Here is a 53,694-nt window from a genome sequence, read left to right as displayed (position 1 = left end):
CCACCCACCCGGACGACCCCAAAAACCCGCCGTTCTAGTCGTAACGCTCAAACGGCAGGAAACCCCGCTCAACTGGCCGGAAAATTAGCGCTCAAACGGCCGACATCCAATTGACAAAACACAGTGCTGCACCTGGTCGGCAAGGGCAACAAACCCGCAACCATGCCGCTGACCGTCCCGGTGCTGCGTGTCCTGGAGAGCTGCCGGGGGCAGCGCACCACCGGGCCTCTGATCCTGCGGCCACTGTCCGGGAAACCGGTTGACCGGCGAGATGTGTACCGGATGGTTATCCGCATCGCTCGTGCCGCCGCGATCCCGCGGCACATCAGCCCGCACTCGCTGCGCCACGCGGCGATCACCAACGCCCTCGATGCCGGAGTCCCGCTACGTGACGCGCAGATCTTGGCTCGGCACGCCGACCCGCGTACCACCGAGCACTACGACCGCGCCCGCGGCAACCTCGACCGCCACGGCGTCCACTTCCTCACCGCCTATGTCGCCGGCGTCTGAACGACCACTCGACGATGCCGGACCCGCCCGAATGACTCACCTCCGACCACTCACGAGCGGATCACTCCACACGGTCTAGACAGCGGAGCTGGCCGCGAGCAAGATATCTGTCAGGGACTCTTCGACTGCCGGTCACAGGGCGGAATCGAGGCCAGACATGGCGGACTTCGACAGGGAGTGGTTAGGAAACGTCCCGCGCCCTGGCTATGGTTTCGATGACGGAGCCCAGATCGGCTTGAGACGCCTCGAGGAGCGTGGGAATGGTGATCTCGGCGACGTCTGGTTGTGGAGCAACCGCATAGCTGCTGCCCTCCCGCAACTTCGAGAACAATTATCAGGAATCCCATTTGTCAGTCGCATCGCTGCTGGCTTCATCGAGGAGTTAGACGGCGCCTTCGGTGTGATCGTGTATGCAGAGGTGCCGGACAATGAAGGATTCGTACAGGACCCTGACGATGTCGGCAGATCAAGGTTTTCGATGAGTGTCGACGACGTCTCCCTTCCAGTAGTGGTCCGGTACACGGTTCTCGAGGAGCATTGGCGCACAGCCCCGCACGTGACAGCGCCGACTCAAGCTCGGGCTTCTTGCTGGGTGAAGTCTCATTCGCGGCACAGAGAGGGTTGGCTGGTGCCGCGACACGCAGTCGATCCCATCAGTGCCAGGGTTGCATTTGATGACGGTGGTACTGGAAGGGTCATCGATGCCTACGGTGGGTGTATCGACGCTGTTGTCGTATCGAGCACGATGCCACCGCCAGCCCGCGCTCCTTCAAGAGCATCGTGGCCGGTGGTGGCGGGTCAGCCGTTAGTTCTTTCGGCCAGCCGAGGCCACCACATCAACGTGACGGTTGTCGACACTGACATGAACCTTGGCGTCTTAGGCAGCATCCTGTTTCCTGTCAGATTCAGTATTGACTGGACAGGCCTACCCGGTGACTCCGGAGCGTTCATCGTCGACGACACGCTGAGAGAGCCAGCGGGTATGTATCTCGGCGTCTTGCGGCCCATCCTGGAGGGCTACGTGCCACCTGGACTCCAGTCAGCCCCGCCCGCAACTGGTTATGCCCAAACGTGCCATCAGCTAGAAACAGCATCCGGATTGGAGTTTTATCCATGACCACACAGGCCAGTCAGCCTGACATCGAGGTTTGGGTGGCCGCGCCACCAATGCTCCAAGCCGAGGACAACCCAGGAGAGGGTTACGGTCAATCCGATTCCTTCGGCAATGCCGATGAGGTGGAACTTCAGTCGAAGGTGCTGGACCTATGGAAGCGCAGGGCCGCGAGGGTTGACCCAGCAGAGTTTCTCGATAGCTGGAAGAAGGCGTTTCAGGCTGTCGAGGCGATTTTCACTGCAGATTCAGAGCCGAACCAGAAGAGCAAGTACGTGCTGGACTCGGTCACGGCGAAACTGTCACTCACCGCGTCGGGCAAGGTCGCGTTCGTCGCAGAACTAAGTGGTGAGGTGGCGTTCGAAGCGACCTTCAAGCGGCGTCAGTGATCGCTGCCCCGAGCCGTCGCCTCGGCAAACTCGAATCGTCGCCCCGTTGCGGGGTCAATGCGTCCTTCCGCCGCAAGTGACGCTCGGCCCGACGAGGACATCGTCTGCGGCGCCCGACCGCGCTGTAGCGTCGCCACGCGCACTCCACCGAATACGACGCCCGCATAGCCCTTACGCACTACTGACAATGCAGAAGACCAGATCCTGCTGACCTGGTTCAACCGTGGCGGCCATTCCGAGCCGGGTTGGCGCATGCCAGGGGTGTTCGACAAGCCCATCACGGATGCCGTCATCCGAGAGGTATTCAAGGAGGCAGATTTCCGTGTGGCTGTCGGCCCGATCCTCGCGAACCACCACTTCACTGTTCCACGCAACGCCGATGAGCATCCGACGCGCTCTCAGCGATTCATCCTCGGCGCGACCATCATCGGCGGGGACCTTGGGACCAGCGAGGCAGGCGGCACGCCGGCTTCGCCCAGTGGGTACCCATCACCGACCTGTCGAGTCTGGGACCGCGTGCCGACATCCCCGGTGTCGCCATGAGGCTGCCGTCGGATCCGAACCGTTATAGCCAGCATGGGACGGGTCGGATCCTGCCGCATCCCGTGCCCCGGTAGGTCAGGCGGTCTCGGCGACCCGCTTGATTGCCGCGAGCGTTCGCGGAATCCCGTCGTGCGCCAGTCGGATGCGCTCGTCGATCTCCGCCGCCGCCTGGTCGCCATACTTCTCACCAAACATGGCGATCCCACCCGGCAGGAACTGCCAGCTCTCGGTCAGCCTGGTGGCCGCACCGTCCGGCGCAAATGAGAAGCCCCATCGCGCGAAGCTGCCGCCCACGACCCAGGCGAACTCCCGGCCACGATCGGCTGCAACAACCCGGGACTTGGTGTCCCAGGTGCGATCTGGCAGCTCATTGTGGCCAGTGAACCCGGCGCCGACCTGACCCGCCTGTGCCGCGTCGTCCCACCGGCACCACGTGCAGACCGGGCTCCACTCTCCCGTCCGGGCGATGTCGCTGACCAGGTCGTAGAGCGCCTCCGGCGTTGCCTCGACGACGATCGACTGCTCATGGGTGTGCACTGGAGTTTCGCTCATCGGTTCCTCACTTGTGCTGTCGGCGACTGCCCGCGTGCCAGTCTTCTTGCTTGCCAATGGTGCCGGTCTCCACACCGAACCCGACCAGCTGCGGCTGCTCCCGCATACTGCGCTTCAGCTCGGCGAACCCGGGGAACCGAGCCAGGCCGACCACGTGGTCCCACAGCTCGCCGGCGTGCTCCTGCTCGGGCAGCCGGCTGATCACCGGGCCGAAGAACGCGACCCCCTCCGGCGGCTCGAAGTGGATGATCGGGGTGCCGACGTCCTTGCCTGTCAGCGCCAGCGCCTCGTCGCCGTCCGCACGGATCTCGGCGTCCCAGGACTCGTCGCCCAGGGCGTCGGCCAGGTCGAGGGGCAGACCGGCCTCCCGCAGGATCGGCTCGACGAACGCCCGCGTGCCGCGCCGCTCGCGGTTCTCCTGCTCACCTGCGACATCGGTGGGCGGTGGAGTGTCAAAGATATGCTTCCCGAAGGCCGCCTGCAGCGGGTCCATTGCGGCGCGCCCGTGCTCGGCGCGCGCCCTGGCGGCTACCCGGAGCAGCCGTAAGCCGGCGGTGTGCCCGGCCTCGTACTCCGGCGGGAAGTGCGCGTCGTAGTCGATGTGCGAGTTGATCAGACGCAGCGAGATGAACCGCCAGTCCACGGTGAGGTCCCGCTCGACCTGCACCATCCGGATCCACTTGCTCGTCAGCCAGCAGAACGGGCACACCGGGTCGAAGTAGAAACGGATGTCAGTGGAGGTCATATCTCCACCGTATGCCGCCCGCGCGGGAGGATTGCAGCGCCTGCCCGAGTGTGCACACTTTGGAAGGAGTCATGGCGCCTACTCGACGGTGACCGACTTCGCCAGGTTGCGTGGGCGGTCGATGTCGCGGCCGAGCTGGGTTGCCACGTGGTAGGCGAGCAGCTGCAGCGCCACGGTGAGCAGCACCACCTGCAGCTCGACCTCACCGTCCGGCACGTTGATGCGCTGCACGTCGAGCCCGTCCAGGTTGACGCCCTCATGGGTGAGAGCCAAGACCCGCCCGCCTCGCGCCGAGATCTCCTGCAGCGCGCCGATATTGCGATCGACAAGCTCGTCGTTCGGCACGACCGCCACCGTCGGCATCGACGTGCTGATCAGCGCGAGCGGGCCGTGCTTGAGCTCGCTGGTCTGGTAGGCCTCGGCATGCTGGTAGGTGATCTCCTTCAGCTTCTGCGCACCCTCCCGTGCAACGGGGTAGCCGCGCACGCGGCCGACGAAGAAGAGGCTCTCGGCGCCGACCAACGAGGCTGCGGCGCCAGCGATCTCGTCATCGGTGTCCAGGACCTGCTGCACCTGCTCGGGCAGGCTCTTGAGCCCGGCGATGATGCGTGCCCCGTCGGCATACGACAGGTCACGGACCCGGCCGAGGGTGAGGGCCAGCATGGCGAACCCCACCGCCATGTGGGTCAGCACCTTGGTCGAGGCGACACTGATCTCGGGCCCGGCGTGCAGATAGATGCCGCCGTCGCACTGTCGGGCGATCGTCGACCCGACCACGTTGACCAGTCCGACGACGCGGCCACCCTTGCGCTGGATCTCGCGCACGGCAAACAGGGTGTCGGCGGTCTCCCCCGACTGGCTGACCGCCACATAGAGGGTGTCGGGCTCGATGATCGGGTTGCGATAACGGAACTCCGAGGCGGCCTCGGCGTCCGCGGGGATCCGGGCGAGATCCTCGATCATCGAGGCGCCCATCTGGCCGACGTAGTAGGCCGATCCGCAGCCGATTGCCTTGACCCGCTTGAATCCTCGCAGCTCGCGCGGGTCGATCCCCAGGCCGTCGAGACGGGCTGTGGCGAACCGCTCGTCGAGTCGGCCGGACAGCATACGGGCCAACGACTCCGGCTGCTCGAAGATCTCCTTGTGCAGATAAGTGTCGTGCCCGCCGATCTCCAGGTCGGCCGCATCGAGCGCCACCCGCTCGGGCACCTTGCCGGTCTCACGCCGGTCCATCGTGAAGGTGCGGAACCCGTCGGCGGTGATCGCCGCCATCTCGCCGTCGTCCAGGTGCACGATCGACGACGTATGCCGCACGAGCGCCGACGCGTCGGACCCCACGAACATCTCGTGCTCGCCTACGCCCAGGATCAACGGCGACCCCTGACGAGCCACCACAATCCGGTCGGGCGCATCCGCATCGACGACGGCGATTGCATAGGTGCCGGTCAGTCGGGTCAGCACGTCGATAACCCTGTCCTCCAACGAGCCCGCGGTCGACCGCGAGACGAGGTGAGCGATGACCTCGGTGTCGGTGTCGGAGGTGAGCCGCACCCCTGCCGAGGACAGCTGCGCACGCAGGTCTGCGGCATTGTCGATGATGCCGTTGTGCACCACCAGGATCCGGCCATCTTCACTGGCATGCGGGTGGGCGTTCTCCAGGGTCGCCGGGCCGTGCGTGGCCCACCGGGTGTGCCCGATGCCGGTCGTGCCGCGCAGCGTCTTGGGCATGGCCGCCTCGAGGTCACGCACGCGGCCTACCGCGCGCACCACCCTGGGACCCTTGCTCGTGATCACCGCGACACCCGCCGAGTCGTAGCCGCGATACTCCAGCTGGGTCAGGCCCTCGATCAAGATAGGAGCAGCCTGCGACTGCCCGATGTATCCCACGATTCCGCACATCTGGTGGCCTCCTCAGCCGTAGACGATCCTGCGCAGCTGGCGCGCGGACAGTGGCGGCGCTGCCACTGTGCGCTCCGCCAGCTCGGCGGCGATCTGCTCGAAGATCGCCGCGTTCCGCATGCCGTAGGTCTTCAGGTGCAGGTGCCGGCGACGCACGTAGTCGGCAACCGGCTCCCGGTGCCAGGTGAGAACGTCGTCAACCACCCGAGACGCCTCCGGCAGACTGAGCCCGGTGGAGTCCGCGATGCGCTGCACGAGATCGGGGTCTGGCACTCCCGCATCCTGCGCCCTTCCGCCGCCCCATGGCAACTTCTTGCCCGAAATCGGGCAGGAACGCCATCACGGCTTAGGCAGTAGGTTGAGCAGGTGGCGTCCACGAGCGGCTCGGCGCCGGCGGAGACCCTGACCGTCGGCGAGCGCACCGTGCGCATCTCGCACCCGGACCGGGTCTACTTCCCCGAGCGCGGCGAGACCAAGTTGGACCTCGCGCACTACTACCTGGCGGTCGGCGACGGGATCGTGCGCGCGCTGCGCGACCGGCCGTGCATGCTGCACCGCTACCCGACCGGGGTGACCGGGCAGAAGGTGCACCAGAAGCGCATCCCGGGCGGCGCACCGCCCTGGCTGGAGACCGTGCCGATCCACTTCCCGCGCTACAACCGCACCGCCGACGAGGTCTGCGTCACCGAGCTGGCAACGGTGATCTGGGCCGTGCAGATGTCGACCGTCGAGTTCCACCCCTGGAACTCCCGGCGCCAGGACACCGAGCGTCCGGATGAGTGGCGCATCGACCTCGACCCGATGCCGGACTGCCCGTTCGACCGGGTCCGACGCTGTGCGCAGCTCTGCCACGAGGTGCTCGACGAACTGGACATCACCGGATACCCCAAGACGTCAGGTGGGTCCGGCCTGCACATCTACGTCCGAATCGGACCGCGGTGGGGGTTCGAGGACGTGCGCCGTGCCGCGCTGGCCTTCGCGCACGAGGTGGAGCGACGCGCGCCCCAGGAGGTCACGACCGCCTGGTGGCGCAAGGACCGCGACCCCACAGCCTGCTTCGTCGACTACAACCAGAACAGCCGCGACCACACCATTGCAAGTGCCTACTCCGTGCGCGGCAACCCGCGCGGGACCGTCTCCACGCCGATCACCTGGGACGAGCTCCCCGACATCGATCCGGAGGACTTCACGATCGCCACGGTGCCCAAACGGTTCGCCCGCCTCGGCGACCTGCACTCCACGATCGACGAGCGAGCCCACGGCCTGGAGACTCTGCTGGACTGGGCCGACCGCACCCCGCCGAGTGGCGCAAATAACGGTCGAGTGGAGTAGATGTAGGCGCTCCACTCGAGGTGTTATGTCGCAGGACATCGGTGCTCCACTCGGCGGGATCGGTCAACTGGTGGGCGAAGTCAGGTCGTAGAACGTCATCGAACCGATCGTGACCTTCGTGAAGTGCGACTCCACCCATGAGGTGATCTGGCCCGCCGCATGTGACCCGCCCATCTGCGAGCCACCCATCCCGCTGCTCGCGGCGAAGTAGTGGATCTTGCCCGCCGCCACGTAGGCCTTGAACTGGGGGAGCGTCGGCGACGGGTCGCTCCCGTTGAAGCCACCGATCGGCATGACCGGCCGCTGGACTCCCAGCTGCAGACTCGCTGCCGTCTGGCTGCCTATCGCCGCCGCCACCCAGGTGTATTTCGACGCATCCTTGCGCAGCGCCGCGATCACCTTCGCGCTCGGTGTCGTGCCGCCGAGCAGGCCGCCACCGCCGAAACTTCGAGCGCCGCGACCCTGAGTGGTGCCGGGCCCGTTGCCCGTCGCCCCGGTCGGCCCACGACGCGCCGCCCGGGCTGCACCACCACCCGCGGCACTACCACCGGGACGGCCCGCGCCCGCGCGCCCCGGCATACCGCCGCCCATGCCGGCCCCGCCGCCGGCGCTCGGACCGGCCGAGACGATCGACCCCGAGTGCCCTTCGCTCACGGTGGTGACGGTGTAGGCCGCCGGCCCGGCGAGGCCGCTGGCAAGCGCCGCCCCGACGATCACGGCCACGGCCTTGCGGTGCACCCACCGAATCGCCAGCAGCAAGAGCGCAGCCGACAGCCCTATCGCCAGCACGCTGATCCGCAGCCAGTCACCGTAGGCCGTCGTGCGACTCAGCAGGACGAAGGACCAGGTCGCGGCCACCGCGGTCGCCACAGCAAGTGCGATGGCCCCGACCGAGCTGTGACGATGCTCCCACGCCTCGACCGAGCCCATGCCGACGAGCGCGGCGACGGCCGGCGCCAGCGCCACCGCGTAGTACGGGTGGATGATCCCCGACATGAAGGAGAAGGTGAGTGCGGTGACCAGGAGCCAGCCACCCCACATCAGGTATGCCGCTCGGCGCAGGTCGGTGCGCGGGCGACGCCCCCGCAGGACGAGGCCGACGGCCAGCAGGACCAGGGCCGTTGGGATCAGCCACGAGATCTGACCGCCGAACTCCGACCCGAACATCCTGGCGATGCCGGTCTGGCCCCACATGCCGCCGGAGTTGCCGCCACCACCTCCGCCGCCCACCGAGCCGGTCTCATTGCCGGTGATGCGCCCGAAACCGTTGTACCCGAAGGTCAGCTGAAGGAACGAGTTGCTCTGGCTGCCACCGATGTACGGCCGCTTGTCCGCGGGGATCAGCTGCACGAGCGCAACCCACCAGCCGGCCGAGAGCACCAGGGCCACGACACCGACCACGGCCCCGACGATGCGGCGGCGCAACGTGCCGCGGGCCGCGATGAGGAATCCGATCCCGAGGAACGGCACCACCAGCGCGACCTGCAGCGTCTTGGTGAGGAAGCCCAGACCAAGCGCCACGCCCGCGCCGATCATCCAGCTCAACCTGCCCGACTCGGTCGCCCGCAAGGTCGCGTACGCCGCAAGGGTCATCAGCAGCACGAGCAGCGCATCGGGGTTGTTGAAGCGGAACATCAGCGCAGCCACCGGTGTCAGCGCGAGCACCACCCCGGCAATCAGCCCGGCCTGGACCCCGAAGTAGCGACGCACCGCGGCATACAGCACCCCGACGGTCGCGATGCCCATCAGGACCTGCGGCATCAGGATGCTGAACGCGCTGAGCCCGAAGGCCCGCACCGACAGGGCCATGATCCAGAGGGCGGCCGGCGGCTTGTCGACCGTGATGGAGTTCGCGGCGTCGGACGAGCCGAAGAAAAACGCCTCCCAGTTGCTTGAACCCGCCTGCACCGCAGCGGAATAGAAGTCGTTGGCCCAACCACTGGCAGTCAGGTTGTAGAAGTAGGCGATGCCGGTCAGTGCCAGCAGGCCCAGTAGCGCCGGCCTGCCCCACGCCGGATCCTCGAGGTGGCCACGCCAGAAACTGCTCGCCCTCGACGTCTTCTCGCGCGGGGCGGGCGAGGAGCCACTGGCCGCCTGAGACAACGCTTGCACCGGCAACGTATTCATAACAGCGGACCCTGCCGGGCCGCCCTAAGGGCTCACTGTGTGGTGGCCCTCACCGCCCCATGACCCGTTCGCGAGCGCCGCCATCGCAGGAGAAGCGACCTTGCGCAACCACTAGGTCCGTAACCCGGGCCGTCCCGCACTCCCCCGTCTGGGGGATGTTCTATCCGCTTCGACCGCGGATCGTGGTGGTCAGTCGAACGCCCTGGCCGAGGGCGCGAGACCGACGACTCAGGAGATCGGGAAGATGCCCACGATATCGATGCAGGTCTTCATCCACAACGAGACATCGGCGACGCTGACGCGAATGTCCGACAACGTGCCCGGCGGCAAGTGGGGCGCTCGACGCCCACCTGAGTCGATCGCACCGTTCTCGACCGCGACGATGGGCTCCCAGTCCGCTGGGTTCATGACCGGAACGGAAGCTCGTACGACCTACCAGATCGGCGGTTACCCAGGGAACACGCTCTACGTGCACTGGGACAACCCCTTCAAGGGCTCGACCGGCTGCAACACCAACACGGACATCGGACACTACGCGTTCTTCACCGTGACGCAGGGCAACCACGGTGTGGCACATTTCTACCTGCGTGATGCCGGGCGCGTGGCGACCGACTTCCTGCCCAGCCGTGACGCGTTCAAGTTCACCAACTCGTGGCCCGACGTTCCCTACTCGCTGCCACCGCTGCGGGGCTCGATTCTGGACTTCAAGTACGGCACGGCAGCCAACGGCCTGTGTGGCGGGATGTGCCTTGCTGCCGCCGACTACTTCGCCGCCGGCATGCAGATCCCTGGCACCGTCAACCCGCCGGCCGGTGAGCAGGACCCGCTCTTCCTTCACCTCGTCGACCGACTCTTCGACACCTTCTCCGTCGAAAACGTCACGCTGCTTCTCAAGCTCATGAACCCGCTGTACCCGGACACCGACGAGAACGTGCTGTCGGTGCTCGGACTCGCGGCGGGTCGCGCGGCGGTGATGGCGCATCAGGAGTGGCCGTTGGTACGTGCAGACATCGACGCCGGACGGCCGGCCCTGCTGACGCTGCAGACAGTCAAGTCATTACTCCCCTGGGATGTCGGCAAGTGTCACCAGGTGCTCGTCTACGCCTACGAGGCCCATGCGCACCAGGTCACCCTGCAGGTCTACGACCCGAACACCCCTGGCAGCGAAACCGGTTGCGATGAGGTCAGTATGACGTTCGACGACGGCGATGTCGCCCATCGGAATGTCGTGCGGCACAACATCAATGTCTTCGAGGACGGCTCGGCAACGCCGAGACCGATCTACTCCTTCTTCCGTGTCGGCTACACCCCGAAGGTGCCCAGAGTCGCGACACCCCCGCGGGTCACCGCCGCACAGGTTCAGGCACGACACGTGTCACTCGCTGCCGCCGACGCGGAGGTCCTCGAGTCCGTGCCGCACCGGAGCGGAACCAAGATGTTCCCGCTCCCGCACTGCGAACCAAGACAGTTTCCGTTCACCATCTCGCTGGAGCGGCAGCGTCAGCGGGTCACGGCGACTGCGATCGGCTTCATCGCGCCCCGCTTCGAGTGGATGATCAGCGGGGTACTCGTGCCGGATGGTGTCAACAAGGAGATTGTCGTCGAGACCTACACCAACGCATGGCTGTACGAGGTAACCTCACTGGCGGACAGCTGGCTGCCGCTTGCCTCCAAGGAGACCGTGTCGGTCGTCACAAACGGTGCCCAGCTGACGCTTGAGAACTCCCTCGGATCCAGCAACTTTGCTGTGGAAGTGCAGGTGCGGTGTCGTGAGTCCGGTGAAATCGGAGGGCGGCAACCGGCGGACGCGACAGTCGAGGCCAGCCTCGAGGGGACACCCGAGCGGGTCGACGGGCTGGACGATGCCCGGCTCGGCTGCATCGTGGCCTTCTTGAAGGAGCAGCTCCGTGGAGCAACCCGGCAACTGCCGGCCGTGGCTGCGGTCGCCGATACCCTACTGTCCCAGCTCGGCCGACCCGCTGACCCGTTGTGGGACCCTGACCCGGTGCGCGCGCGCTTGCTCCCCCGGCTCGCAACGCTCGATCCGCTGCGGGTGCAGCTCACCAACGAGCACCTTGCTGCGGCAACTCAGTCCCCCGTCAGCCGGTTGCGGATCCGGCAGAGTGAGGACATCCGCACGATCGACGTTCACGACATCGGTTCGGTGGCCGAGCAGGCACAGCTCGCCGCCGACCTCAGTCGAATCGGTGACGTGCTCGCGCGCCGGAACCTGGGCTGAGCAGCGTCCTGCGCTCGGTGGCCGCTCCGGGCCGCGCTCGGCTCGGAGCGCTACTTCTTCCGGCTGCCGAGCTGCTGCAGCTTGTCCAGCACCGCAGGCGTGGCCGGCTTGCCCTTCGCGACGCGCTTGCCGCTCGCCATCATCGCCCGCTCATAGACCGGGTGCACATAACGCTTGGCGCGGTAGGCGATCCGCCCGTCCGGGTCCGTGAGGATGATGAACCGGCGGGTCCGCATGCCGGCGTATGCCGCACGCGCCACCTGCTCGGCAGAGCGCGGCGCCTTGTTGATCAGGTCGACGGCGGCCTGCTCCATCTCGACGTCCTTGCCCTGCAGCGACTGCGCAAGGTTGGTGCGGAAGAACGACGGGCAGATCACCGACACGTCGATCTGCCACGGCGCGAGTTCGTGCCGCAGCGTCTCCGACACCGCAACGACGCCCGCCTTGACCGCGTTGTAGGACGACATCGACGGGGCGTGCACCAACCCGGCGAGCGACGCCGTGTTCACGATGTGGCCCGACCCGGCCTCCTTCATCAGCGGCACGAAGGTGCGACAGCCGCGCACGACCCCGAGCAGGTTGATGTCGATGATCCACTTCCAGTCGTCCATCGACAGCACATCGATCCGGCCACCGGCCGCAACGCCCGCGTTATTGACCAACAGGTCCAGCCCACCCCAGTTGCTCTCGACCCAGTGCCGCGTCTCGTCCCACTGCTCGTCGGAGCGCACATCCACCTGGCGGTAGGCGACACCGGCCGGCAGCGTGCCCTCCGGCGCCTGCACATGCTGGTCGACGACCAGCACCTTCGCGCCGTCGGCGACCAGCAACCGGCTCAGCTCCAGCCCGAGCCCGGAGCAGCCTCCGGTGACCAGGGTGCGTGCGCCGGCGTACGACTTGGGTTCTGATTGAAACGGATTCTTCATGTCACCGACCCTACGGACCCGGGAGCCTCAGCGCCATACTGACGGGTAACCAATCCGGCCATCAGTCGAAGAGCGCCCGGATGTCGGCCGCGGTGATCGCGCCCGAGAGCGCGCCGCCCTCGTCGACGACGCGGGTGAACAGGTCCCGCTTGCGCTCCTGCAGGGCGACCACCTTCTCCTCGATCGTGTCGCGCGACACCAGCCGATAGACGGTGACCGGCTTGTCCTGGCCGATGCGGTGCGCGCGATCGATCGCCTGCGCCTCGGCGGCGGGGTTCCACCACGGGTCCAGCACGAAGACGTAGTCCGCCTCGGTCAGGGTCAGCCCGACCCCGCCGGCCTTGAGCGAGATCAGGAAGGCGGTCTGGTCACCGGACTTGAACCCGTCGATCACCTGCTGCCGCTTGCGGGTCGACCCGTCGAGGTAGGCCGTGGTCACCCCGGCCTGGGCAAGCGCCTGCTCGGCCAGCCGAAGGTAGGAGGTGAACTGGCTGAAGACCAGCGCGCGGTGCCCCTCCTGCGCCAGCTCGGTCAGCTGCTCGACCAGCACCGTCAGCTTCGCCGAACGCTCGGTCGCGGAGTAGTCGTCGTCGACCAACCGGGGGTCCAGCGCCAGCTGCCGCAGCCGGGTCAGTGACGCGAGGATCGCCACCCGGTTGCCGTCGACATCCTCCAGCAGGCCGAGCACCCGCTGCCGCTCACGCTGCAGCTGACGCCGGTAGGCCTGGTCGTGCCGTGGCGTCATCGACACGTCGAGACGCTGGATCTGCTTGTCCGGCAGGTCCGTTGCCACCTGGTCCTTGGTGCGTCGCAGCATCAGCGGCCGAATCCGCCGACGCAGCTGGTCCAACAGCTCGGGCGCGCTGCCGTTCTCGATCGGCCTGCGATAGGCCTGGCCGAAGACGTCGGGCTTCGGATAGAGACCGGGCGCGGACAGCGACAGCAGCGACCACAGGTCCATCAGCGAGTTCTCCAGCGGGGTGCCGGTGATCGCCAACGTGAACGGTGCACCGATCCGCTTGGCCGCCTGGAAGGTCTTCGACTGGTGGTTCTTGACGGACTGCGCCTCGTCCAGCAGCAGACCCCGCCAGTCGACCTGCCGGAACGCGTCGGCGTCCAGGCGCAGCACGGCGTACGAGGTGACGACGATCCGGGCATCGTCGGCCGCCTCGCTGACGGAGGTGCCACGCTTGCGGCTGGTCTGGGTCAGAGCCGTGACGGGTATGCCGGGTGCGAACTTGGCCGCCTCGTTCACCCAGGTGCCGACCACCGAGGAGGGCGCCACCACGAGCACCGGACGGTCCAGCTCACCGGCCTCGTGGGCGCGGACCAGCGCGGCGAGCGCCTGCACGGTCTTGCCGAGACCCATGTCGTCCGCGAGGATCCCGCCGAGACCGCAGTCCCAGAGCGCGGACAGCCAGGAGTAGCCCTCGAGCTGGTAGGGGCGAAGCGTCGCCTGCAAGCCGGCCGGCACCGGCGGGGCGCTGAACTCGTCGATGTCGGCGAGCCGCCCCACCGCTCGCTCCCAGGTGCTGCTCTGCTGACCGACGATGCCCAGGTCGACCAGCTCCTCCCACAGGCCCAGGTGGAACCGGTTGATCCGCAAGCCATCGGACTCCCGGTCGGCGATCTCGCGCGCCTCCCGGATGAGCTCGCGCAGCCGCACCAGGGCGGGGTGGTCCAGCGAGAACCAGGTGCCTGAGTCCAGCAGCATGACCTCTTCGCCGCGCACCAGGGCGTGGAACAACGGCTCGAAGGGCACCTCCTCGCCGTCGAGCGTCACGCTGACATGCAGGTCGAACCAGTCCGGGTCGTCACCGTCGGCGGTGCCGACCTCGATCAACGGGGTGGCCTCACTCTGCTCGAAGGCCGGCAGCTCGCCCTTGATCTCGACTCGCACGTCATCGGAGCGCCTCAGCTCCTCGACCACCTGCAGCAGCCGGACGGCCTGCCAGCCGGAGACGGTGCGCTCACTGGCCGGCCACCAGCCCAGCCCGCCGACCATCTCCAGCAGGCCGGCCTCGTGCAGCGCCGGCTCCAGCCGCTCGACCAGCTCGCGCTCGGCGACCCGGTCACGGGTGCGGTCCAGATAGTCGAGCGAGACCGGCTGCTGGTGCCGCCCGGCATACAGCATGTGGGCGGTGACCTGCACCGTGTGCTCCTGCGGGGAAACCAGTGTCAGCTGCAGCTGGACCCGGCCGGTCGTCGCGGCATCGTCGGCCTGCGCGTCGGGCATCAGCCGCGCGAGGCGCGGGTAGTAGAGGTCGAGGAACTCGTCGGCATCCTGCGCCGGGATCGTGAGGTCACCGTGCCGCAGCAGGGCCGACGTCATTGCCGAGGCCGGGCGGTCGAAGCCGATCAGCGCGATGCCCGAGTCGTCGACCACAGCCACGCCATGCACGGGGTCGCCGATCATCACCAGGTCGCCGTCGGTGTCCAGGCCCAGATGCACCCCGCCGCGGACCGTGCCGTCCGGCGCGGTGGTGAACTCCACCTGCGGCCGCAGCCGGCGGTCCAGCAGCCGCACCTCGCCCGGCTCGTTGACGCCGGGCAGCAGCTCGACGCCGGAGTCCCGGACGGCCCGCAGCGCGTCCCAGACGGCCGGACCGGACTCCTGCAACATCCGACTCCTGCCGTAGGTCATGAACTCGGCGCTGCTGCCCAGCACCTGCTGCAGCGCACTGATCGCGCTGGCCTGGGACCGATCGAGGTCTTCGCGGCTGTAGCCGTACCCCGCGACGCGCGCCTCGTCCCACATCTGCTTGACGCCCCAGCGACCGGTGCGGTTCATCTTGCAGGCCATCAGCTCGATCTGCGGCTGGGGCAGACTGTCGACGCGGAAACCGTGCCCCTGCTTCACCACGAAACGCAGGCCCAGCCGCGCGGCGCCGGCGGGACCCGCCCCGTCGATGTCCTCGAGCAACGCACCCACGAACTTGCGCCAGGCCAGCTCATCGGACACCCCGTCGAGCTCACCCCCCACGTGCTCACGGGCAACCAGCAGCAGGGCGGCCACATGCTTGCAGTCCACCGCCATCGGGCAGGAGCAGCGCGAGACCCACTGCGGCGTCGTCGCGTCTGAGGCGAGGGTCACCATGCTGGTGTAGGGCCGGGATCTGCTGCCGGACACGGTGGCCAGCAGCATCCGCCCGCGGTCGCCGGTGTTGATCGACTCGACCATCCCGGAGCGCGCGTACTGCCGGGCCCGCTGGAGGCTCCCGGTGCCGACCTGGTCCTCGATCGCCTCATCCGTCACATGGCGCAGCCAGTCTGCCCCCTGAACGCTGAAACCGGGAGACGTCGTCACTGATCGACCGTAACGCGACCCGCCGACAGTCGCGAAGTCGTCCCGCCCGAATGTGGACAGCTGCCCGGCGACGGTGCCACGCGGCATACGCCTGCGGGTGGGTGCCAGAGGTAGGCGGGTCAGACCGGCAGGTTGGCCTCGGCCCAGGTGGTGAGCTCCTCCAGGGTCGGCAGCAGTGCGCGACCGCGCTCGGTCAGGTTGTAGTGCACGGAGACCGGCGGGCCTTCCGTGACGACCCGCTGCACCAGGCCGACGGCCACCAGCTCGGCCAGCCGGTCTGCAAGCACCGAGTCACTGATCCCACTGACGGCCCGCCGCAGCTCGGTGAACCCGGCGGGTCCAGCCTGCAGCGTGGCCAGGATGATGCCGTTCCAGCGCTTGCCGAGGAAGGTGAAGGCACGCTTGAGCGCCGCGTCACACATCCGCGGCTCATGCGTCTGGTCACAACTCTCCACAGGGCCAATCCTACGCGACCGCTTGCCGAAATGGCGTTACTCCTATTTTAGAAGTAGCATTGTTCTTGCTAGTTACCCTTGGAAAGGAAGTGCTGTGACCACCATCACATCCACGCGTCAGATGGAACGACTCGACGAGGCCGGCCGCGCCATGCTGTTCACGCAGGCACGCACCGCCAACACGTTCGACTCCACCCCCGTCACCGATGACGAACTTGCCGGCATCTGGGACCTGGCCCAATGGCCCCCGACCGCGGCCAACTTCCAGCCGCTGCGCGTGGTCTACGTGCGCACGCCGGAGGGCAAGGCCCGCCTGCTCCCGCACCTGGCCGACGGCAACAAGGACAAGACGGCGTCTGCGCCGGCCGTGGCCATCCTCGCGCGCGACACCCGTTTCCACGAGCACATCCCCACGGTCTTCCCCGCCCGCGCCCAGATGCGCGAGGCCTTCGAGGACGACGCTGCCGGCCGAGACCAGGTCAGCACCTTCAACTCTGCACTTCAGGTCGGCTACTTCCTGCTCGCCGTGCGAGCCCAGGGACTGGCCGCCGGCCCGATGGGCGGGTTCGACCGCGAGACCCTGGACCGCGAGTTCTTCGCCGACGGCCGACTCGCGTCCGTGCTGGTCGTCAACATCGGCCACCCCGGCACCGACCCGTGGTTCGACCGACTGCCGCGCCTGGAGCACGAGGACGTCGTGCAGTACCTCTGATCATCGCGAGAGTGCGCATACCCGGGCCGCAGGGTGTGCGCACTTCCGTTTTCGGCCAGCCTGCCAGCTCAGTCCTTCGGCATCTCGCGCTCGAGCTCGACGAGCCAGGCTGCCGCGTTCCCGTCGGACGGCGCACGCCAGTCGCCCCTCGGCGAGAGTGAGCCGCCAGCCACCACCTTGGGGCCGTTGGGCATTGCGGACCGTTTGAACTGGCTGAATCCGAAGAATCGCCTGATGAAGAGCTCCAGCCACCCGCGAATCTCCGCCAGGTCGTAGGCCGTTCGCTTGGACTCTGGGTAGCCCGCCGGCCAGTCTCCCACCGCCGCATCGCGCCACGCGTGATAGCTCAGGAAGGCAATCTTGCTCGGCCGGAAGCCTTGACGCAACACGTGGAAAAGGTTGAAGTCCTGCAACGCGTAGGGGCCGACCTTGGCCTCGGTCGACTGCGTCTGCCCTTCGGCGTCCGCCGGGATCAGCTCTGGGGTGATCTCTTCATCCACGATGTCCTCAAGAGTGTCCAGCACCGAGCCGTGGAAGAGCTCCGACTCGACAACCCAGCGGATCAGATGCTGTATCAACGTCTTCGGGATCCCGGAGTTGACGTTGTAGTGAGACATCTGGTCGCCCACACCGTAGGTGCACCAGCCCAGCGCGAGCTCCGACAGATCGCCGGTGCCAAGAACAATGCCGTTCTCATTGTTGGCGATCCGGAAGAGGTAGTCGGTGCGCAGACCGGCCTGCACGTTCTCGAAGGTGATGTCGTAGACCTTCTCGCCATGCGCGAACGGGTGGTCCATGTCTTTCAACATCTGCATTGCCGCAGGCCGAATGTCCAGCTCCTCGAAGGTGACTCCCAGTGCCTCGGCCAGCCGGGTGGCATACGACTTGGTCTTGTCGCCGGTGCCGAAGCCGGGCATGGTATAGGCGAGGATGTCCCGGTGGGAGCGGCCCAGCACCTCCATGGCCCGGGTCGCGACGATCAGCGCGTGTGTGGAGTCGAGGCCACCGGACACCCCGATGACGATCTTGGGCTGACCGATGGCTCGTAGTCGCTGCACCAGCCCGGAGACCTGGATGTTGTAGGCCTCGAAACAGTCCTGGGCGAGCTGATCGGGATTCTCTGGCACAAACGGGAACCGGTCGACCTTGCGCAGCAGGCCGATGTCACCGATCGGTGGGTCGACCCGGAACCCGACAGTGCGGAAGGACTGCGCTGTCGCCGCGTTCGTGCGGGCGTTGTCGTCGAGCGACCCATCCCGCAATCGGTCCTGTCGGATGCGGTCGAGATCGACGTCGACAACGGTGCGGCGCGGACCATCGGGGAATCGTGCAGTCTCCCCGAGCAGTCCCCCGCACTCGTAGACCATCGTCATGCCGTCCCAGGACAGATCCGTGGTCGACTCGCCCGGGCCGGCCGCGGCATACACGTAGGCGGCGAGACAGCGCGCAGACTGTGCCTGGCACAGCGTGTGCCTGACACTCGCTCGTCCCACGGTGATCGGGCTGCCAGAGAGGTTCGCCAACACGGTTGCTCCGGCGAGCGCAGCCACTGAGCTCGGGGGGATCGGCACCCACATGTCCTCGCAGATCTCGGCATGCACGGTCAGCCCGGCGAGGTCCACTGCCTCGAAGAGCAGGTCGGGTCCGAACGGCACGGTCGCGCCGCACAGTGCAATGGTCTGCCCCTGCTGGTCGTCTCCGGCGGCGAAATACCGCTTCTCATAGAACTCGCGGTAGTTGGGGATCAGCGACTTGGGGGCTACGCCGAGCACCTCACCTCGGTGAATAGCAACGGCGCAGTTGAACACGCGATGGCCGCGGCGTATCGGTGCGCCGACGAGCACCAGTGGACGCAGCGTCTGTGTCGCCTCGGCTACGGTCGCTATCGCCTCCTCCACCGCATCCAGGAGCACAGCCTGCAGCAGCAGATCGTCGATCGCATACCCACTCAGGCACAGCTCTGGAAACACCGCCACGGCCACCCCGTCGTCATGGCACTGCTGCAGCTGCTCGACGACCATCACGGCATTCGTGTGCGGGTCCGCGATCGAGGTGGGCACGGTGCACGCAGCGATGCGCGCGAAGCCTTGGTGATAGGCCGAGTAGAAGTCCACGGGCACATCCTCCCATCCCTCCGAGAGGTCACAAATAGCACCCGAGAAGTCACCATCTGCACTCGAGAAGTCACCTGCATGCGGTCGCCGGTCGCTAGATTGAGCGCGTGGAAGAGACGTTGCGCGACCCCGAAGGACTCCTTGTCCATCCCGCTGAACCGGGTGGGTGCGGAGTGCTTGTGCTCGGCGGATCGAGCGGTCGCATCGATCACGGCCGCGCGCGGGTGCTGGCGGCGCACGGTGCGACGGCCATGGCGATCCGCTGGTTCGACGGTCCGGGCCTACAGCCCGAGCCGTATGAGGTGCCGCTGGAGCTGTTCTTCGGCGCACTGGACCGTTTGGCGCCGATGTGCGACCGGCTCGCAGTGGTTGGGCTGTCATTCGGCGCCGAAGCCGCCCTGCTCACCTCCGCACACGATCGGCGCGTGACCGCCACGATCGGCTTCGCGCCCAGCAGCGTCGTCTGGGCCGGCGTGGACACGAGCCACCAGCCGACCCGGCAGACATCGCAGTGGACACTGGGCGGCAAGCCCACGGCATACGTCCCGTTCGACGAGAGGTGGGAGCCGGACAGCGACCCACCGGCATACGCCGAGTGCTACCGGCAGAGCCTGAGGACGTATGCCGATTGCGTTCCGGCTGCGACGATCCCGGTTGAGCGAATCGCCGGTTCGGTCGTGCTGGTGGCGGGTGGGGACGATCAGGTCTGGCCCTCGGTGCAGTTCGCTGCCGCGTGCTCCGATCGGCGAGCAGAGCATGGCCTGCCGACCACCGTCATCACGGATCGCAGTGCCGGACATCGGGTCACCCTTCCCGGCGAGAGCGAGGTGGTCGCCGGCGCTCGGATGGCCCGCGGTGGCACGCCCGAGGCGAACGCACACCTGGGCCGCCTGGCTTGGCCGGCGATCGTGGCTGCGCTCGACCTGCACCCCTGAACTCCCGCTGCGAAGGGACACACGTCGCTTCTCACGTGCACTCAACTCACGGTTCGGTGGAAACAACTCGCTTCTCGGAGGTGATTTGTGACTTCTCGGGTGCTGTTGGTGACTTCTCGGGGGTGATTTGTGACTTCTCGGGTGCTGTTGGTGACTTCTCGGGTGCTGTTGGTGACTTCTCGGGGGTGAGTTTGGTGGCGATCAGGGTGTGCGTCGCGGGCCGGCAGGCCCAGAGCCCGAGGAGCACGGCGATGGCCAGCATGATCAGCGCCATCCCCGTCAGCATGAACCGGAATGGCACGATCGACACCAGGCCGGCGCCGACGGCGAGCGCGATGATCTGCGGGATGCCCACCAGTGCATCACTGGTGGTGGAGACGCGTGCCATCAGCCGGTTCGGCGTGCGCACCTGGATCAGGGTGTTGATCGAGACGACCAGCACCGGCAGCCCGAAGCCGACGGGGATCGCACCGGCCAGAATGACCAGGATGTTCGGCGCAGCCGCCATCATGGCGAGCGAGATCACAAAGAGAAACAGCGACATCACGATGGCGGGGATATGGCCGATGCGCGTGATGATCATGCCGGACGTGAGACCACCGGCCAGTGCCCCGACACCTTGCACAGTCACGATCACCGCCACAAAGGTCGGCGGTTTACCAAACGCGTCGGCGATCGCATAGATCAGCGACTCGATGAACCCGAAGGCGAAGATCGTCCCCGCGATGCCGAGGAGCGGATACCAGAGCACCTTGTCACGGTGCACATGCGCGAGACCGGCGACAAACTCCATGCGCCAGTGCATTTCCGGCGGTTGGACTGCATCGCCCTCGACACGGAGCGTGAGCATCGCGACCACTGCCACGGCATACGCGCAGAGGACCAGGATCACCACTGCGTCCATTCCGAATGCCGCGTAGAGCGTGGCCCCTCCGAGTGGGCCGAAGAGCCGCATCCCTTCACGGAAGCTGCTGGTCGAGGCGTTCGCGTGGACCAGCGTCTCCTCCGGGACGATCAGCTTTAGCAGCCCGGTGACCGCGCCTGGAAGCATGACCAGGGCGACACCATACGCGCAGGCGACGGTGTAGATGATCCACACTCGATCGGGCCCATGAACGAGGGCCAGTGGGAGCAACGACATTGCGGCAAGTGGGTATCCAGCGAGCAGAAAGGCCCGCCGGGGGAACTGGTCGACCACCCAGCCAAGTGCTGGGGCCACCGCCGACGGCACGGCGACCCAGAAGAGTGTCAGCCCCGCGGCGCCACTCGAACCGGTCAAGGACTTGACCCAGATGCCGAAGGTCAACATCAGCACCGAGTCGGCGACCATCGTGGCCGCAAGAGCGACGAAGAGTCTGCGGAAAGCTGGGATCGCGAACGCAGTTTTCATCATTCGGCTCCCGTGTCGGCGCTCAGCAGGCTGAGCATGTAGACCAGGCTGGCCCCCTCGGGCACGGGCTCGTCGCCGGTCAGCCGGCCACGATGCTCCATCAGCAACTCCAGGATCCGCCCCGCCAGCGACGCTGCCTCCTCACGCGTGAGGTAGGTCGCGGACTGCGATGCGCCCAGGTCCCAGTCGTCCTCCGCCTGAGCATTGTGCTCGAACCGTGCGACCTCTCGCTCCACCATGAGGGACTGCAACGCGCGGGCAGTCCTGTTGAAGACCGCAGCACCCGGCTCGTCAGCATCGAGTGCGTGGAAGCTCACGCCGATCCTCGTCATCTGCCATGGCCTGCGTCGCCCATGACCATCGTGCGTCTCCTCGACGAACTTGTGCTCCGCGAGCTTGCGCAGGTGCCACGAGCAGTTCGCCGGGGTCTCATCGAGTGCGTCGCCGAGCTCACTGGCGGTCATCGCGCCGTTGATCGAGAGCTGCTCGATGATATCCATGCGCAGCGGGTGCGCCAGGGCCTTGAGCTCACCGGCGGTGCGTAGTCGCCGTCCATCGAAAGACATGTTGCGATACTAAACCTATCGAAAGGTTTCTTTCAATAGGTTGGTGCGACCGTTTCTGTGGACCGCGCGAGACAGCGGCGAGGTCTCGCTTCTCGAGGATGCGGAGCTCACCCCGGGGCTAGTGGGCGCGAGGTCCGAAGACCGGCACCTGCTTCTTCAGCCCGGCGGTTCGCGCGACCTTCGCATTGCGGGATGCCAGCAGGAAGACCTGCTCCAGCCGCTCGCGCGCGAAGGTGCGACGCGGGCTGGAGTTCCACCGCGAGTTGAAGAGACGTTTGGCGGCCGCGACCGCGTCCGGGGAGCGCAGCGCCAGCTGGTCCGCGAGCTCGCGCGCGTCGGCCCGGGGGTCGCTGCTCAGCGTGCCCGCCAGGCCGAGCTCGTGCGCGCGCTCGCCCGAGATGGTCTCCGCAGTCATGGTGAGCCGTTTGGCCGCTTCCATGCCGATCTGCTCCGCGAGCGACCGGATGCCGGTCATGTCCGGAATCAGCCCCCACTTGCCTTCCAGCACGGACCACTTCGCGTCGGACGTGGTCATCCGGAAGTCCGCGGCCATCGCAATCTGCAGGCCGCCGCCGAAGCAGTGCCCGTGCACCGCGGCAATGACCGGAGCCGGCACGCGACGCCAGGCCCAGCACGCCTCCTGGAACGCATTGGTGCCTCGCCACGGCATCGGGATCATGCCGAGGGGAATCTGCGACGGACTGCTCGATACGGACGCGAAGTCCAGCCCGGCACAAAATGACTCACCCTCGCCGGAGATGATGACGGCGCGTAGGCTCCGGTCACCGCGCAGCTCGCGCGCCGTGCTCGCCAGGCCGCGAAGCATGTCCATCGTCAGACCGTTGAGCTTGTCCGGGCGATTGAGACGCACATCCGCCACGCCGTCGGCCACCTTGCAACTGATCAGGTTCGACATGCCCGAAGCCTAACCAGGGATCACGGCCGACACGCTGCCCGTCCGGGCTCGGTCGATGGATCAGTCGCCCACCCGCACGCGGCCGGTGTCGTGCTGCTGCGCGGCCGCGTGATCAAGCAGCTCGAGGGCCCGTGCGGCGACAGGCGAGGACCGCACCCCATCCCGCACAATCGCCACGATCCGCCGGCGAGGTTCCGGCTCGACCAGCCGGGCGAAGGTCACGTCCTCGGTGACACGCACCAACGGCAGCCGCGGCAGCACGGTGACGCCGACGCCGGCGCCAACCATCGCAATGGCGGTGTAGTGATCTTCGCATCGTGCGACATACCGGGGCGAGAAGCCGGCCGCGCGGCACGCCCTGGCGACGATCTTGCTGCATGTGCTGTCCGACCTGTCGTTGTCGACCCAGGGCTCCTGGGCAATGGACGACAACGGGATCTCCTCTCGATCGCTCAGCGCATGATCGCGCGGCATGACCAGGTAGTAGGACTCCTCGTGGAGCACATGTCGCTCGTGCCCCGGCAGGGTCATCACCGGACCGTCGATCGCCTCGGTCCGCACGTCGATCTCGGGACGATGCCCCAGGGACGGTTCGCCCAGCTCGTTCAGGTTGAAGGTGACCAGCGCGTCGGGGAACTCCTCACGCAGCGCCTTGGCCACCGGCGGCATCCAGATCTGCCCGGCGGAGGCGAAGCAACCGATCGACAGACCGATCGACCGGCCGTCCCGCAGATCATCGACCAGGGCGGACAGGCGGGAGAGATTGCCCATCAGCTCGTCGCTCTCGGCAGCCAGCACCCGACCGGTCGCGGTCGCGGTGATCCCGCGCCCGGACTTCTCGAAGAGAGTCAGCCCCGTCTCGCGTTGCAGCGCGGCGATCTGCTGGCTGATGGCGGACGGGGTGTAGCCCAGATGGGTGGCCGCAGCACCCACCGAACCGCTGGCAACCACGGCCCGGAAGACCCGCAATCTGTTGGTGTCGAGCATGATATAACCATACAGCATTGCTACATATACATACAGCAATCTTGACTTGTGCTAACTAGTTGATTGATGGATCATTGAGGTCATGAAGACGACACAGCACCCCAGGACCCGTAAGAACCTCGCAGTCCGATTCGCCGGAGTCCTGCGCAACCAGTGGCAGGAGCAGCAGTATCTGCAGGAGCTGCGGCTGAACATGATCAACGAAAAGTGGGAGGGTTCCGACCGACGTCGCGCGTGACGGCCTCCGCCCCGTCCGACTGTCCCGACGACATCAAAGCGGCGCCCCCGTGACCGGGTCACGTGGGCGCCGCTTCGTATGCGGTGGCTCGCGTCGTCAGAGCGCGATCGGCACCGGCTTCCCATCCACCCATTCATATGGCGTCATCTGCGTCAGCGCCGGTGAGTAGGCGTGGATCGTCAAGCCGAAGCCGTCACCCACATTGGCCAGATCGTGCAAGTGCCCGGCCGCGAAGGAGCGCTCGTCGCCCGCGGACAGCTCACGCGAGTGCACCGCGCCGCCCGACCACGCCGACTCACGGAACGCGCCCGACAGCACCACGTAGGCACCGGCGACGTCGCCGTGGTCGTGCCACCCCGTGCTGACGCCCGGTGGCCACGTCATCACCCAGACCTCCAGGTGCGGCGTCGAGGCCAGCTCATGGCGCGTGCGCTCGGTCGCCGTGGTGTCGATCAGCCGGGTGAGATCGGGGTCTCCGGCAAACAGCTGAGCCATCCGGATCAGCTGATCTCGGGTGAAGCTTCTGATGCCGACCGATGGGGTGGTGCTCATGAGGTGCGTCTCCGATGAAGAGGAAGTCGAAAGGATGCTGCCGGGGTGCGCGCAGGTGATGCGTGCGCTCAGACGAGGCAGCGATGCCACGTGCGAGGGCGCGTGATGGCGCGCATTCGCAGATACGTGGCTTTCGAAGACATGCCCGTAGTTGAACACGGGAGGCTGGCGTCATCAAATGGTTTGGCTGTGATCTTGCTATGTGGAACGCGCCCCGAAAGTAATCGGCGCACCGCCGGGAATCTTTACCGGCTCCAGACGTTGTCGCCTATGACCTCAACGCTAGGAGCAGATGTGGCCACCCAGGCATTGACCACCGACACCTTCACCAGCACTGTCACGGACAACGACATCGTGCTGGTCGACTTCTGGGCCGACTGGTGCGGTCCGTGCAAACAGTTCGCCCCCGTCTTCGAGTCGGCGTCGCAGCAGCACAACGACATCGTGTTCGCCAAGGTGGACACCGACGCCGAGCACGAACTTGGCCAGGCCCTCAATATCAGCTCGATTCCCACGATCATGGCGTTCCGTGAGGGCGTGATGGTGTTTGCTCAGGCGGGCGCGATGCCCGAGCCGATGCTGACCGACCTGATCAAGCAGGTGCGGGAGCTGCCGATGGACGAGATCCACGCCAAGATCGCCGAGGAAGAGCAGCAGGGCGACGCCTCGCAGAACTGAGCCGGGCAGTTCAGTCCGGACCACCGGGTTGCGGTGTCTTCCCGCGTCATGAGGTAGGGCCTACGACCCCGCCCAGGGGTGGCCTGCGAGCGGTCGGTGACACTCCAGCGAGCCCGCGCAGGTCAGGCGGTGGTGAAGGCGTCGAACGAGAGCCGGCGCAGCACCCGCAGCGAACCGTGCACCGAAACCTGCCCGAACCCACCGCTGTGCATGGCGGACTCGACCACATGCCAGGGTGCCTGACCCCCGTCATCGGGGTTGGGAAAGACGTCGTGCACGATCAGCAGCGCGCCGGGGGTCAGATGCCGCGCGAATGACCGGTAGTCGTGCAGCGCAATCGGTTCGGTGTGGTTGCCGTCAAGGAAGAGCAGCTCGATCGGCGAGCTCCACCACTGCGCCACGACTTCCGTGCGGGCGACCACCGCCGAGCAGCAGTCCTCCAGCTCGTCGAGGACCGGGCGGAACCGCGGCAGGGTGTCGAGCTTGCCGGTGCGGTCGTCCACCAGCGACTCGTCGTGCCACTCCCACCCCGGTTGGTTCTCCTCGGACCCGTGGTGGTGGTCGACGGTGACCAGCTGCGCACCCACGCGACGCGCCGCGTCACCGAGCAGCAGCGTCGACTTGCCGCAGTAGGTGCCGATCTCCAGCCAGGTGCCGGGATTCGCCCGCAGGGCCGCCTCGTGCAGTGCCTCGCCCTCGTCCACCGGCATGAAGCCAGGGGTCTCGGCTACGACCTTGGCCAGGTGCTCGGATAGTGCCATCAGCTTGCCGCTCCGTCGCTCACCTCGGGGAGCTCATCGTCGCACGATCCGGCGTCTGCGAAGAGCGGCGATCCACCAGTTGAACCGGTGAGCGCATCGACCGCGAGCAGCACCGCCGCCGCGGACCAGGCCGTTTGCTCCCGCGGCCAGACGACGTCGTTGACGACGTTGCGGCCGGTCCAATATCCGCCCGAGTCCTCGTCGCGCAGCGACTGCAGGTCCGCCAGCACCACCAGCGCCCGGTCCGAGTCCCCCATGGCGTCCAGGGCGGCCACCAACTCGGCAGACTCCGCGGCCGTGACCCACGGCTGATCGCTCACGCAGCGCACTCCGTGGCCGGGCCAGACGAACGCGTCCCATGACTCCCGCAACCGCACCTGGGCCGCCTCACCGCGCAGCACTCCGGTCAGCATCGGGTAGTACCAGTCCATGGAGAACCGTGCCCGATCGGCGAACACCCTGTCGTATGCGGATGGGTCGGCCAGCGCCTGCGCCAGCCGGGTTCGTGCCCAGCGCCACCGCGGGCGGTCGTGGCCGAGCGCGGCGGCGATCTGCAGACCGCACTCCAGAGACTGCGCAGCACTGGCGCTCCCGGTCAGCAGGGCGAAGGCGTCAGGACGACCATCGGGCGTGACCGCCCAGGCCAACGCACCGTCCGGGCGCTGGGTGCGCACCACGAAGTTCAGCGCCCGCTCCACGGCCGGCCACAGGCGGGCCAGCACCTGCGTGCGACCGGTGACCTGATGGAAGTGCCACAGCCCGACGGCGAGGTAGGCGCTCTGGTTGGTGTCGGCACACGCATTTTCGATGCTGCCGCCGCGCATGACCATCGGCCAGGACCCATCCGGACGCTGTGCCGCCGCCGACCAGTCGAAGGCCCGCTGCGCCTCGGCATACCGACCGACAACGGTCAGGCCCATCGCCGCCTCGATGTGATCCCAGTGATCCAACTGGGCACCGGCATACCAGGGGATCGACCCATCGACCTGCTGCTGGGAGGCGATGAAGTCGCCTGTGCGGCGGGCCTGTTCGGCACTGAGGATGCCTGGCAGGTCAAGACGTTCAGCGGTGCGTGGGCTCATGAGACCGGCTTGCGCAGGTAGACGACGAAGCTCTTGCCGATCAGCGGGTTGAGGCTGCGCTCGGCCAGCCGGGTGACCGCCGGTGCCTTCATCATGTCCCAGACCAGCAGGCGGTGGTAGGCCCGCGTGGCAAAGTTGTTGTTGTCCGGCCCGACCGCGCACTTCAGCCACCAGTAGGGGGCATGCAACGCGTGCGCATGGTGCTGGCCGATGACCTCGAGGCCGGTGCGCTCGAGTCGCTCGATCAGCTGCGACCCCTGGTAGATCCGCACGTGACCGCCTTCCACCTCGTGGTAGGCGTCGGACAGCTTCCAGCAGATCTGCTCGGGCCACCAGCGCGGCACCGTGACGGCGACGAGGCCGCCGGGCTTGACGACACGGGCGATCTCCTGCATCGCTGTCTCGTCCTCGTGGATGTGCTCGAGGATCTCTGAGGCAATCACCCGGTCGAAACTGCCGGTCTTGAAGGGCATGTCCCGCGCGTCGCCGTGTCGCACATCGGCGGTGGCATCCACGGGCACCTGGCCCTCGACGTCCATGGCCACGAACATCGACTTCACGTCGGCGAGGTCTGTCTCATTCATGTCGAATGCCGTGACGTGGGCTCCGCGGCGGTAGGCCTCGAACGAGTGCCTGCCCTGCCCGCATCCCACGTCGAGCACCGTCATCCCGGGCTCGATCGTGAAGGTGTCGAAATCGACAGTGATCATGACGTGTGCTCCTCTCGCCCCACGAAGTCCTCACTCCGCAGGCTCCGCTCGGTACTTCGTGGGGGCCCCGCTGGCATCGTACGGGTAGCTGCGATGACCTCGGTGTAGATCTCGGCCGTCGCGGTGGCCACGGATCGCCAACTGTACGTGTCCATTGCGCGTTGCCGGCCCACCGCTCCCATCCGGGCACGCTGCCCGGGCGTGCGCAGCAGTCGCTGCGCTGCGGCCGCGAGCGCTATCGGATCACCGGCCGGCACGAGCTCACCGGCGCCCCCCTTCACCAGCTCCGGCAGCGCACCCACATCCGAGGCGACCACGGGTGTGCCGCAGGACATCGCCTCGACCGCCGGCAGCGAAAACCCTTCGTACAGCGAAGGAACCAGGTGCACTTGTGCTGATGCCAGCAGTGCTGCGAGGTCGTCCTCGGTCAGGCCCGAGCGGAACTGGACGCGGTCCAGCAGACCGGCCTCGGCCAGCGCCTTGCTGGTCGTGTCGCTCGGCGTGCCCACGACCACCAGCTCACTCCAGAGGGCGGGGTCGAGATGTGTGAGCGCACTCACCAGGACCGACAGGCCCTTGAGCGGCACATCGGCACTGGCGATCGTGACCAGCCGGCCGGGCACCCGCGGGACGTCGCTCGGACGGAACCGATCGACATCCACCCCGACCGGGACGATGCGCAGCCGCTCGCGTGGCACGGCGAAGTCGGCGGCGATGTCACCGGCCGACCGCTCCGACACGGTGAGCAGGTGGGCGCTGCGAGCGGCGACTCGCCGCTGCATCTGCACGAATCCGTACCAGCGACGCTTGGTCAGTCGCTGCCAGCCCTGCGCAGCGGCGAGCTCGAGCCGTCGGTCCCTGGTGATCGGGTGGTGGATCGTCGTGAGCAACGGCATACCCCGGCGCTCGAGGTCCAGGATGCCAGGTCCGAGCGTCTGATTGTCGTGCAGGATGTCGAAGTCGGCAATGCGGTGGCGCAGCATCCGCGACAGTCGCAGGCTGAAGGTGCGTGGCTCGGGGAACCCCGCGCTGCACATCGTGGCGAACTCGAGCATGTCGATGCCCGAACGGAACTCGCGTATGCCGGGCCGCCGGAACGGATCTTCGGGCCGGTAGAGGTCGAGGCTGGGCAGCTTGGTCAGCAGCACCCCGTCATCCAGCTCGGGGTAGGGCGGCCCACTGAACACCTCGACGTGGTGGCCGAGCGCGACCAGCTCCCGGGAGAGGTTTCGGATGTAGACGCCCTGGCCGCCGGAGTGCGGCTTGGAGCGGTATGAGGACAGTGCCACTCGTAAAGGACTCACCCTGCCAAATCCTCGTCCTGCGCCTTCCGGGATGCCCGCGAAGTGTCGAGCGAGGCACGAGGGAGAACTTCGTGGGGTGAGGCGAAGGTCATGTCTTGAGTGACGTCGGCGGCCCTGGTGTCCCGCCTGTCGAGCACGTAGTTCTGCCGCAGGAACCATGGCCGACGGTCGCCCTGCTTGGGGAAGTCGGCGAGAGAACGCTGCACATACCCCGACGTCAGATCGAGTGCCGGATGGGCGGCCATCGTGCGATGGGCCGTGGGATAGCCGTAGGCGTAACCGGATTCGCTGACGTGGTTGATGAACTTGCAGAAGTACCGGGTGGACAGATCGGATCGCAGAGTCCATGAGGCGTTCGTGTAGCCGATGCACATGGCAGCATTCGGCACACCCTCCAGCATCAGGCCCCGGTAGATGTAACGGCTGCCGAGGTCGACCTCCTTGTCGTCCACCGTGATCGTGGCGCCGCCGGCCGCCAGCATGTTGAGCCCGGTCGCGGTGATCACGATGTCGGCGGGCAGGACCTGGCCGGAGGTGGTCCGCACCCCTTCGGGCACGAACCGGTCGATGGTGTCGGTGACGATCTGCACGTCACCGGAGCGCAGCGCCTTGAAGATGTCGCCACCCGGCACGACACACAGTCGCTGGTCCCACGGCTTGTAGCGGGGGGTGAAGTGCCGTTCGTCGATGCCGGTGTCCTTGAGCTGGGCCATGACGCCCTTGCGGATCACCCGGCTGGCGGCCTTCGGTGCGCGCTGACAGAACTGGTAGAACGCCAGGGAGGTGAGGACGTTCTTCCACCGGGTGATGTCGTAGGCACGCTGCGGGCCGAGGCGTCTGCGCAGCGCCAGGGCGACGGCGTCCTCGGCCGGCAGGCTGATCACGTAGGTGGGTGATCGCTGCAGCATCGTCACCTGGGCGCCGCCGTCGGCGAGCGCGGGCACCAGCGTCATGGCCGTGGCGCCGGACCCGATGACGACGACCCGCTTGCCGATGGCGTCAAGGCCTTCCGGCCAGAACTGCGGGTGCACGATCTGCCCGGTGAAGTCGTCGGTGCCGTCGAAGTCGGGGGTGTAGCCCTGGTCGTAGTTGTAGTAGCCGGAGCACAGGTAGGTGTAGTCGGCGGTCACCGTACACGACCCGTCCGGTGTCTGCAGGGTCAGCGTCCACCGAGCGTCCGCACTGGACCAGGCGGCCTCGACCAGCTTGGTCTCATACACGATGCGCTCGTCGATGCCGTACTTGTGCGCGGTGTCCTCGAGGTAGGCCAGGATGTCGGCTCCGTCGGCGATGGACTTGTCGCCGGTCCACGGCTCGAAGGAAAACCCGAGGGTGTACATGTCGGAGTCGGAGCGGATTCCCGGGTAGCGAAACAGGTCCCAGGTGCCGCCCAGCGCGCTGCGCGCCTCGATGATGGCGTAGTCCTTGTCGGGACACATCGTCTGCAGTCGGTAACCGGCGTTGATCCCGGACAGCCCGGCGCCGACCACCAGCACGTCGTAGTGGTCCTTCAGTTGCGCCATACGCCTACCTTCTCTTGTCCCGGATGCTGGCATCTTCCCCTAAGTTACCCGCCAGTCACATATCCGGCCAGCGAACGTGTCGCCGGATTCTCGCAAGGGTCGACCTGTCGGCCGCACCGCCTTCATCCTTCCACCCGCTTCGGTCGTCCCTCTCGCGGATGACTAGCATCACAGACTATGCACAACCCGGCGCCTGCGAAATATGACGTGGCCGTCGTGGGCGCCGGACCGGCCGGAAGCATGGCGGCTCGGGCCGCAGCCCAAGCGGGTGCGAAGACACTGGTCGTCGACCGGTCGCAGTTCCCCCGATACAAGACCTGCGGTGGCGGGCTGATCGGTGTCACCCTGGCGCATCTGCCTCCCGAGCTGAATCTGCCGGTGCAGCAGGAGATCACCGCCGCCTCGTTCAGCCTGCGGGGGCGCAGGCAACGCTGGCGGGAAAGCGACAAACGCATCCTCACCCTGATCAGTCGCACCGAGCTGGATGCCGCACTGCTGGCCTGTGCCTGCCGCGCCGGCGCCGCGTCGATGCTCGGCACCCCCGTCACCGGCCTGACCGAGCACGACGACCACATCGAGCTGGCCACCGGCGCCGGACCCATCACGGCCCGCTATGTCATCGGTGCCGACGGGTCGACCAGCCGCATCGCCCGGCACGTCGGGGCCACGATGCGGCAGGTGGATCTCGGCCTCGAGGTCGAGCTCGAACGACCACCGGGCGATCAGTGGCGCCAGCGGGTGCATATCGACTGGGGCTGCGAACCCGGCTCCTACGGCTGGGTCTTCCCCAAGGCGGACACCCTGACCGTCGGCGTCATCCATCGCAAGGGCAACCCGGAGGCAACCCGCCGCTACCTGAGTGGACTGCTCACCGCGTATGGACTCGACGGCCTTCGCGAGGTCAAGAACTCGGGTCACCTCACCCGCTGCCGGGCATCGGGATCACCACTGTCCTGCGGCCGCGTGCTGCTCGCCGGAGATGCGGCCGGCCTGCTCGAGCCGTGGACCCGTGAGGGCATCTCGTATGCCGTCCGCTCCGGCACTGCGGCCGGCGCGGCTGCCGCACGGGGAGCCAGCGGGGCGCTCACCCCCTTCGAGGTGGGGCGGTCCTACCGGCGGTCGATCGCACCGACACTGCTCGCGGAGATGTCCGCGGGTCGCCGATCGCTGGATGCCTTCGAGAAGCATCCGGGTCTCTTTCACCGCCTCATCACCGGCACACCGGTCGGCTGGGACGCGTTCATCCGGATGACGCGCGGGGACATCACGCTCGCGGATGCGTTCGCGCACTGCTCGGTGAGCGTGGGAATGCAGGCGCTCGGCCGTCTCTGAGCCGGCCGGGACGGTCGCGCCCTGTCAGTCCTCGGCAAGCCAGCCATCCGGACCTTGCGAGCCGGCGGAATACTCCTCCATCGGCACCCGCCCCGACCTCCACGCCTTCAGCACCGGATCCATGATGCGCCAGCATGATTCAGCCGTGTCACCGCGCACCGTCAGCAGCGGGTTGCCATCCAAGATCTCGCGAATCACCTCGCCGTAGGGCTGCATCCGCCCATCGGCAAGCTCAGCACGCAGCACCTTCTGCTCGAGGTCGAGCGGGTCGCCCTCGGCATTCATCGTCAGAGCCAGCGACACGGCGCCCGGCGTCAGGTTGATGATCATCTTGTCTGCAGCCGCGACACCATTGAACCCCGCCGGCACGTGCGGCACCTCACGGAAGTAGGCCACGATCTGCTTGCGCGGCTCGGCCATCGCCTTGCCGCTGCGCAGCGTGAACGGCACGCCCTGCCAGCGGTTGTTGCGGATCTCGACGGTGACCTGCGCAAGCGTCTCGGTCATTCGGTCCGGGTCGACGTCCTTCTCCTTGACGTAGGCCGGCACCCGCCGATCTCCCGTCCGCCCGGCCGTGTAGCGGGCCCGGCGGGTGGAACGCCTGGGCGAGTTACCCCATACGCGGGTGGCCCGCAGCACCTGGGCCTTCAGGTCGTGCAGCTCGTTGGGCTCGACCGTCGCGAGTGGCTCCATCGCAAAGACCGCCATCGCCTGCAGCAGGTGACTTTGCAGCATGTCCTGCAACGCACCCGCCCTGTCGTAGTAACCGGCGCGGCCCTCGAGCGCCAGGTCCTCGTCGTAGACGATCTCGACCCGCTCGATGTGCTCCGCGCTCCAGATCGGTTGCATGATCCGGTTCGCAAAGCGCAAGCCGATGAGGTTGAGCACCGTCGAGCGTCCGAGGAAGTGGTCGACCCGGAAGATCTGGCTCTCGGGGACGACCTTGTGCAGCTGCTCGTTGAAGGCGTGCGCGGACGCCTCGTCCGTGCCGAACGGCTTCTCCAGCGCCAGTCGGGTCGGGTCGGGCAGGTCCAGGTCGGCCAGCAGGGCGCACACCTTGATCGACACCGCCGGCGGCAACGCGAAGTAGATCACCAGCGGACCCTTGACCCCGTCCAGCAGCGCTTTCAGCGCATTCGAGTCGAGCAGGTCGGTGCGCACGTAGTGCGACGACTTCGCCACCGCGCTGGTGATTTTCGGCGGTGTCTTCACCGTGCCGAAGGACTCCCGCAGGCGGGCGCGCCACTGGCCGTCGGTCATCTCCACCCGATCGGCCCCGATCACGTGGACCTGGCGGTCCGGCTCCACCTGGAGCAGGCTTGCGAGGCCCGGCAGCAACAGCCGGTGCGTGAGGTCTCCCCCGGCACCGAGGATCAGTAGCGTCACTGGTGCATCTGCGGTCATGGCCACGAGCATGTCACGGTGGCCGCGCGGAGAACGGCAGGCCGGTCCGTCGATGGGCCGCACCGATCACGATGCCCACATCCTGGGACGGGGCTCACGGGCACCCACACGCCATACTTAATCTTTAGTTATGTATTCCATCACTTCTCGTAGGAATCGGTCGAGCGGGCCGCCCGCGCTCCCCGGGGACTTCGCATGACCCAGGTCGCCACCCCAGCCGATCCGCACTGGCAGACCCAGCTGTTCGCCTCGGATGTATGCCGCAGCTCGGCCGTCCGCGACCGGCTCAGCCCGCGCGCCGCCTACCAGGACCTGCTGTATGGACGTGCGGTGCTGATCGACCTTCGCCCGGATGCCGAGCGGGCCGCACAGGGCGAGGTGCACCCGGATCTCGGGGGGATGATCACTGCACTCGCCGTGCCGCAGGACGACGCGCCGGTGATTCTGCTGTGCCAGGAGGGCGACGCCTCACTGGTCGCCGTCCAGTCGATGCGCAGGTCCGGGCGAACGCGGGTCACCGACGTCGAAGGCGGGTTCCACGCCTGGCGCGACCTCGGCCTACCGACCCACTAGACCCGAGCTGGTGGCGTCAGTCCTCGACGTGCGCGGTTGTGACGAGGTCTTGTCCGACGAAGATCTTCGCATCGACGATCAGCCGACTGAGCAGCGAGTTGGCGATAAAGCACTCCTGGTGCGCCAGCTCGAGCAGGTGCTGCAGCCGATCGGTGCGGCTGCCCTCCGCGAGCACGATCGTCGGCTGCAGGTGGATCGCGGTCACCGACATCACCGGGCCGCCCTCGGGCATGACACCGCTGGCCTCGTCGGTGTAGGAGGTCACATCGAGGCGTGCCCGCGCGGCGACCGCGAGGAACGAGAGCAACTGGCAGCTGCTGGCCGCCATCACCAGCAGCTCCTCGGGGTTGACCAGCGCGGCATCACCACGAAAGTGCGGGTCGGCCGACATCGTCACCTGCGGCTTGCCGGCGGCCGAGATGTGGTGTTCGCGCGGGAAGCTGTCGTAGCCGCCTCCGGTCGACCCGGACCAGGTCAGGCGCGCGGCATACCGGTGGTCAGCGCTGCTGGTCATGGTGCCCGTCCTTGTCGATAGGGGTGCCAGTGTGCTTCCCGGCCCTCACACCCTAGGACGCGAGGATGTGCGGCGCATCAACCTCGGCGATCGTCTGGCGCACCTGCCGCGACACCTCGTCGGGATCGTCCAGCATCGGCACGTGACCGCAGGCCCGCAAGGAGGCGTGCCGGACCATCGGCAGTCCTCGCCGCGCCCGGTCCGCATGCCGCGGAGACAGGATGCGGTCGGTGTCTCCCCAGGCGATGGTGGTCGGCACCACCGGCCGACCGATGTAGCGCAACGGCAGCCCGTGCCACACACACGGCCAGAACCCTGGTGACCGCCGCAGGTTGAGCGAGTCGGACAGCGCCGCCTGCTCAGTCACCCGTTCCGGGTGCACGTAGAGCGCGCGCATGGTGATCTTGCGCAGCGACTCCTTGCGGGCAAACAGCTCCAGCACCGGCATCGGGGCGTAGGTGGCCAGCTTCATCGGGATCAGGTTCGTGGCGATCAGAGCGAGGTCGAACCGGGACCAGAAGCCCGCCGGGGACAACGCCGTCACCGATCGAGCGCTGCCCCGCGCCGCCATCTGGAGGCAGAAGTAGCCACCGAGCGAGTTACCTACGACGTGCGGGCGGTCCAGCCCCAAGTCGGCGAAGAGCTCCTCGAGCTGCTCGACATAGCTGTCCATCGTCCAGGTATGCGGCGCGGTCGGCGCCGGCGACCGGCCGAACCCCGGCAGGTCCACTGCAATGACGTCGAAGTCCTGCGCCAGCTGGTCGAAGACCTCACCCCAGGCCGAGCGCTGGTGCCCGATCCCGTGCACCAGCACGACGCTCGGCCCGGATCCCTTGCGCGAGTATTCAATGGTGCTCATGCATCCACTCTTTCGTCGGTGCGAACTCTGCCAGCTCCTGTCGCACCATAAACGACAAGCGCTCCCTCGAGTGGAGTAGGTAACCGTCGAGCGGAGTAGCTGTAAGTACTCCACTCGGCGGATAAGTGCTCCCCTCGGCGGGGAGGGGGCGCGGGGTCAGCCGACGCGCAGGTCGGCGCGGGCCACGCGGGCGCCCGCGTCGTCATACGTGATGTCGGCGGTCACCCGCTCACCGCGCAGCACGTGCGGCAGCCAGATCCGTGCGTCGTCCCACATCTGCGCCCACGGAAGGTCGGCCACCGGGCGCCATTCCGGATCGAGCTCGGGCGAGGCCACCACGGAGCCGGTCCACTGCGTCACGACGAAGAGGTCCACCGCCATGTCCCACGCGGGGTTGGCCGGGAATCGGAACGCCACCCGCCCCGCCGTGCGCAGGTCGCGGGGCGCGACGGTCAGCCCGGACTCCTCATACGTCTCCCGCACTGCCGCCGCCGCCGATGTCTCGCCCGCTTCGACGTGGCCACCGAGCCCCACGACCTTGCCGGTGCCGAACCCCTGCCGCTTGCGACCGAGCAGCACCCGCGGGCCGCCGGCCCCATCCGGGTCGATGAGGTAGGCCAGGCACAGGGCGGTCGCGTCGGTCACCGGCCCAGCATGGCGCATTCCACCCCTTGAGACCGCCCGCAGCACCGCTGCGGCAAACCCGACATGCTTTGACAGGTGACGATCGGAATCCTGACCAGCGGGGGAGACTGCCCCGGCCTCAATGCCGTGATCCGTGGCGCTGTGATCAAGGGCGACCGCATCCATCACGAGACCTTCCTCGGCATCCGCGACGGGTGGCGCGGCCTCATCGAGGACGACATCCGGCCGCTGGAGCGGACCGAGGTCCGCGGCATCTCCAAGCAGGGCGGCACGATCCTCGGCACCTCGCGCACCAACCCGTTCGAGTCCGGTGGCTCGCAGCGCATCGCCGAAGTCATGCAGAAGCACGAGATGGACGCGGTCATCGCGATCGGCGGCGAGGGCACCCTGACCGCGGCGCGGCGGCTGTCCGACGACGGCATCAACGTCGTCGGGGTGCCGAAGACGATCGACAACGACCTGTCCGCCACGGACTACACGTTCGGGTTCGACACCGCGGTCTCGATCGCCACCGAGTCCATCGACCGGCTCCGCACGACCGCCGAGTCGCACCATCGCTGCATGGTGGTGGAGGTCATGGGCCGGCATGTGGGCTGGATCGCGCTGCACTCCGGGATCGCCGCCGGCGCCCATGCCGTCCTGATCCCGGAGGTGCCGGTGACGCTGCAGCAGATCTGTCGCTGGGTGGAGGCCGCACGCGATCGTGGTCGCGCGCCGACGGTGGTGGTCGCGGAAGGCTTCATCCCGGAGGGGCAGGAGCGGGAGGTCGCGCCGCGGGGACTGGACGTATTCGGTCGGCCCCGGCTCGGCGGGATCGGTGAGCAGCTCGCACCACTGATCGAGGAGGTCACCGGGATCGAGACCCGGTCGGCCACGCTCGGGCACCTTCAGCGCGGCGGGGTGCCCACGTCATACGACCGGGTGCTGGCGACCCGTTTCGGCACCGCGTCGGTGGATGCGGCCGTCGCGCGGCAGTGGGGCACGATGGTGTCGCTGGTGGGCACCGACATCAAGAACGTCGACCTGCACGACGCCACGACCGTGCTCAAGTCCGTCCCACGCGACCGCTGGGACGAGGCCGCCATCCTTTTCGGGTGACTCGGCGCCTCAGGAGGGCAGGGCCGCGAGGATCTCGCCGGTCACGGCTGCCTCCTTGCGCTCCATTCGGACGTCCTCGGAACGCGGTCCGATGTAGGTCTGACCGAGGCGTCCGTCTCGGGCCAGCGCCGCAATCAGGGCATGCTTGACGGTCTGCCGGTCCACGTCGTTGTCGAGCCGGAAGGCGAGCACGGTCAGCGACTCCTCATTGATGTCGGGGTAGCCCTGGCCCACCCGACCCACGTCGGGGTCCTCATGATTCAGGTGCAGCCAGGTGCGCAGCACCGGTGGCATCCCGGTCGACCCGACGTAGACGATCGGCGAACCCGGCTGCGACCTGGACCGCCACACGTAGACCCACGACTCGCTCATGTCGATCGTGCCGTCGCGCACCTCGATCGTGAGCGTCTCCATGCGTTCACTCCTTGTCGTATGCCGAATGTCTCCCCCATCATTCCGCACCTGGCCGGTCCCCGGGGCCGCTATCTGCGATGGTGGACCCGTGAGCCACATCCTGCTGCTGCACTCCGCCCTCGGGCTGCGCCCATCGGTCCTGCGATTCGCCGAGGAACTGCGTTCTGCAGGACACGACGTCACGACGCCGGACTACTACGACGGCCGGGTCTTCGACTCCGAACGTGAGGGAATCGCCTACCGCGACGAGGTCGGCGCCGGCACCCTCTTCAAGAAGCGGCTGCTGCCCCAGCTCGCGGCGCTGCCCGACGACACGGTGCTCGCCGGGTTCTCGCTCGGAGCGGCCTTCGCCCAGAACCTCTCCCTGAAGCGGCCCGCAGCCCGGGCGGTGCTGCTGATGCACTCAGTCGCAGCCCCCCGAGGCGACTGGTCCGGTCAGCCGGTGCAGGTCCACCGGTATGCCCAGGACCCGTGGATCGACCTTGCCGACGTGACGGCGCTGAGTAGCGCGGTGGTGGCCTCCGGCGCCGCGTTCGAGGACTGGGTCACTCCCGGCCGCGGTCACCTCTTCACCGACACGGACGGCCCGGACGGGGACGAGCAGGCCACGGCGGCGACACTGGAACGCATCGGGGACTTCGTGCGCTGACCGGGGCGCGGGAGCGTGAAACCACGTTGAAACCGTCGTGCCACAGACTTGCATCTGCAAGGTGAGTAGATGCGTGCACGGGGTGTGCACCGCGATCGGGAATAGCAACGCATCGCGGCGTGTTGCCGTTCACGTTCTCGCAAAGAAGTCGCTGGAGATCACCCAACGTCGACAGGTATTCTGGTAAAGGCGCCAGTGTGCGCCGATATCTTCCAGGAGCACTGCCGGACACGCATGGCCTCCTGCCTCGCCTGATCATTTCGAGAGGATCGCATGTCCGCGGAGCAAACCCGAGAATATCCCGACAAGATCGATGGCGCGGTTCTCAAAGTCGCCGGGGTGGTCGTCCTGGGCGCGATCATGTCGATCCTCGACATCACGGTCGTCAACGTTGCGCTGCCGACCTTCCAGAACGTCTTTGGCTCTGGCGGCAACCCGGTGTCGTACGCCACCGTCGCCTGGACCGTCACCGCCTACACCCTGTCTCTGGCGACAGTCATCCCGCTGACCGGCTGGGCCGCCGACCGGTTCGGCACCAAGCGGCTCTACATGACGGCTCTGCTGCTGTTCGTCTGCGGGTCCGTCCTGTGCGCGACCGCCGGGTCGATCCAGGTGCTGATCGTCTTCCGGGTGCTGCAGGGCCTCGGCGGCGGCATGTTGATGCCCCTGGGCATGACGATCATGACGCACGCGGCAGGCCCCGACCGGATCGGCCGCCTCATGGCGATCCTCGGGGTGCCGATGCTGCTGGGCCCGATCGCCGGCCCCATCCTCGGCGGCTACCTCATCGAGCACGCCAGTTGGCACTGGATCTTCCTGATCAACGCCCCCATCGGCGTCATCGCGATCATCTACGCATTCTTCGCCCTGGAAAAGGACAATCCGACGCCGTCCGAGTCCTTCGACTTCCTGGGCATGCTGATGATGTCGCCGGGTCTTGCGCTGTTCCTGTATGGCCTCTCGTCGATCCCCGGCGAGGGCACCATGACGGCGCCGAAGGTCTGGATCACCATGCTGATCGGCCTGGTCCTGATCGTGACCTTCATCTTCCACACCTTCCGACCCGAGCATCCGCTGCTGGATCTGCGGCTGTTCAAGAACAGGATGCTGACCGTATCGACCGTCACGATGTTCTTGTTCGTCTGCGCCTTCTTCGGCGGACTGCTGCTGATGCCGACCTACTTCCAGCAGGTGCGTGGTGAGTCGACACTGCAGTCCGGTCTACTGATCGCCCCGCAGGGGATCGGCGCCATGCTCACCATGCCGATCGCCGGCGCGCTCGCCGACAAGATCCCGATCGGTCGCATCATCCCCGCAGGACTGGTGCTGATCATCGGCGGGATGTTTGCGCTGACCCAGCTCTCGTCGACGACGTCCTACACCTATCTGATCGCCGTGCTGTTCATCATGGGCCTCGGCATGGGCGCGACCATGATGCCGATCATGACCGCGGCACTGAAGACGCTGAAGCACCGCGAGGTCGCACGAGGGTCGACACTGATCAACATCATCCAGCAGGTGGGGTCGTCGGTCGGTGTCGCCGTCATGTCGACAGTGCTGACCAGCCATCTGAAGAGCTCGCCGCTCGCCGCCGCCGGCCAGGCACTGGCCAACGACCCGACGGCCGCGAAGACCAATCCGCAGATCGCCGCGCTGATCCAGCATCTGGGTGGCGTACCGCAGTTCCTCGACGCGGCCGCCCAGGAAGCCGGCAAGGCCTTCGCCGACACCTACTGGGTGGCCGCGATCCTGGTCGCGCTCACGGTCATCCCGGCGCTCCTGCTCCCGATGAAAGCCGAGCCCAAGGCCAAGAACGAGGAGAAGCAGTCGCCCGTGATCATGCACTGACACGGCATACGGCACGGACGAGCTGCAGTGGATTCGTGAGCTATAGCCGACGAATCCACTGCACGCGCTGCCTCCGCGCTCGCGCGCTCAGGACCGAGCGTCCATACCCTCGGGCTCGCGCTGGTCATCGCTCACCGGGCGCTTCTGCGTGAAGCCCCAGTAGGTGTTGTTGCTGACCAGCAGCAGCGCCAGCAGGCCGACCACCAGCCACCAGGCGATCACTGCCAGGTGGAACCGGATGTCGGTGCCGCCGAGATAGACCACGCTGCGCACGGAGTCGACGCCTGCACCGTTGGGCAGCCACGGTCCGATCACCCGCCAGAAGGTGGGCAGCAGCTGATAGCCGAATGCACCGCCGGCACTCGGGTTGCCCAGCACCACGAAGAGCACAATGCTCACGCCTACCCCGATGATGCCGAAGAGGGCCTCCATCCCCATCGTGAAGATCGACGCGCACATCGACAGCAGCATCCCGATGCCCGCCATCGCCCAGAAGTGGCCGGTGAGTGCGCCCAGAAGTGGCCCGACGATCCACGCACCACCGAGGCCGGAGAGGCATGCGTAGGCCAGACAACCGAACAGCCGCCACAGCACCCGCCGGAAGTTGCGCGCCTTCGGACCCTTGCGGATGCCGAGCAGCGACGCCATCAGGTAGCCGCCGACCAGCCAGCCGACCACGAGGTAGAAGCTGGTGAGACCGCGCTCGTCCCCCTTCTGCACGGGCACAACGTCATTCACCGCCAGCGTCCGATGCTTCTTGGTCGCGACCTGGTGGAAGATCGTCTCCATGGCGGCCGTGATCGACGAGCCCTCGGCCGAGTTGACCAGCAGCGTGTCCTTGGTGCCGTCGCGGTTGAAGAGGTAGACCGCCTGCCGTTTTCCGTCCTTCAGGTTCTGCTTGGCGGACGCCTCATCGGTGGAGGCGTAGGCCCACACCGGCTTACCCGGCACCGCATTCAGCTCATTGGAGACGTAGCCCTGCCAGCCGTGGCTGGCGACGACGGTGACCGTCAGCGCATGCGGCTGCGGGTCGTGGAATGCTCCGACGTAGGAGGCGATGAAGCCGAACTGCACCAGTATGGCGCCGATCAGCAGGCCGATCGTGCGCGGGCCGAGCACATCCTTGAGGCGGCTGCGCATCGGCTCGTCTCGGCTGCGCTCGTATCCGTCGGCGGGGCCGTAGATCGTGCCCGCCCGCCGGCGCCGCCGCTCCCGGGGTGCATCGTACGGCTCGTCCGGGCCACCGGTGTCCTCGTGTGCATCGTCGTCCATCGCGCCGTCCCTTCCTCGAGTGCAGGGTCACGGTATCGAGGTTCCGCAGCATCTGATCGCCCGAGAGGTCACCAATTGCACCCGAGAAGTCAGGAATTTCCATCGAGAAGTCATGCATGACCTTCCGAGTGGCGTGGGGAGCTACGCGTCTTCGGCGGCACGAATGAATGCGTTGAGCAGCCGATCGCTGAAGAGCACGAATCGGATCAGTTCGAAGTCCTGCACTCTCGGGCGCACGGCCCCGAGGGCGACGCGCGCGACCTCGGCGGCGTCCCATCCGTACACACCGGCGCTCACTGCCGGGAAGGCGATCGTGCGTGCACCGATCGTCGCGGCGGCGTCAAGGCTGTTGCTGAAGCAGGCGGCCAGCAGTGCGGGGTCGGACTCGCCGCGGTGCCGGTTGGGACCCACGGTGTGGATCACCCACCGCGCGGGCAGGTCGTGGCCACCGGTGGCAACCGCGCGGCCCACCGGTAGGCCGTCGGCCAGACTCGTGCCGCGCAGCCGCCGGCATTCGTCCAACAGTCCCGGCCCGGCTGCGCGGTGGATCGCGCCGTCGACGCCGCCACCGCCGAGCAGCGAAGAGTTCGCCGCGTTGACTATGGCGTCCACGCGTTGGGTGGTGATGTCACCACGGATGCACTCGATACCGCTCACCCCACCAGGGTAGGACGGTGCGTCGGCGCCAGAACTGACTTCTCGGTTGCTAAAGGTGACTTCTCGGTGACGACGCGGGATCAACTCGCGGCTCGCGGTTCTCAACTCACGGTTCGGTGGGATCAACTCGCGGCTCGCGGGAAACATCTCCGCTCTCGGTGGGATCTACTCGCGGCTCGGTGGAGTCTCCTGTCTCGGTGGCGCGGACCAGCTGGACGACCGCCAGCCCCACCACCAGCAGGACGGCCACCAGCACCACGCTGTCGAAGGGGCTGTGCCGCACCTGCTCGTCGTAGATCGCGACGCCGATCACGATGCTGAGCAGCGGATCCACGGTCGACGTCGCCGGCAGGCTCGCCGAGAGGGGACCCGCCTGGAACGCCAGCTGGTTCAGCAGCAACCCGGTCGCACCCGCGGCCACGAAGGCGTAGAGCTGCCAGCTGGTGAAGATGTGCAACAACCCGCTCGAAGCCACATCGGTGACCGCCTTCAGGAGGGCGGCGCTCGCGGCATACACGATGCCGACTGCGATGCCGAGCACTGCGGCCTTTTGATGGTGCACCCGCTGGCGACGGCCCAGCTCGATCAGCACGAGGACCATCACGATGCCGAGGCACCCCACGACGATCGCAGGGACCTTGTCGACGTGCTCCGGGCCTCCGGACGCACTGTGCGGCGCAGACATCAGCAAGAAGACGGCCAACGAGGCGGTGAGAATCAACGCCCATAGGCCCTGGCGGCGGTTCAGGGACTCGGTCCCGAAGAGCCATCGAAAGATCAAGGCGAACACCAAGCCGCTCACCAGCAGTGGTTGCACGAGCGCCAGAGCACCCAGGTGCAACGCAAAGATCTGCAGCACCAGCCCGACGACGTCGCAAACCACCGCACCCAGCCACAGCCGATGCGTCACGGTGGCCCGAATGAACCTGCCGATGTGCGAGGGTCGCATGCTCTGCGCATCCGGCGCCTCCGCGGCGCTCGCATGCTTCAATGCGCTGGATGCGCCGAATGCGACGGCACCACCCAGCGTGAGCCCGACAACTACCCCTACGCTCACCCTGCATCCTCGTGCTCGCCTGTTGTCGTGCCGATCATTGGCAGCCTACCGGCGCGCGCCCCGGCGCTGTCTCAGGGAGGCGCATGCCGGCCCGGACGGGATACGGTCGTGTCGTGAGCCGCACCATCTGCATTCTCTTCCTCGGTGGCACCATCAGCGCAAGCACCGTTCACGAGGGCCGGACCGTTCGCCTGCTGGGTGACCAGCTCGTCGCGGCAACACCCGGCCTGGCCGCGGTGGACGCCGACCTGGAAGTGCACGATCTGCGCAGCTGCCCGAGCGGATCATTGACCTTCGACCACCTGCTGGAGGTGCTGCATACCGCACGCGCATCGGAGGCCGACGGCATCGTGGTGGTGCAGGGGACCGACACGTTGGAGGAGACCGCCTACTTCGTCGATCTCTTCTGGGGCGACGACCGTCCCGTGGTGTTCACCGGTGCCATGCGGGGTCCCACCCTGGCCGGACCCGATGGCGCGGCCAACCTGCTGGCCGCGGTGCAGACAGCGGCCGACGACCGGTTCCGCGGGCTCGGTGTCCTGCTCGTGCTGAACGATGAGATCCACGCGGCCCGTTTCGTGGCCAAACGGCACAGCACCAGCCCCTCGACCTTCGTGTCGCCGAATGCCGGTCCACTGGGTCGGCTCGCCGAGGGTGAGCCGCGACTGGTGACGACGGTCCCCCGAAACCCGCCGCTCCCGGCCCCCGCACGGGTCTCCGCCCGGGTGCCGCTGGTTGTCACAACCCTCGGCGACGACGGCACGATACTGGAGGCGCTGGACGGCTGCGACGGACTGGTGGTCGCCGGGTTCGGCGCGGGCCACGTGCCTGATCGGCTGGTGGAACGCCTCGGCGAGCTGGCCAAACGTATGCCGGTCGTGCTCGCCTCGCGAACCGGCGCGGGCCCCGTGCTCACGCACACCTACTTCGCGCCGGGCGCGGAAACCGACCTCATCGCACGCGGACTGATCCCCGCCGGATCCCTCGACCCCTACAAAGCGCGGCTGCTGCTGCTGGCGCTGCTGAGCACCGGAGCCGACCACCAGACCATCGCCGCCGCCTACCGCGCCCGCGGCTGATCAACGGTCGGCAATCGAACCCGAGCCGGTCAGCGCCTGAGGAACCTGAGATAGAACGCGCCGAAGACCAGCACGATCCCGACATTCACCATGAGCCGGGCCCACAGATGATTGCGAAAGAAGAGAACGTCCACCCCGACGATGACGGCCACCATCGCCAGCACAAGCAGCAGTTGCCCCGACTTCCCAGTCATGCTCGAACACTATGCCCGCAACGTGAGAAATCGACGGGTGCCCAGCGACGAAGGTCCGGATCACGGAGCTGCGACATGCCGCGCACTGCTTCGCTCAGCCCGGTCGAGCGTCGAGGGCCTCTTCCCCCATGAAGAGCTTCCGAACGTCGTCCTCCATGTCGGGTCGCACGAGCACCGTGACCTCGTCACCGACGCGCATCTGGACCGACCCGAGCCCGAGCATCATCCCGTCCTCCCGACGCACCGAGATGACGATGACCCCGTCCGGCAGCAGCTCTTCGCGCAGCGTGTGCCCAACCAGCGGCGAGCCCTCGCCGACGTGCACCTCGGCGACGCCCGCGTTGGATGACACCCGCGACATCTGACGGGCCTGGGAGCGCGCACCACGGTGGTAGGCGCGCACGATGTCGCTGAACGCGAGGATGCCCTGCACCTGCCGCTCCTCATCCAGCACGGTGATCCAGTGGCTGGTCGACGGCATGGCGTCGATGGCCTGGTCGAGGTTCGCGTCGACCGGCACCGTGGCCGCCGCGGCGTCCGCCCGCCGGGTCAGTGTCGACTCGGCCGCATCCAGCGCCTCGAGGTCATGGACGTCGACCGTGCCGACGAACTGCGACCGCGAGTCGACCACGGGGGCCCCGGGCACACCCGCGGACCGCAGTTGCTCGATGGCCTCCCGCACCTTCAAGGTGTCGGACAGCACCAGGTGTGGGATCGACATTGCGTCGACCACCTGCACCCGGCCGAGCAACGGCAGTCCGTGCTTGAGCCGGGCCGAGCGCGCCTCTTCTCGGTTGGCCAGCTGGCTGACATAGATCGTCTTGTCGAAGTGCCGCACGATGAGGTACGCGAGGCCGACCGCGACCATGGCCGGCGCCAGGATCGTCAGGCTCCCGGTCATCTCGGCGACCATCAGCATGATCGCCAGAGGCGCTCGCGCGATCGCGCCGAAGCAGGCCATCATTCCGACGATGACGAACGGTGCCGGGCTGTGTGGCACACCCGGCGCGAACGTCTCGAGCACCCGCCATACGGCGCCTCCGGTGAACGCCCCGATGACCATGCCCGGGCCGAAGATGCCACCGGAACCGCCGGAACCGATGGACAGGGACGTCGCCAGGATGCGAGCAAACGGCAGCAGCAGGATGGCCCACAGCGGTATGCCGAGCAGCCCCTCGCGATTCAACGAGACCTGGACCCAGCCGTAGCCGGTGCCGAGCACCTGCGGGATCGCAAGTGCCATCAGCCCGACGAGCAGGCCACCGATCGCCGGCTTGACGATCGGGCTGAGGCGCAGGCTCTTCGAGAAGGCCGCCACCCGGTAGAAGGTGTCGCTGTAGAGGAGCCCCACCCCGCCGGCGACGATGCCGATGATGGCGAACCAGACCAGCTGGATCGGCTCATGGAACTCATAACCGGGCGCGGCGTACCCGAACATCGGGTGGAAGCTCTCGAGGAAGCCGAAGACGGTGTACGCGACGATCGAGGTCACCAGACCCGGGATCAGCGCCTCGGTCTCGAAGTCGTCCTTGTAGACGATGTCCGCGGCAAGCACCGCCCCACCCAGGGGCGCACCGAAGATTGCGCCGATACCCGAGCCGATGCCGACCGAGACCGCGATCCGTCCCTCCTCCGGGGAGAGGTCTAGCGTGCGGGCCAGCAACGACCCGAACCCGGCCGAGATCTGTGCCGTCGGGCCTTCCCGGCCACCGGAGCCACCCGAGCCGATGGTGATGGCCGAGGTGATGAGCTTGACGACCACGGCCCGCATGCGGATCATTCGCGGGTTGCGATGCACGGCGTCGATCGCCGCGTCCGTCCCGTGGCCCTCCGCCTCCGGAGCGAACTTGAAGACCAGGAACCCTGAGATCAGACCGCCCAGGGCGACCACGAGCGGAATCGCCCACCATCGGCTGAAGTGGGTGCCGTCTCCGGCGGCCCCACCCTCGCCGGTCGGCGTGGGAACGACGTAGCCACCGATGTCATCGAGCAGCAGGTGACCGGCCGCTTGCAGGGCCATGTAGAACACGACGGCGCCCAGTCCCGCGATCACCCCGATCGCCGTGCCGAGCACGACCCACTTCTTCAGGTAGCTGGTGCGCCGAATCCACCCTCCGGCTCCGGCTCCGAACGATCGGAGCCTGGTCTGGATCACGGCGGTCATGCGTCACGCTCCTGGTCGTTCTTGCCTCCGCGACCGGCCAGTGGCCGACGCGATGGTCGAGTGCGGTCCGAACCGTGCGCGGCCTCGACCAGAAGGGCCAGGCCCTCCGTCAGACGCGCCTGGTCCTCCGGGGGGATCACCGCGAGAAGCTGGCCGATCTCGTCGGTGCGCTTGCGGGTGCTTTGATCGATCAGGGTGCGACCCTCCGGCCGGAGCCGCAGGTTTACCTGCCGGCGATTGACCTCATCGGTGGCACGGTCCAGCAGCTTCTTGGCCACCAGGCGGTCGCACATCCGGGTTGCGGTCGACGGCACCACCCCCATCGCCGCGGCGAGCTCCGCGACGGTGATCGTGCCGTGCATCTCGCAGAGCACGAGAGCCCGGAACTGGGGCAGCGTGACCTCCGGCTCGACGTCCGCCAGGGCCCCGGCCGCGACCGCGACGAACACCCGGTTGGCGGCGAGCACGGCATCGACGACATCGGACTGACCGGCGAGCATCGTGGCGGCGTCGTCGCCCGCCAGCTCCGCCGCAACTGGATCTCTACTCGAAGACACGGCGAGTAGCATACTGCAACTATTGCAGTGCGCACCTATTGCGTCGTCGAAGGACCCCGCGGGTCACCTCAGGCAGCCGGCCGCGGCTTTCGGAGCAGCCACAGGAACCACCCAATCCCGATCAGGGCCAGCCCACTGGCGACAAAGGTGTTCAGCCGCAGGCCCAGGATGTGCTGGGAGTAGTCGATGCGCAGCGACTCCTCGAAGATGCGGAACGCGGAGTATCCCGCGACGTAGAGGGCGAACAGGCTGGGCGGCCGGAATCTGCCGGTGCGGCCGAGCCAGATGAGGAAGCCGGCCCACGCCAGGTCGAAGATCAGCTCGTACAAGAAGGTGGGGTGAAACGTCGGGTACTGCGCATACCCCGGCGGCCGAAAGCGCGGCGCGATCTGCAGCGCCCACGGCAGGCTGGTCGGACCGCCGAAGAGCTCCTGATTGAAGTAGTTGCCGATCCGGCCGATGCCCTGGGCGAGCAGCAGGGACGGCGCCACGGCGTCCATGACCAGGCCCATGCCGGCACCCCGCCGATGGACTCGCCACAGCCCCACCACCGCTGCCAGCGCAATCCCACCCCAGATGCCCAGACCGCCGTCCCAGACCGCGAACGGTCCCCACCAGTGGTGTGGCATCACCGCCGGAGTGGTGATGTCGAAGTAGATGCGGCCGCCGACGATCCCCGCGGGCACGGACCAGATCGCGATCTCGTCGATCAGAGAAGGATCGCCGCCGGCGGCCTGCCACCGTCGCCGGGCCAGCCAGATCGCGGCGGCGATCCCGACGACATACATCAGGCCGTAGAAGTGCAGCTCGATCGGACCAACGTGGATGCCGTTGGTCGGCGGGCTCGGGATGCTCATGGCAAAGGATCCGGGGATCATGATGAGTCCATCATCGACGGCCCCTCGCCGTCGAGGCTCGGCGGGCCCGAGTCCACCGGGCCGTCGACGCCGGACAGCCCGGTCGAGAGCTCCGCGCTGGGCGTCGGAGTCAGGACGCTGATCCGGTCCCCCGGGCAACAACCGGAGCGACGGATCCGGGTCGACGAGTCGGCGGCTGTGCAAGACCGAGACCGGCAGGTACCCGGGCGGCCAGTCGATTGCTTCGAGCCTGCCCCCGACGGCAACGGTGTCCTCGGTAAGCGTGTACTCGACGATGCGGTAGCCGCTCCGCCGGGTGCCGGGGTCGCGATCGGGGCCCTGCGGGTGCGGGTCGGCCCATTCCGCCGTGCGGCGTTCGGCGGTGGGTTCGGCGGCGAACAGGCCGGCGGACACGGCTCGCAGCACATTCTGGTTGGTGACCCAACCCTGCAACTGGTGGCCGTCGGTGGACAGCACCGGCAGGCCGTCCCGGCCATAGCGGACCAACTGCCGCAGCACCTGCGCGAGGCTGTCGTCGGAGAACAGCGCCTGCGGCTCGCGGATGCGAGTGACCGCTCCGAGCAGCCGATACAGCCGGGCATCCGGCGGGAGGCCCGAGACAGCACTCGAGGTGGGCTCACGGGAGCCTGGGTGACGATCGGCGGGGACCGGAGCGGGGAAGGGGTGCATGGCGTCGGCGACGCTGAGCGCATCGAAGGCATGCCCAGCGGTTGTCCGGTCGATGTCCGTGCCGCGCCGGATCAGCTTGGTGGTGTAGATGGTGCCGTGTGAGAGCGCACGGGAGATGGTGGTGGAGATCGCCGCGGCCAGCATCACCGGCAGGGTCAGGGTGAAGTCGCCGGTCATCTCCACCACGCTGGCCAACGCGGTCAACGGACCCCGAGCGGCGGCCGCAAAGACCGCAGCCATGCCGACTATCGCGTAGATCACCGGCGATCCGGCGGCCGGCCCGAACAGGTGGCCTGCCACGTCGCCAAAAGCCATGCCGGCCGTCGCGCCGATGAACAGCGACGGCGCGAAAACCCCGCCGGAGCCGCCGATGCCGATGGTCACACTGCAGGCGAGCATCTTGCCCAACGCCAGCACGACCAGGAACCAGAGCGCATAGTTGCCGGCGGCGGCGTGAAACATCACCGGATAACCGACGCCGTACAACTGCGGCACTGCCAGCAGCAACAGCCCGAGCAGGATGCCGCCTACGGCGGGCCGTGCCCACTCGGGACGCTGCCCCCACGTGCGGTCGCACAGGTCCTCCGTCGCGTAGAGCACCTTGGTGAAGGCCAGCCCGAGCAGCGCCGCAATCACCGCGAGCCCCGCGACCAGCACGTAGTCGTAGGAGTGGCCGATGACCAGGTCATGCGGAAATCCGGTGAGGAAGGCCGCGGAGCCGAAGAACACCCGTGAGATCACGTCGGCGAGCATCGCCGAGAGCATCACAGTGAAGATCGCATCGATCGAGAACTCCCGCAGGATCAGCTCGACCCCGAAGAGCACGCCGGTGATCGGAGCATTGAAGGTCGCGGAGATGCCGCCCGCCGCGCCACAGGCCACCAGGACGCGCAGCCGGTTCTCCGGCATACGCACCCACTGGCCCAGAGAGGACGCCAGCGCCGAGCCGATCTGCACGATCGGGCCCTCCCGCCCCACCGAGCCGCCCACGCCGATGCACAGCGCGGAGGCCACCGCCTTCACCCCGCTGACCTGGGGCCGGATCCGACCGCCGTTCTCGGCTACTGCGATCATCACCTCGGGCACGCCATGGCCGCGGGCCTCGCGGGCGAAGCGGTAGATCAGCGGCCCGTACAAGAGGCCACCGACGACCGGGACGAGCACGAAGAAGGCCGGGCCCAGCCAGGGCAGGTGGGAGCTGTCCACCCGACCCTGCTGACCGAAGTTGGTGCGCCCTGTCGCCAGCCAGGTGAAGGCAAAGATGAGGTACCGAAAGGCGACCGCGCCGAACCCGGCGCCCACGCCGACGAGCGCCGCCGCGCACAGCAGGCCGAGCCGGCTACCCCGCAGCCATCCCGCCGCCGTCCGCGGCTCGGGCCGGGGCTGCGCCCGACGAGTCGCCCACTGCCACACCGCGTTCACGGCCAGTCCTCGTCCGGAATCTCCCCGAGCGCTCGCGACAGGGCGCGCAGCGCGGCGGCCGCGGCCCGTTGTTCTGTGGCGGAGAGCGCCGTGAGGGCATCGCCGATCATCACCCGTCGGACGGCGGTGGCTTCATCGAGCATGCGGCGGCCCTCGCGGCTGAGGGAGACCATCACGATGCGGCGATCTGCTCGAGCACGCTGGCGGCGCACGAAACCCTTGCGGACCAATCGGTCCGACATCCGTCCGGCCGTTGACGCGCTGACCTGCAGCACCTCGGCGAGATCCACCATCCGCTGCGGTCCCCTGGCGGCCAGCACGACCAACGCGCGGTACTGCGCGGCCGACAGGTCTTCGCCCAGGACCCCCAACGACCTCGCGCTCAGACCGATCAGCGCGCGCGTTGCAGTCAACACCTCATCAACGACCTCGACGCCGAGTGCGGAGCTGTCGCGTGACACCACGAGCCTCTCCTTACCTATGGCAATTATTGCACTCGGAACCCATTGCAGTACGCCAGAATCCTCATCGCGGAATGGCCCGAGAACACAGTCAGCGCGGATACGCTCAGCCCACGATCCGATACGCACCCGGAGGTCCACCATGCCCGAGATGTTCGACTACGTCGTCGTGGGCGCCGGCAGCGCCGGAGCCGTGATCGCCGCGCGCCTGACCGAGGACCCGAGCACCCGCGTGCTGCTGCTGGAGGCCGGCGGCGAGGCGAATGCCGACGAGATCAGCATCCCCGCCGCCTTCTCCACCCTCTTCAAGACCCAGTGGGACTGGAACTACACGACCTCCGAGCAGAAGCAGCTGCACTCCCGGCCGACCTACTGGCCCCGGATGCGAGCACTGGGCGGCTGCTCCTCGATGAACGCGATGATCTACATCCGAGGCAACCGAGCGGACTACGACGGCTGGCGGGACGCGAACGGAGCGACCGACTGGGGGTATGCCGATGTGCTCCCGTATTTCATGCGTGCCGAGTCGAACTCACGCCTCGGTGCTCCATATCACGGCCTGTCCGGCCCGCTACAGGTGGAGGACCGGCGGTACACGCACCCACTCAGTCACGCGTGGGTGGAGTCGGCTGTCGCCTCGGGCCTGAAGGCGACCGACGACTTCAACGGGGAGAGTCAGGAAGGGGCCGGGCTCTATCAGGTCACCTGCCACAAGGGGCACCGCTGGTCGGTGGACAAGGCATACCTGCAGCCGGCCCGGACCCGCCCGAACCTCACGGTCCGCACCGGCTCGCTCGTCTCACGCATCCAGATCGACCACGGCCGCGCCGTCGGGGTCGCCTATCGCCAGGGCGGTCGCGACCGCACGGCGCAGGTCAATGCCGAGGTCATCCTGAGCGGTGGCGCGGTCAACTCTCCTCAGCTGCTGATGCTCTCCGGGGTCGGCCCGGCCGCGCACCTGCGCGATGTCGGTGTCGTCGTGGTGCACGACCTACCCGGGGTGGGCCAGAATCTGCACGACCACCCCGCCGTTCCGCTGATCTGGCGCACTCGTGACACCACCGACCTGGCCGAGCTCAACACGCTGCTCAACTTCGGCCGGGCAAAGGCCACCGGCACCGGGCCCCTGGTGTCCAACGTCGGCGAGGCCGGCGCATTCTTCGCCAGCCGCGACGGACTTCCCGCGCCCGATATTCAGGTGCACATGGCGCCAACGGGCTTCTACGACAACGGGTTGCACGAACCTTCCATTCGTAGGGTGACCGTCGCACCGACCCTGGTCAGCGTCGCCAGCCGAGGCCGGCTGCGACTGCGGTCGACCGACCCAACCTGGCATCCGGACATCGACCCCGGCTACTACGACGACGGCACCGACCTGGATGCCATGGTTGCCGGCTGCACTCAGCTCATCGAGATGGCCGAGCGGGGCCCCTTCGCCGACCTGCTGGACGGCCCCTGGGCGCCCGAGACCAGCCATCCCTCCGACGAGGAGCTGATCGAGCACATTCGCCGGTTCACCCAGACCCTGTATCACCCGGTGGGCACGTGCGCGATGGGGCAGGGCGAGCAGTCCGTCGTCGATCCCGAGCTGCGAGTGCGCGGCATCGAAGGCCTCCGCGTCGCCGATGCCTCCGTGATGCCGGTCGTGCCACGCGGCAACACCAACGCACCCACCATCATGATCGGCGAGAAGGCAGCAGACCTGCTGCGCGGCCGCGCAGCCGAGGGAGAGAAGCGATGACGCAGATGCTGCAGTCCCACAATCCAGCCACTGGGGACCTCGTGGCCACCTACCCTGTTGACAATGCGGCTGCAGTGAATGCGGCTGTCGCACGGGCGCGTACAGCCTCGACGTGGTGGGCCGACCTCGGCTTCGACGGCCGCCAGCAGGTCCTCGACAACTGGCGCGGGGTCATTACCCGGCGGATGGCCCAGCTGGCCGCCGTGGTCCACGAGGAGACCGGCAAGCCGCATGCCGACGCGGTCCTCGAGATCGGGCTGGCGGTGGATCACCTGGCCTGGGCGGCCAGGCACGCGAAGAAGATCCTCGGGCCGCACAAGGTGTCATCCGGGCTGCTGATGATGAATCAGTCCGCGACCGTGGAGTATCTCCCGCGCGGTGTGGTCGGCGTCATCGGGCCGTGGAACTACCCGGTCTTCACCCCGATGGGCTCGATCGGTTACGCACTCGCGGCCGGCAATGCCGTGGTCTTCAAGCCGAGCGAGCTCACCCCGGCGGTGGGAACCTGGCTTGCAGAGAGCCTCGCGGAGGTCGCGCCCGGCCGCGACCTGCTGCAGGTCGTGCACGGGTTCGGCGAGACCGGCGCGGCCCTGTGCCACAGCGGCGTCGACAAGCTGGCCTTCACCGGTTCGGCAAGCACCGGCAAGAAGGTGATGGCGGCATGCGCGGACCATCTGACTCCAGTGGTCATCGAGGCCGGCGGCAAGGACGCGCTGATCGTCGACGCCGATGCCGATGTCGAGGCCGCCGCCGACGCCGCCGTATGGGGCGCGTTCTCCAACGCCGGCCAGACCTGCATCGGCGTGGAACGGGTCTATGTGCACGCGCAGGTGTATGACGACTTCCTCGCCCGGCTGAGCGAGCTGGCACGTGAGGTGCACAGCCACGATGGGGCGGACACGGCATACGGCCCGATGACGCTGGGCACCCAGCCGGAGGTGATCCGACGGCACATCTCGGACGCGTTGGCGCGCGGTGGTCGAGCCGTGGTCGGCGGTCTGGACTCGGTCACGGACCGCTACATCCAGCCGACGGTGCTGGTCGACGTGCCGGAGGACTCGAGCGCCGTCACCGAGGAGACGTTCGGCCCAACGGTCACGGTGGCGCGCGTGTCGTCAATGGACGAGGCGATCGAGCTGGCCAATGCGACGAGCTATGGCCTGGGATCGACCGTGTTCTCCAAGGCCCGCGGCATGGAGCTGGCGCGGCGGCTGCGGTCCGGAATGACAGCCGTCAACGGCGTGATCACGTTCGCCGGCATCCCCGCCCTGCCGTTCGGCGGGGTCGGCGACTCCGGGTTCGGGCGCATCCACGGTGAAGACGGACTGAAGGAGTTCACCAACCCCAAGGCGATCGCCCAGAAGCGCATGCGGGCGGTGCTGAATGTCACGACGTTCCAGCGGGGGGTCAAGGAGGACTCCGCCTTCACCCAGCTGATCACCGCGCTGCACGGGCGGGCGAACCAGTTCGGCACCAGCGACGGGACGCTGGGCAAGGTCGCCGCGAGGCTGCCGAATCCGATCAGGCTCCGCCGCTAGTCAGCATCGGCCGCTACCCCTGCCCGATTGGAGGGAGGTGTCGCGGAAGGTGAGTCAGGGCAGGTC

51 protein-coding genes (1 of these 51 only partly in view) are annotated in these 53,694 nt (G+C 67.5%); 17 read left to right on the top strand and 34 right to left on the bottom strand.

Annotation, left to right across the window (positions count from 1 at the left end):
• Nucleotides 1-123: 123 nt before the first annotated feature.
• The 3 genes from FGL98_RS11690 to FGL98_RS11680 all read left to right on the top strand — a co-directional run bounded on the left by FGL98_RS11690 (nt 124) and on the right by FGL98_RS11680 (nt 2,010).
• Nucleotides 124-510, top strand: a complete 387-nt coding sequence (locus FGL98_RS11690; protein WP_222432132.1) for a tyrosine-type recombinase/integrase — start codon at nt 124-126, stop codon at nt 508-510.
• 157 nt (nt 511-667) lie between these two features.
• A complete protein-coding gene (locus FGL98_RS11685; RefSeq protein WP_146316945.1) occupies nt 668-1,627 on the top strand; it encodes a hypothetical protein in 960 nt (319 codons plus the stop codon).
• Entirely contained in the window at nt 1,624-2,010 is a 387-nt protein-coding gene (locus FGL98_RS11680) for a Pepco domain-containing protein (RefSeq protein WP_146316944.1), read from the top strand. Before FGL98_RS11685 ends, FGL98_RS11680 begins: the two co-directional genes overlap by 4 nt.
• Before the next feature lie 171 nt (nt 2,011-2,181).
• Here FGL98_RS11680 and FGL98_RS11675 read toward each other — a convergent pair whose 3' ends face one another.
• From FGL98_RS11675 to FGL98_RS11655, 5 genes are all read right to left on the bottom strand, one after another.
• A complete protein-coding gene (locus tag FGL98_RS11675; protein WP_146316943.1) occupies nt 2,182-2,397 on the bottom strand; it encodes a hypothetical protein in 216 nt (71 codons plus the stop codon).
• A gap of 231 nt (nt 2,398-2,628) precedes the next feature.
• Nucleotides 2,629-3,105 carry an SRPBCC family protein gene (locus FGL98_RS11670; protein WP_146316942.1) on the bottom strand — a complete coding sequence of 159 codons (477 nt, stop codon included), beginning with the start codon at nt 3,103-3,105 and terminating at the stop codon, nt 2,629-2,631.
• A 7-nt stretch (nt 3,106-3,112) separates the two neighbouring features.
• Nucleotides 3,113-3,850, bottom strand: a complete 738-nt coding sequence (locus FGL98_RS11665) for a DsbA family protein (RefSeq protein WP_146316941.1) — start codon at nt 3,848-3,850, stop codon at nt 3,113-3,115.
• 78 nt (nt 3,851-3,928) lie between these two features.
• A complete protein-coding gene (gene glmS, locus FGL98_RS11660; protein ID WP_146316940.1) occupies nt 3,929-5,749 on the bottom strand; it encodes a glutamine--fructose-6-phosphate transaminase (isomerizing) in 1,821 nt (606 codons plus the stop codon).
• Between the two features lie 12 nt (nt 5,750-5,761).
• Nucleotides 5,762-6,022, bottom strand: coding sequence for an HU family DNA-binding protein (locus FGL98_RS11655; RefSeq protein WP_146316939.1), 261 nt, complete (start codon nt 6,020-6,022; stop codon nt 5,762-5,764).
• Between the two features lie 93 nt (nt 6,023-6,115).
• On the opposite strand from FGL98_RS11655, the gene ligD reads away from it, so the two are divergent.
• Entirely contained in the window at nt 6,116-7,081 is a 966-nt protein-coding gene (ligD, locus tag FGL98_RS11650; RefSeq protein ID WP_186526117.1) for a non-homologous end-joining DNA ligase, read from the top strand.
• Nucleotides 7,082-7,144: 63 nt separating this feature from the next.
• Here the strand turns inward: ligD and FGL98_RS11645 are convergent, their stop codons facing one another.
• The gene (locus tag FGL98_RS11645) at nt 7,145-9,208 is read right to left on the bottom strand and encodes a glycosyltransferase family 39 protein (protein WP_146316938.1); all 2,064 of its coding nucleotides are present in this window, start codon (nt 9,206-9,208) and stop codon (nt 7,145-7,147) included.
• A 244-nt stretch (nt 9,209-9,452) separates the two neighbouring features.
• On the opposite strand from FGL98_RS11645, the gene FGL98_RS11640 reads away from it, so the two are divergent.
• Nucleotides 9,453-11,447, top strand: coding sequence for a hypothetical protein (locus tag FGL98_RS11640; protein ID WP_146316937.1), 1,995 nt, complete (start codon nt 9,453-9,455; stop codon nt 11,445-11,447).
• Between the two features lie 50 nt (nt 11,448-11,497).
• Here the strand turns inward: FGL98_RS11640 and FGL98_RS11635 are convergent, their stop codons facing one another.
• From FGL98_RS11635 to FGL98_RS11625, 3 genes are all read right to left on the bottom strand, one after another.
• A complete protein-coding gene (locus tag FGL98_RS11635; RefSeq protein ID WP_146316936.1) occupies nt 11,498-12,373 on the bottom strand; it encodes an SDR family NAD(P)-dependent oxidoreductase in 876 nt (291 codons plus the stop codon).
• A 61-nt stretch (nt 12,374-12,434) separates the two neighbouring features.
• Entirely contained in the window at nt 12,435-15,680 is a 3,246-nt protein-coding gene (locus FGL98_RS11630) for a DEAD/DEAH box helicase (protein ID WP_246136510.1), read from the bottom strand.
• Nucleotides 15,681-15,799: 119 nt separating this feature from the next.
• The gene (locus FGL98_RS11625; RefSeq protein ID WP_246136509.1) at nt 15,800-16,135 is read right to left on the bottom strand and encodes a winged helix-turn-helix transcriptional regulator; all 336 of its coding nucleotides are present in this window, start codon (nt 16,133-16,135) and stop codon (nt 15,800-15,802) included.
• Between the two features lie 94 nt (nt 16,136-16,229).
• On the opposite strand from FGL98_RS11625, the gene FGL98_RS11620 reads away from it, so the two are divergent.
• Complete coding sequence (locus FGL98_RS11620) at nt 16,230-16,847, top strand: malonic semialdehyde reductase (RefSeq protein ID WP_246136508.1); 618 nt, start codon at nt 16,230-16,232, stop codon at nt 16,845-16,847.
• Nucleotides 16,848-16,915: 68 nt separating this feature from the next.
• On the opposite strand, the gene FGL98_RS11615 is transcribed toward FGL98_RS11620, so the two are convergent.
• Nucleotides 16,916-18,961 (bottom strand): NAD(+) synthase, encoded by a 2,046-nt coding sequence (locus FGL98_RS11615; RefSeq protein ID WP_146316934.1) that lies wholly within the window; start codon nt 18,959-18,961, stop codon nt 16,916-16,918.
• 107 nt (nt 18,962-19,068) lie between these two features.
• Here FGL98_RS11615 and FGL98_RS11610 point away from each other — a divergent pair, with 107 nt between their 5' ends.
• On the top strand, nt 19,069-19,896 hold the full coding sequence (locus FGL98_RS11610; protein ID WP_146316933.1) for an acyl-CoA thioester hydrolase/BAAT C-terminal domain-containing protein: 828 nt from the start codon (nt 19,069-19,071) through the stop codon (nt 19,894-19,896).
• Between the two features lie 46 nt (nt 19,897-19,942).
• On the opposite strand, the gene FGL98_RS11605 is transcribed toward FGL98_RS11610, so the two are convergent.
• From FGL98_RS11605 to FGL98_RS11590, 4 genes are all read right to left on the bottom strand, one after another.
• A complete protein-coding gene (locus FGL98_RS11605; RefSeq protein ID WP_186526116.1) occupies nt 19,943-21,286 on the bottom strand; it encodes an MFS transporter in 1,344 nt (447 codons plus the stop codon).
• Nucleotides 21,286-21,852, bottom strand: a complete 567-nt coding sequence (locus FGL98_RS11600; RefSeq protein WP_146316931.1) for a winged helix-turn-helix domain-containing protein — start codon at nt 21,850-21,852, stop codon at nt 21,286-21,288. The genes FGL98_RS11605 and FGL98_RS11600 overlap by 1 nt, the downstream gene beginning before the upstream one ends.
• 118 nt (nt 21,853-21,970) lie before the next feature.
• Nucleotides 21,971-22,768 (bottom strand): crotonase/enoyl-CoA hydratase family protein, encoded by a 798-nt coding sequence (locus FGL98_RS11595; protein ID WP_146316930.1) that lies wholly within the window; start codon nt 22,766-22,768, stop codon nt 21,971-21,973.
• A 60-nt stretch (nt 22,769-22,828) separates the two neighbouring features.
• A complete protein-coding gene (locus FGL98_RS11590; RefSeq protein ID WP_186526115.1) occupies nt 22,829-23,755 on the bottom strand; it encodes a LysR family transcriptional regulator in 927 nt (308 codons plus the stop codon).
• Nucleotides 23,756-23,837: 82 nt separating this feature from the next.
• Between FGL98_RS11590 and FGL98_RS25425 the strand changes: the two genes are divergently transcribed.
• Nucleotides 23,838-23,993 carry a hypothetical protein gene (locus FGL98_RS25425; protein ID WP_186526114.1) on the top strand — a complete coding sequence of 52 codons (156 nt, stop codon included), beginning with the start codon at nt 23,838-23,840 and terminating at the stop codon, nt 23,991-23,993.
• A 96-nt stretch (nt 23,994-24,089) separates the two neighbouring features.
• Here FGL98_RS25425 and FGL98_RS11585 read toward each other — a convergent pair whose 3' ends face one another.
• Nucleotides 24,090-24,545: a cysteine dioxygenase gene (locus tag FGL98_RS11585; protein WP_146316928.1), complete on the bottom strand. Its 456-nt coding sequence runs from the start codon at nt 24,543-24,545 to the stop codon at nt 24,090-24,092.
• A gap of 294 nt (nt 24,546-24,839) precedes the next feature.
• Here FGL98_RS11585 and trxA point away from each other — a divergent pair, with 294 nt between their 5' ends.
• Nucleotides 24,840-25,223 (top strand): thioredoxin, encoded by a 384-nt coding sequence (trxA, locus tag FGL98_RS11580; protein WP_146316927.1) that lies wholly within the window; start codon nt 24,840-24,842, stop codon nt 25,221-25,223.
• A 122-nt stretch (nt 25,224-25,345) separates the two neighbouring features.
• Here the strand turns inward: trxA and FGL98_RS11575 are convergent, their stop codons facing one another.
• Genes FGL98_RS11575 through FGL98_RS11555 form a run of 5 tightly spaced genes read right to left on the bottom strand, consistent with a single transcriptional unit; the run spans nt 25,346 to nt 30,603 of the window.
• A complete protein-coding gene (locus FGL98_RS11575; RefSeq protein ID WP_146316926.1) occupies nt 25,346-25,984 on the bottom strand; it encodes a class I SAM-dependent methyltransferase in 639 nt (212 codons plus the stop codon).
• A complete protein-coding gene (locus tag FGL98_RS11570) occupies nt 25,984-27,066 on the bottom strand; it encodes a prenyltransferase/squalene oxidase repeat-containing protein (RefSeq protein ID WP_146316925.1) in 1,083 nt (360 codons plus the stop codon). The genes FGL98_RS11575 and FGL98_RS11570 overlap by 1 nt, the downstream gene beginning before the upstream one ends.
• Nucleotides 27,063-27,776, bottom strand: coding sequence for a class I SAM-dependent methyltransferase (locus tag FGL98_RS11565; protein ID WP_146316924.1), 714 nt, complete (start codon nt 27,774-27,776; stop codon nt 27,063-27,065). The genes FGL98_RS11570 and FGL98_RS11565 overlap by 4 nt, the downstream gene beginning before the upstream one ends.
• Complete coding sequence (locus FGL98_RS11560) at nt 27,773-29,080, bottom strand: glycosyltransferase family 4 protein (protein WP_186526119.1); 1,308 nt, start codon at nt 29,078-29,080, stop codon at nt 27,773-27,775. The genes FGL98_RS11565 and FGL98_RS11560 overlap by 4 nt, the downstream gene beginning before the upstream one ends.
• Complete coding sequence (locus tag FGL98_RS11555; RefSeq protein ID WP_146316922.1) at nt 29,077-30,603, bottom strand: flavin-containing monooxygenase; 1,527 nt, start codon at nt 30,601-30,603, stop codon at nt 29,077-29,079. Before FGL98_RS11555 ends, FGL98_RS11560 begins: the two co-directional genes overlap by 4 nt.
• Before the next feature lie 177 nt (nt 30,604-30,780).
• Between FGL98_RS11555 and FGL98_RS11550 the strand changes: the two genes are divergently transcribed.
• On the top strand, nt 30,781-31,935 hold the full coding sequence (locus tag FGL98_RS11550) for a geranylgeranyl reductase family protein (RefSeq protein WP_146316921.1): 1,155 nt from the start codon (nt 30,781-30,783) through the stop codon (nt 31,933-31,935).
• A gap of 24 nt (nt 31,936-31,959) precedes the next feature.
• Here the strand turns inward: FGL98_RS11550 and FGL98_RS11545 are convergent, their stop codons facing one another.
• Nucleotides 31,960-33,339: a glucose-6-phosphate dehydrogenase gene (locus tag FGL98_RS11545; protein WP_146316920.1), complete on the bottom strand. Its 1,380-nt coding sequence runs from the start codon at nt 33,337-33,339 to the stop codon at nt 31,960-31,962.
• Between the two features lie 195 nt (nt 33,340-33,534).
• On the opposite strand from FGL98_RS11545, the gene FGL98_RS11540 reads away from it, so the two are divergent.
• Complete coding sequence (locus FGL98_RS11540; RefSeq protein ID WP_146316919.1) at nt 33,535-33,912, top strand: rhodanese-like domain-containing protein; 378 nt, start codon at nt 33,535-33,537, stop codon at nt 33,910-33,912.
• A gap of 16 nt (nt 33,913-33,928) precedes the next feature.
• Here FGL98_RS11540 and FGL98_RS11535 read toward each other — a convergent pair whose 3' ends face one another.
• From FGL98_RS11535 to FGL98_RS11525, 3 genes are all read right to left on the bottom strand, one after another.
• Nucleotides 33,929-34,426, bottom strand: a complete 498-nt coding sequence (locus FGL98_RS11535; RefSeq protein WP_146316918.1) for an OsmC family protein — start codon at nt 34,424-34,426, stop codon at nt 33,929-33,931.
• A gap of 52 nt (nt 34,427-34,478) precedes the next feature.
• Complete coding sequence (locus FGL98_RS11530; RefSeq protein WP_146316917.1) at nt 34,479-35,285, bottom strand: alpha/beta fold hydrolase; 807 nt, start codon at nt 35,283-35,285, stop codon at nt 34,479-34,481.
• Between the two features lie 156 nt (nt 35,286-35,441).
• The gene (locus FGL98_RS11525; protein WP_246136507.1) at nt 35,442-35,930 is read right to left on the bottom strand and encodes an 8-oxo-dGTP diphosphatase; all 489 of its coding nucleotides are present in this window, start codon (nt 35,928-35,930) and stop codon (nt 35,442-35,444) included.
• Between the two features lie 75 nt (nt 35,931-36,005).
• Here FGL98_RS11525 and FGL98_RS11520 point away from each other — a divergent pair, with 75 nt between their 5' ends.
• Nucleotides 36,006-37,028 (top strand): 6-phosphofructokinase, encoded by a 1,023-nt coding sequence (locus FGL98_RS11520; protein ID WP_146316915.1) that lies wholly within the window; start codon nt 36,006-36,008, stop codon nt 37,026-37,028.
• 9 nt (nt 37,029-37,037) lie between these two features.
• Here FGL98_RS11520 and FGL98_RS11515 read toward each other — a convergent pair whose 3' ends face one another.
• Nucleotides 37,038-37,442, bottom strand: a complete 405-nt coding sequence (locus tag FGL98_RS11515) for a hypothetical protein (protein WP_146316914.1) — start codon at nt 37,440-37,442, stop codon at nt 37,038-37,040.
• 88 nt (nt 37,443-37,530) lie between these two features.
• On the opposite strand from FGL98_RS11515, the gene FGL98_RS11510 reads away from it, so the two are divergent.
• Together FGL98_RS11510 and FGL98_RS11505 are read left to right on the top strand one after the other, a co-directional pair.
• Entirely contained in the window at nt 37,531-38,091 is a 561-nt protein-coding gene (locus tag FGL98_RS11510; RefSeq protein ID WP_146316913.1) for a dienelactone hydrolase family protein, read from the top strand.
• A 273-nt stretch (nt 38,092-38,364) separates the two neighbouring features.
• A complete protein-coding gene (locus tag FGL98_RS11505) occupies nt 38,365-39,939 on the top strand; it encodes a DHA2 family efflux MFS transporter permease subunit (RefSeq protein ID WP_146316912.1) in 1,575 nt (524 codons plus the stop codon).
• Nucleotides 39,940-40,026: 87 nt separating this feature from the next.
• Here the strand turns inward: FGL98_RS11505 and FGL98_RS11500 are convergent, their stop codons facing one another.
• The 3 genes from FGL98_RS11500 to FGL98_RS11490 form a co-directional block, all read right to left on the bottom strand.
• Nucleotides 40,027-41,211: a DUF3533 domain-containing protein gene (locus tag FGL98_RS11500; protein WP_146316911.1), complete on the bottom strand. Its 1,185-nt coding sequence runs from the start codon at nt 41,209-41,211 to the stop codon at nt 40,027-40,029.
• Nucleotides 41,212-41,352: 141 nt separating this feature from the next.
• Nucleotides 41,353-41,868 (bottom strand): O-acetyl-ADP-ribose deacetylase, encoded by a 516-nt coding sequence (locus FGL98_RS11495; RefSeq protein WP_246136506.1) that lies wholly within the window; start codon nt 41,866-41,868, stop codon nt 41,353-41,355.
• A gap of 106 nt (nt 41,869-41,974) precedes the next feature.
• The gene (locus FGL98_RS11490) at nt 41,975-42,925 is read right to left on the bottom strand and encodes a DMT family transporter (RefSeq protein WP_146316909.1); all 951 of its coding nucleotides are present in this window, start codon (nt 42,923-42,925) and stop codon (nt 41,975-41,977) included.
• Between the two features lie 113 nt (nt 42,926-43,038).
• On the opposite strand from FGL98_RS11490, the gene FGL98_RS11485 reads away from it, so the two are divergent.
• Complete coding sequence (locus FGL98_RS11485) at nt 43,039-44,004, top strand: asparaginase (protein ID WP_222432131.1); 966 nt, start codon at nt 43,039-43,041, stop codon at nt 44,002-44,004.
• A 29-nt stretch (nt 44,005-44,033) separates the two neighbouring features.
• On the opposite strand, the gene FGL98_RS25420 is transcribed toward FGL98_RS11485, so the two are convergent.
• The 5 genes from FGL98_RS25420 to FGL98_RS11465 all read right to left on the bottom strand — a co-directional run bounded on the left by FGL98_RS25420 (nt 44,034) and on the right by FGL98_RS11465 (nt 50,352).
• Nucleotides 44,034-44,198, bottom strand: a complete 165-nt coding sequence (locus tag FGL98_RS25420; RefSeq protein ID WP_186526113.1) for a hypothetical protein — start codon at nt 44,196-44,198, stop codon at nt 44,034-44,036.
• Nucleotides 44,199-44,292: 94 nt separating this feature from the next.
• A complete protein-coding gene (locus tag FGL98_RS11480; RefSeq protein ID WP_146316907.1) occupies nt 44,293-46,362 on the bottom strand; it encodes a chloride channel protein in 2,070 nt (689 codons plus the stop codon).
• Entirely contained in the window at nt 46,359-46,919 is a 561-nt protein-coding gene (locus FGL98_RS11475) for a MarR family winged helix-turn-helix transcriptional regulator (RefSeq protein ID WP_186526112.1), read from the bottom strand. The genes FGL98_RS11480 and FGL98_RS11475 overlap by 4 nt, the downstream gene beginning before the upstream one ends.
• Nucleotides 46,920-46,987: 68 nt before the next feature.
• Nucleotides 46,988-49,888 carry a prolipoprotein diacylglyceryl transferase gene (lgt, locus tag FGL98_RS11470; RefSeq protein ID WP_146316905.1) on the bottom strand — a complete coding sequence of 967 codons (2,901 nt, stop codon included), beginning with the start codon at nt 49,886-49,888 and terminating at the stop codon, nt 46,988-46,990.
• Nucleotides 49,885-50,352: a MarR family transcriptional regulator gene (locus FGL98_RS11465; protein ID WP_222432130.1), complete on the bottom strand. Its 468-nt coding sequence runs from the start codon at nt 50,350-50,352 to the stop codon at nt 49,885-49,887. Before FGL98_RS11465 ends, lgt begins: the two co-directional genes overlap by 4 nt.
• Before the next feature lie 139 nt (nt 50,353-50,491).
• Between FGL98_RS11465 and FGL98_RS11460 the strand changes: the two genes are divergently transcribed.
• Nucleotides 50,492-52,090 carry a GMC family oxidoreductase gene (locus FGL98_RS11460; protein ID WP_146316903.1) on the top strand — a complete coding sequence of 533 codons (1,599 nt, stop codon included), beginning with the start codon at nt 50,492-50,494 and terminating at the stop codon, nt 52,088-52,090.
• On the top strand, nt 52,087-53,628 hold the full coding sequence (locus FGL98_RS11455; RefSeq protein WP_146316902.1) for an aldehyde dehydrogenase family protein: 1,542 nt from the start codon (nt 52,087-52,089) through the stop codon (nt 53,626-53,628). The genes FGL98_RS11460 and FGL98_RS11455 overlap by 4 nt, the downstream gene beginning before the upstream one ends.
• Nucleotides 53,629-53,682: 54 nt before the next feature.
• Here FGL98_RS11455 and FGL98_RS11450 read toward each other — a convergent pair whose 3' ends face one another.
• Nucleotides 53,683-53,694, bottom strand: the 3' end of a protein-coding gene (locus FGL98_RS11450; protein WP_146316901.1) for an exodeoxyribonuclease III. The gene runs 783 nt beyond the window's last position; the window shows 12 of its 795 coding nt (coding positions 784-795); the start codon falls outside the window, past its right edge; the stop codon is at nt 53,683-53,685.

Origin of the sequence: Leekyejoonella antrihumi, from assembly GCF_007845645.1 — a bacterium.
GTDB lineage: Bacteria > Actinomycetota > Actinomycetes > Actinomycetales > Dermatophilaceae > Leekyejoonella > Leekyejoonella antrihumi.
This window is presented reverse-complemented; position numbering and strand designations above follow the sequence as displayed.

What these genes read in the sequence shown, in the direction of transcription:
- FGL98_RS11530 (WP_146316917.1), bottom strand. Translation starts at nt 35,285, where the DNA reads ATGAGCACCATTGAATACTCGCGCAAGGGATCCGGGCCGAGCGTCGTG.
- FGL98_RS11545 (WP_146316920.1), bottom strand. Translation starts at nt 33,339, where the DNA reads ATGACCGCAGATGCACCAGTGACGCTACTGATCCTCGGTGCCGGGGGA.
- FGL98_RS11600 (WP_146316931.1), bottom strand. Translation starts at nt 21,852, where the DNA reads ATGTCTTTCGATGGACGGCGACTACGCACCGCCGGTGAGCTCAAGGCC.
- FGL98_RS11575 (WP_146316926.1), bottom strand. Translation starts at nt 25,984, where the DNA reads ATGGCACTATCCGAGCACCTGGCCAAGGTCGTAGCCGAGACCCCTGGC.
- FGL98_RS11640 (WP_146316937.1), top strand. Translation starts at nt 9,453, where the DNA reads ATGCCCACGATATCGATGCAGGTCTTCATCCACAACGAGACATCGGCG.
- FGL98_RS11595 (WP_146316930.1), bottom strand. Translation starts at nt 22,768, where the DNA reads ATGTCGAACCTGATCAGTTGCAAGGTGGCCGACGGCGTGGCGGATGTG.
- FGL98_RS11480 (WP_146316907.1), bottom strand. Translation starts at nt 46,362, where the DNA reads ATGACCGCCGTGATCCAGACCAGGCTCCGATCGTTCGGAGCCGGAGCC.
- FGL98_RS25425 (WP_186526114.1), top strand. Translation starts at nt 23,838, where the DNA reads ATGAAGACGACACAGCACCCCAGGACCCGTAAGAACCTCGCAGTCCGA.
- FGL98_RS25420 (WP_186526113.1), bottom strand. Translation starts at nt 44,198, where the DNA reads ATGACTGGGAAGTCGGGGCAACTGCTGCTTGTGCTGGCGATGGTGGCC.
- FGL98_RS11540 (WP_146316919.1), top strand. Translation starts at nt 33,535, where the DNA reads ATGACCCAGGTCGCCACCCCAGCCGATCCGCACTGGCAGACCCAGCTG.
- FGL98_RS11675 (WP_146316943.1), bottom strand. Translation starts at nt 2,397, where the DNA reads ATGCTCATCGGCGTTGCGTGGAACAGTGAAGTGGTGGTTCGCGAGGAT.
- FGL98_RS11505 (WP_146316912.1), top strand. Translation starts at nt 38,365, where the DNA reads ATGTCCGCGGAGCAAACCCGAGAATATCCCGACAAGATCGATGGCGCG.
- FGL98_RS11645 (WP_146316938.1), bottom strand. Translation starts at nt 9,208, where the DNA reads ATGAATACGTTGCCGGTGCAAGCGTTGTCTCAGGCGGCCAGTGGCTCC.
- FGL98_RS11685 (WP_146316945.1), top strand. Translation starts at nt 668, where the DNA reads ATGGCGGACTTCGACAGGGAGTGGTTAGGAAACGTCCCGCGCCCTGGC.
- FGL98_RS11535 (WP_146316918.1), bottom strand. Translation starts at nt 34,426, where the DNA reads ATGACCAGCAGCGCTGACCACCGGTATGCCGCGCGCCTGACCTGGTCC.
- FGL98_RS11635 (WP_146316936.1), bottom strand. Translation starts at nt 12,373, where the DNA reads ATGAAGAATCCGTTTCAATCAGAACCCAAGTCGTACGCCGGCGCACGC.
- FGL98_RS11585 (WP_146316928.1), bottom strand. Translation starts at nt 24,545, where the DNA reads ATGAGCACCACCCCATCGGTCGGCATCAGAAGCTTCACCCGAGATCAG.
- FGL98_RS11565 (WP_146316924.1), bottom strand. Translation starts at nt 27,776, where the DNA reads ATGATCACTGTCGATTTCGACACCTTCACGATCGAGCCCGGGATGACG.
- FGL98_RS11455 (WP_146316902.1), top strand. Translation starts at nt 52,087, where the DNA reads ATGACGCAGATGCTGCAGTCCCACAATCCAGCCACTGGGGACCTCGTG.
- FGL98_RS11605 (WP_186526116.1), bottom strand. Translation starts at nt 21,286, where the DNA reads ATGAAAACTGCGTTCGCGATCCCAGCTTTCCGCAGACTCTTCGTCGCT.
- FGL98_RS11500 (WP_146316911.1), bottom strand. Translation starts at nt 41,211, where the DNA reads ATGGACGACGATGCACACGAGGACACCGGTGGCCCGGACGAGCCGTAC.
- glmS (WP_146316940.1), bottom strand. Translation starts at nt 5,749, where the DNA reads ATGTGCGGAATCGTGGGATACATCGGGCAGTCGCAGGCTGCTCCTATC.
- FGL98_RS11555 (WP_146316922.1), bottom strand. Translation starts at nt 30,603, where the DNA reads ATGGCGCAACTGAAGGACCACTACGACGTGCTGGTGGTCGGCGCCGGG.
- FGL98_RS11515 (WP_146316914.1), bottom strand. Translation starts at nt 37,442, where the DNA reads ATGGAGACGCTCACGATCGAGGTGCGCGACGGCACGATCGACATGAGC.
- FGL98_RS11550 (WP_146316921.1), top strand. Translation starts at nt 30,781, where the DNA reads ATGCACAACCCGGCGCCTGCGAAATATGACGTGGCCGTCGTGGGCGCC.
- FGL98_RS11460 (WP_146316903.1), top strand. Translation starts at nt 50,492, where the DNA reads ATGCCCGAGATGTTCGACTACGTCGTCGTGGGCGCCGGCAGCGCCGGA.
- FGL98_RS11590 (WP_186526115.1), bottom strand. Translation starts at nt 23,755, where the DNA reads ATGCTCGACACCAACAGATTGCGGGTCTTCCGGGCCGTGGTTGCCAGC.
- FGL98_RS11665 (WP_146316941.1), bottom strand. Translation starts at nt 3,850, where the DNA reads ATGACCTCCACTGACATCCGTTTCTACTTCGACCCGGTGTGCCCGTTC.
- FGL98_RS11570 (WP_146316925.1), bottom strand. Translation starts at nt 27,066, where the DNA reads ATGAGCCCACGCACCGCTGAACGTCTTGACCTGCCAGGCATCCTCAGT.
- FGL98_RS11670 (WP_146316942.1), bottom strand. Translation starts at nt 3,105, where the DNA reads ATGAGCGAAACTCCAGTGCACACCCATGAGCAGTCGATCGTCGTCGAG.
- FGL98_RS11680 (WP_146316944.1), top strand. Translation starts at nt 1,624, where the DNA reads ATGACCACACAGGCCAGTCAGCCTGACATCGAGGTTTGGGTGGCCGCG.